Annotated in this window: 38 protein-coding genes and 1 riboswitch (1 of these 39 cut by a window edge); of the genes, 21 read left to right on the forward strand and 17 right to left on the reverse strand. The window is 70.7% G+C overall.

Annotation, left to right across the window (positions count from 1 at the left end):
* The 8 genes in view from ACFVYN_RS19155 to nuoN are tightly spaced (at most 14 nt apart) and all read left to right on the forward strand, a layout consistent with a single transcriptional unit that may run on beyond the window.
* Window positions 1-1,172 carry the 3' portion of an NADH-quinone oxidoreductase subunit G gene (locus ACFVYN_RS19155; RefSeq protein WP_389999787.1) on the forward strand. It extends 1,357 nt beyond the left edge of the window, so only the last 1,172 of its 2,529 coding nucleotides appear in the window; its start codon lies off the left edge, out of view; it ends in the stop codon at window positions 1,170-1,172.
* A complete protein-coding gene (gene nuoH, locus ACFVYN_RS19160) occupies window positions 1,169-2,545 on the forward strand; it encodes an NADH-quinone oxidoreductase subunit NuoH (RefSeq protein ID WP_389999790.1) in 1,377 nt (458 codons plus the stop codon). The genes ACFVYN_RS19155 and nuoH overlap by 4 nt, the downstream gene beginning before the upstream one ends.
* Complete coding sequence (nuoI, locus tag ACFVYN_RS19165) at window positions 2,538-3,188, forward strand: NADH-quinone oxidoreductase subunit NuoI (RefSeq protein ID WP_389999793.1); 651 nt, start codon at window positions 2,538-2,540, stop codon at window positions 3,186-3,188. Before nuoH ends, nuoI begins: the two co-directional genes overlap by 8 nt.
* Entirely contained in the window at window positions 3,185-4,042 is an 858-nt protein-coding gene (locus tag ACFVYN_RS19170) for an NADH-quinone oxidoreductase subunit J (protein WP_389999796.1), read from the forward strand. The genes nuoI and ACFVYN_RS19170 overlap by 4 nt, the downstream gene beginning before the upstream one ends.
* Window positions 4,039-4,338 carry an NADH-quinone oxidoreductase subunit NuoK gene (gene nuoK / locus ACFVYN_RS19175; protein ID WP_003974374.1) on the forward strand — a complete coding sequence of 100 codons (300 nt, stop codon included), beginning with the start codon at window positions 4,039-4,041 and terminating at the stop codon, window positions 4,336-4,338. Before ACFVYN_RS19170 ends, nuoK begins: the two co-directional genes overlap by 4 nt.
* A gap of 14 nt (window positions 4,339-4,352) precedes the next feature.
* Complete coding sequence (gene nuoL, locus ACFVYN_RS19180; protein WP_389999799.1) at window positions 4,353-6,317, forward strand: NADH-quinone oxidoreductase subunit L; 1,965 nt, start codon at window positions 4,353-4,355, stop codon at window positions 6,315-6,317.
* Window positions 6,318-6,322: 5 nt separating this feature from the next.
* The gene (locus tag ACFVYN_RS19185) at window positions 6,323-7,894 is read left to right on the forward strand and encodes an NADH-quinone oxidoreductase subunit M (RefSeq protein ID WP_389999802.1); all 1,572 of its coding nucleotides are present in this window, start codon (window positions 6,323-6,325) and stop codon (window positions 7,892-7,894) included.
* Window positions 7,891-9,540: an NADH-quinone oxidoreductase subunit NuoN gene (nuoN, locus tag ACFVYN_RS19190; RefSeq protein ID WP_389999805.1), complete on the forward strand. Its 1,650-nt coding sequence runs from the start codon at window positions 7,891-7,893 to the stop codon at window positions 9,538-9,540. The genes ACFVYN_RS19185 and nuoN overlap by 4 nt, the downstream gene beginning before the upstream one ends.
* Window positions 9,541-9,613: 73 nt before the next feature.
* On the opposite strand, the gene ACFVYN_RS19195 is transcribed toward nuoN, so the two are convergent.
* Window positions 9,614-10,156 carry a hypothetical protein gene (locus ACFVYN_RS19195; RefSeq protein ID WP_389999808.1) on the reverse strand — a complete coding sequence of 181 codons (543 nt, stop codon included), beginning with the start codon at window positions 10,154-10,156 and terminating at the stop codon, window positions 9,614-9,616.
* Between the two features lie 245 nt (window positions 10,157-10,401).
* Here ACFVYN_RS19195 and recQ point away from each other — a divergent pair, with 245 nt between their 5' ends.
* Window positions 10,402-12,432, forward strand: a complete 2,031-nt coding sequence (gene recQ, locus ACFVYN_RS19200; protein ID WP_389999890.1) for a DNA helicase RecQ — start codon at window positions 10,402-10,404, stop codon at window positions 12,430-12,432.
* An 80-nt stretch (window positions 12,433-12,512) separates the two neighbouring features.
* Here recQ and ACFVYN_RS19205 read toward each other — a convergent pair whose 3' ends face one another.
* The 8 genes from ACFVYN_RS19205 to fahA form a co-directional block, all read right to left on the reverse strand.
* Window positions 12,513-15,299: a fumarate reductase/succinate dehydrogenase flavoprotein subunit gene (locus ACFVYN_RS19205; protein WP_389999811.1), complete on the reverse strand. Its 2,787-nt coding sequence runs from the start codon at window positions 15,297-15,299 to the stop codon at window positions 12,513-12,515.
* An 11-nt stretch (window positions 15,300-15,310) separates the two neighbouring features.
* Entirely contained in the window at window positions 15,311-16,099 is a 789-nt protein-coding gene (locus ACFVYN_RS19210; protein WP_389999814.1) for an ABC transporter ATP-binding protein, read from the reverse strand.
* Window positions 16,083-16,973, reverse strand: a complete 891-nt coding sequence (locus ACFVYN_RS19215; protein WP_389999817.1) for an ABC transporter permease — start codon at window positions 16,971-16,973, stop codon at window positions 16,083-16,085. The genes ACFVYN_RS19210 and ACFVYN_RS19215 overlap by 17 nt, the downstream gene beginning before the upstream one ends.
* On the reverse strand, window positions 16,970-18,316 hold the full coding sequence (locus tag ACFVYN_RS19220) for an ABC transporter substrate-binding protein (protein ID WP_389999820.1): 1,347 nt from the start codon (window positions 18,314-18,316) through the stop codon (window positions 16,970-16,972). Before ACFVYN_RS19220 ends, ACFVYN_RS19215 begins: the two co-directional genes overlap by 4 nt.
* A gap of 16 nt (window positions 18,317-18,332) precedes the next feature.
* Complete coding sequence (locus ACFVYN_RS19225; RefSeq protein ID WP_007383981.1) at window positions 18,333-18,560, reverse strand: ferredoxin family protein; 228 nt, start codon at window positions 18,558-18,560, stop codon at window positions 18,333-18,335.
* Between the two features lie 31 nt (window positions 18,561-18,591).
* Window positions 18,592-19,377, reverse strand: a complete 786-nt coding sequence (locus ACFVYN_RS19230; RefSeq protein WP_389999823.1) for a GntR family transcriptional regulator — start codon at window positions 19,375-19,377, stop codon at window positions 18,592-18,594.
* Between the two features lie 220 nt (window positions 19,378-19,597).
* Window positions 19,598-20,539, reverse strand: coding sequence for a M56 family metallopeptidase (locus ACFVYN_RS19235; RefSeq protein WP_389999826.1), 942 nt, complete (start codon window positions 20,537-20,539; stop codon window positions 19,598-19,600).
* A 178-nt stretch (window positions 20,540-20,717) separates the two neighbouring features.
* Window positions 20,718-21,953 (reverse strand): fumarylacetoacetase, encoded by a 1,236-nt coding sequence (gene fahA, locus ACFVYN_RS19240; RefSeq protein WP_389999829.1) that lies wholly within the window; start codon window positions 21,951-21,953, stop codon window positions 20,718-20,720.
* A gap of 286 nt (window positions 21,954-22,239) precedes the next feature.
* Between fahA and ACFVYN_RS19245 the strand changes: the two genes are divergently transcribed.
* Entirely contained in the window at window positions 22,240-23,478 is a 1,239-nt protein-coding gene (locus ACFVYN_RS19245) for an ATP-grasp domain-containing protein (protein ID WP_389999831.1), read from the forward strand.
* An 82-nt stretch (window positions 23,479-23,560) separates the two neighbouring features.
* On the forward strand, window positions 23,561-24,763 hold the full coding sequence (locus tag ACFVYN_RS19250) for an FAD-dependent oxidoreductase (protein ID WP_389999834.1): 1,203 nt from the start codon (window positions 23,561-23,563) through the stop codon (window positions 24,761-24,763).
* A 667-nt stretch (window positions 24,764-25,430) separates the two neighbouring features.
* Here ACFVYN_RS19250 and ACFVYN_RS19255 read toward each other — a convergent pair.
* Both ACFVYN_RS19255 and ACFVYN_RS19260 read right to left on the reverse strand, forming a co-directional pair.
* Window positions 25,431-25,820 (reverse strand): hypothetical protein, encoded by a 390-nt coding sequence (locus ACFVYN_RS19255; protein ID WP_389999837.1) that lies wholly within the window; start codon window positions 25,818-25,820, stop codon window positions 25,431-25,433.
* A 157-nt stretch (window positions 25,821-25,977) separates the two neighbouring features.
* On the reverse strand, window positions 25,978-27,117 hold the full coding sequence (locus ACFVYN_RS19260; protein ID WP_389999840.1) for an arabinogalactan endo-beta-1,4-galactanase: 1,140 nt from the start codon (window positions 27,115-27,117) through the stop codon (window positions 25,978-25,980).
* Window positions 27,118-27,550: 433 nt separating this feature from the next.
* On the opposite strand from ACFVYN_RS19260, the gene ACFVYN_RS19265 reads away from it, so the two are divergent.
* The 5 genes from ACFVYN_RS19265 to ACFVYN_RS19285 all read left to right on the forward strand — a co-directional run bounded on the left by ACFVYN_RS19265 (window position 27,551) and on the right by ACFVYN_RS19285 (window position 32,778).
* Window positions 27,551-28,882 carry an ABC transporter substrate-binding protein gene (locus ACFVYN_RS19265; protein WP_389999843.1) on the forward strand — a complete coding sequence of 444 codons (1,332 nt, stop codon included), beginning with the start codon at window positions 27,551-27,553 and terminating at the stop codon, window positions 28,880-28,882.
* Window positions 28,879-29,880, forward strand: a complete 1,002-nt coding sequence (locus tag ACFVYN_RS19270) for a carbohydrate ABC transporter permease (RefSeq protein WP_389999846.1) — start codon at window positions 28,879-28,881, stop codon at window positions 29,878-29,880. Before ACFVYN_RS19265 ends, ACFVYN_RS19270 begins: the two co-directional genes overlap by 4 nt.
* A complete protein-coding gene (locus ACFVYN_RS19275; RefSeq protein ID WP_389999849.1) occupies window positions 29,877-30,743 on the forward strand; it encodes a carbohydrate ABC transporter permease in 867 nt (288 codons plus the stop codon). Before ACFVYN_RS19270 ends, ACFVYN_RS19275 begins: the two co-directional genes overlap by 4 nt.
* Before the next feature lie 30 nt (window positions 30,744-30,773).
* On the forward strand, window positions 30,774-31,802 hold the full coding sequence (locus ACFVYN_RS19280; protein WP_389999852.1) for a LacI family DNA-binding transcriptional regulator: 1,029 nt from the start codon (window positions 30,774-30,776) through the stop codon (window positions 31,800-31,802).
* 163 nt (window positions 31,803-31,965) lie between these two features.
* Window positions 31,966-32,778 carry an HAD family hydrolase gene (locus ACFVYN_RS19285; protein ID WP_389999854.1) on the forward strand — a complete coding sequence of 271 codons (813 nt, stop codon included), beginning with the start codon at window positions 31,966-31,968 and terminating at the stop codon, window positions 32,776-32,778.
* A gap of 3 nt (window positions 32,779-32,781) precedes the next feature.
* Here ACFVYN_RS19285 and ACFVYN_RS19290 read toward each other — a convergent pair whose 3' ends face one another.
* Window positions 32,782-33,264: a transglycosylase SLT domain-containing protein gene (locus ACFVYN_RS19290; protein ID WP_389999857.1), complete on the reverse strand. Its 483-nt coding sequence runs from the start codon at window positions 33,262-33,264 to the stop codon at window positions 32,782-32,784.
* 5 nt (window positions 33,265-33,269) lie between these two features.
* A riboswitch (cyclic di-AMP (ydaO/yuaA leader) is annotated at window positions 33,270-33,442 on the reverse strand.
* Window positions 33,443-33,965: 523 nt separating this feature from the next.
* Here ACFVYN_RS19290 and ACFVYN_RS19295 point away from each other — a divergent pair.
* The 4 genes from ACFVYN_RS19295 (at window position 33,966) to ACFVYN_RS19310 (ending at window position 38,375) form a co-directional block, all read left to right on the forward strand.
* Window positions 33,966-34,976, forward strand: coding sequence for a polyprenyl synthetase family protein (locus ACFVYN_RS19295; protein ID WP_389999860.1), 1,011 nt, complete (start codon window positions 33,966-33,968; stop codon window positions 34,974-34,976).
* Window positions 34,977-35,215: 239 nt separating this feature from the next.
* Window positions 35,216-36,457, forward strand: a complete 1,242-nt coding sequence (locus ACFVYN_RS19300) for an outer membrane lipoprotein carrier protein LolA (protein ID WP_389999862.1) — start codon at window positions 35,216-35,218, stop codon at window positions 36,455-36,457.
* Between the two features lie 33 nt (window positions 36,458-36,490).
* Entirely contained in the window at window positions 36,491-37,501 is a 1,011-nt protein-coding gene (locus ACFVYN_RS19305; protein ID WP_389999864.1) for an ABC transporter ATP-binding protein, read from the forward strand.
* On the forward strand, window positions 37,488-38,375 hold the full coding sequence (locus tag ACFVYN_RS19310; protein ID WP_389999867.1) for an ABC transporter permease: 888 nt from the start codon (window positions 37,488-37,490) through the stop codon (window positions 38,373-38,375). The genes ACFVYN_RS19305 and ACFVYN_RS19310 overlap by 14 nt, the downstream gene beginning before the upstream one ends.
* On the opposite strand, the gene ACFVYN_RS19315 is transcribed toward ACFVYN_RS19310, so the two are convergent.
* The 3 genes from ACFVYN_RS19315 to ACFVYN_RS19325 form a co-directional block, all read right to left on the reverse strand.
* Complete coding sequence (locus ACFVYN_RS19315; RefSeq protein WP_389999870.1) at window positions 38,365-38,955, reverse strand: flavodoxin family protein; 591 nt, start codon at window positions 38,953-38,955, stop codon at window positions 38,365-38,367. The two genes, ACFVYN_RS19310 and ACFVYN_RS19315, sit on opposite strands and share 11 nt — an antisense overlap.
* A gap of 81 nt (window positions 38,956-39,036) precedes the next feature.
* Window positions 39,037-40,263 carry an amidase gene (locus ACFVYN_RS19320; RefSeq protein WP_389999872.1) on the reverse strand — a complete coding sequence of 409 codons (1,227 nt, stop codon included), beginning with the start codon at window positions 40,261-40,263 and terminating at the stop codon, window positions 39,037-39,039.
* Window positions 40,260-40,724 carry a DUF6668 family protein gene (locus ACFVYN_RS19325; protein ID WP_389999875.1) on the reverse strand — a complete coding sequence of 155 codons (465 nt, stop codon included), beginning with the start codon at window positions 40,722-40,724 and terminating at the stop codon, window positions 40,260-40,262. Before ACFVYN_RS19325 ends, ACFVYN_RS19320 begins: the two co-directional genes overlap by 4 nt.
* A gap of 163 nt (window positions 40,725-40,887) precedes the next feature.
* Here ACFVYN_RS19325 and ACFVYN_RS19330 point away from each other — a divergent pair, with 163 nt between their 5' ends.
* Window positions 40,888-42,411 (forward strand): hypothetical protein, encoded by a 1,524-nt coding sequence (locus ACFVYN_RS19330; protein ID WP_389999877.1) that lies wholly within the window; start codon window positions 40,888-40,890, stop codon window positions 42,409-42,411.
* Window positions 42,412-42,426: 15 nt separating this feature from the next.
* Here ACFVYN_RS19330 and ACFVYN_RS19335 read toward each other — a convergent pair whose 3' ends face one another.
* Window positions 42,427-43,377 (reverse strand): M28 family metallopeptidase, encoded by a 951-nt coding sequence (locus ACFVYN_RS19335; protein WP_389999879.1) that lies wholly within the window; start codon window positions 43,375-43,377, stop codon window positions 42,427-42,429.
* 151 nt (window positions 43,378-43,528) lie between these two features.
* A complete protein-coding gene (locus tag ACFVYN_RS19340) occupies window positions 43,529-43,981 on the reverse strand; it encodes a VOC family protein (RefSeq protein ID WP_389999882.1) in 453 nt (150 codons plus the stop codon).
* Window positions 43,982-44,056 lie beyond the last annotated feature (75 nt).

Genomic DNA, 44,056 nt, shown 5'->3' on the forward strand with positions numbered 1-44,056 from the left:
CGGGCGGCACGCTGCTGCCCGCCGCCCCCGGCACCGAGACCGAGTGGCTGGACGCGCTGGCCGGCGAAGTGGGACTGGAGGGTGACGGCAGCAGGGCCGCCGAGGCGCTGCGCACCGCGGGCGCGGTGATCGTCGTCGGCGAGCGGCTGGCCGCCGTGGAGGGCGCACTGACCGCCGCCGTGCGGGCCGCCTCCGCGACCGGCGCGCAGCTGGTGTGGATCCCGCGGCGGGCCGGAGAGCGCGGTGCCGTCGAGGCGGGCGCGCTGCCGTCGCTGCTGCCGGGCGGGCGTCCGGCCACCGACCCACGCGCGCGTGAGGAGGTCGCCTCGGTCTGGGGCGTGGCCGAACTCCCGCACCGCTACGGCCGGGACACCGGTCAGATCGTGGATGCCGCGCTGTCCGGCGAACTCCAGGCCCTGGTGGTCGCGGGCGTCGAGATCGCGGACCTGCCCGATCCGGCACGCGCGCGTGAAGCGCTCCACGAGGTCGGCTTCGTGGTGTCGCTGGAACTGCGTCCGGGCGAGGTCACCGAGCACGCGGACGTCGTCCTGCCGGTGGCCGCGGTCGCCGAGAAGGGCGGCACCTTCCTCAACTGGGAGGGCAGGGTGCGGTTCTTCGAGGCCGCTCTCAAGCCCGACCAGATGACCCGCCGCCTCGCGCCCACCGACGCACGGGTGCTGCAGATGCTGGCCGACGCCATGGACGTACACCTGGGCCTGCCGGATCTGCGCACCACGCGCGCGGAGATCGACCGGCTCGGCCCGTGGGACGGACCGCGCGGCACCGAGTCCTTCGGGACCGGGGCCCAGTTGCCGCGGCCCGCCGTCGGCGAGGCCGTGCTGGCCGGACACCGGCTGCTGCTCGACCAGGGTCTCCTCCAGGAGGGCGACGAGGCGCTCGCCGGGACCCGGCACGCGGCACGCGCACGTGTGTCGGCCGCGACGGCCGCCGAGGTGGGCGTCAAGGAGGGCGACCTCCTCGCGGTGACCGGCAAGACCGGAGTCGTCGAGCTGCCGCTGCAGATCACCGAGATGCCCGACCGCGTGGTCTGGCTGCCGCTCAATTCCACGGGCCGGGGTGTCGCCTCCGACGCCGGGGTGCGGCCCGGCTCCCTCGTCCACATCGGCCCGGCGACGCTCGCAGCCGAAGCTCCCAAGGAGGTGGAGGCATGAGCCGGTACCTCGCCGCGGAAGACCTCTCGATGTTCGGCACCGACCCCTGGTGGCTCGTCGTCGTCAAGGCCGTCTTCTGCTTCGCCTTCCTGATGGTGACCGTGCTGTTCTCCATCGTGTGGGAGCGCAAGGTCGTCGCCTGGATGCAGCTGCGCATCGGCCCCAACCGGCACGGCCCCTGGGGCATGCTCCAGTCGCTCGCCGACGGCATCAAGCTGATGCTGAAGGAAGACGTCGTCGTCAAGCGCGCGGACAAGGTCGTCTACATCCTCGCGCCGATCGTCGCGGCCATCCCGGCCTTCATGGCGATCGCGGTGATCCCCTTCGGCCCGTCCGGCAACGAGGTCTCGATCTTCGGCCACCGCACCGCGATGCAGCTCACCGACCTGCCGATCGCGATGCTCTACATCCTCGCGGTCGCCTCGGTCGGCATCTACGGCATCGTCCTGGCGGGCTGGAGCTCCGGATCGACGTATCCGCTGCTCGGCGGCCTGCGCTCCTGCGCGCAGATGATCTCCTACGAGATCGCCATGGGCGCCGCCTTCGCCTCGGTGTTCCTCTACTCCGGGTCGATGTCGACCTCGGCGATCGTCGAGGCTCAGCAGGACCGCTGGTACATCATCCTGCTGCCGGTCTCCTTCATCATCTACGTCATCACCATGGTCGGCGAGACCAACCGCGCCCCCTTCGACATGCCCGAGTCCGAGGGCGACCTCGTCGGCGGCTTCAACACCGAGTACTCGTCGATCAAGTTCGCGCTGTTCATGCTCGCCGAGTACGTGAACATGGTGACGGTCTCGGCGGTGACGACCACGCTCTTCCTCGGCGGCTGGCGGGCCCCCTGGCCCATCAGCACCTTCTGGGAGGGCGCCAACCACGGCTGGTGGCCGCTCCTCTGGTTCGTGATCAAGGTGCAGCTGCTGCTGTTCTTCTTCATCTGGCTGCGCGGGACGCTCCCACGGGTCCGCTACGACCAGCTGATGAAGCTCGGCTGGAAGGTCCTCATCCCGGTCTCCGTGGTGTGGCTGATGCTCGTCGCGACCGTGCGGACCCTGCGCAACGAGAACTACGGCTTCGCCGACATCGCCCTCTACGTCGGCGGGGCGGTCCTGGTCCTGCTGCTGCTCTCCTTCGTCGCCGACATGTTCCGCGAGAAGTCGAAGGCGGCAGCGCAGCCCGCAGAGGAGCCGGCCGGATTCGACCCGATGGCGGGCGGATTCCCCGTCCCGCCGCTGCCCGGACAGGAGTTGCCGCCGGTGCCCAGGCGCCGCTCGCGCCAGGAGCGGGAGCTGATTGTCAGTGGCGGGCCCGATACTCAGAGTGACGGACCGCTGAGTGGTTCTACGGATGGAAAGGAGGCGTCCGATGGCTGAGGAGCCCAAGGAGACCGAGCAGTTGAAGCCCGGCTTCATGAACCCCGTCGCCGGCTTCGGCGTGACCTTCAAGGCCATGTTCAAGAAGCGGCTGACCGAGCAGTACCCGGAGCAGAAGAAGACCACCGCTCCGCGGTTCCACGGACGGCACCAGCTCAACCGCCATCCGGACGGCCTGGAGAAGTGCGTCGGCTGCGAGCTGTGCGCCTGGGCCTGCCCTGCCGACGCCATCTATGTGGAGGGCGCCGACAACACCGACGAGGAACGCTACTCGCCGGGCGAGCGGTACGGCCGCGTCTACCAGATCAACTACGCCCGCTGCATCCTGTGCGGACTGTGCATCGAGGCGTGCCCCACGCGCGCGCTGACGATGACCAACGAGTTCGAGCTGGCCGACAGCAGTCGCGCCAACCTCATCTTCACCAAGGAACAGCTGCTCGCCGGCCTCGAGGAGGGCATGGTCGACTCGCCCCACGCCATCTATCCCGGCATGGACGAGCAGGACTACTACCGCGGCCTGGTCACGGAGGCCGCTCCCGGCACCGTGCCCCAGGTCGCCGTCTCCAAGGGCGAGGTGGTCCAGGAGGCCGACTCCACCTTCGGCGCGGACGAGCCGGCGTCGGAGAAGGTGATCGGGCGATGACCGCACCACTCCAGCTCGCCGCCACCGCCACTCTGGCCGCCGGCACCTCCACCGGTGAGGCCTTCCAGTTCTGGGTCCTCGGCACCGTCGCCGTGATCGGCGCCCTGTGCACCGTCTTCATGAAGAAGGCCGTGCACAGCGCGCTCTGTCTCGCCGGCACCATGATCATCCTGGCGGTGTTCTACCTCGCCAACGGCGCCTACTTCCTCGGCGTCGTCCAGATCGTCGTCTACACCGGCGCGATCATGATGCTGTTCCTGTTCGTGGTGATGCTCGTCGGCGTGACCGCGGCGGACTCCCTCACCGAGACCATCAAGGGCCAGCGCTGGCTGGCCCTGATCTGCGGGCTCGGCTTCGGCATCCTGCTGTTCGCCGGCATCGGCAACGCCTCCCTCAAGCAGTTCAACGGCCTCACCCAGGCCAACGCGGGAGGCAACGTGGAGGGCCTGGCCACCCTCATCTTCACCAAGTACGTCTTCGCCTTCGAAATCACCGGCGCCCTGCTGATCACGGCCGCCGTCGGCGCCATGGTGCTCACCCACCGCGAGCGCACCGAACGCGCCCTGACCCAGCGCGAGATGGCCGAGAAGCGCGTCCGCGAGGGCACGCACGTGCCGCCGCTGCCCGCCCCCGGCGTCTACGCCCGGCACAACGCGGTGGACATCGCGGGCCTGCTGCCCGACGGCACCCCGTCCGAGCTCACGGTCAGCAAGACACTGCGCGACCGCGGCCAGATCAGGGACGTGTCCGCCGAAGCGCTCAACGACCTCAAGGCGCTCGAGCAGCGCGCGGAGGAACGCCTGGAGCGGACCGAGATCGAATCGGCCACCTTCAAGAGGGAGGCGTCGAAGTGAACCCCGTCAACTACCTCTACCTCGCCGCCCTGTTGTTCACGATCGGCGCCACCGGCGTGCTGATCAGGCGCAACGCCATCGTGGTGTTCATGTGCATCGAGCTCATGCTCAACGCCTGCAACCTCGCGTTCGTCGCCTTCTCCCGGATGCACGGCAACCTCGACGGCCAGATCATCGCCTTCTTCACGATGGTCGTCGCCGCCGCGGAGGTCGTGGTCGGGCTCGCGATCATCGTGTCGCTGTTCCGTTCCCGCCACTCGGCCTCGGTCGACGACGCCAGCCTGATGAAGCTGTAAGGGGTCGCTGAATCGTGGAGAATCTGATCGCGCTGCTGATTGCGGCGCCTCTGCTCGGAGCGGCGGTCCTGCTCACCGGCGGCCGGCGGCTGGACGCCGTCGGCCACTGGATCGGCACGATCCTCGCCGGCGCGTCCTTCGTGTTCGGCGCCATCCTCTTCGCCGACCTGCTCGGCAAGGACGCCGAGCACCGCACGCTCACCCAGCACCTGTTCAGCTGGGTGCCGGTCGAGGGCTTCCAGGCGGACGTCGCCTTCCGCCTCGACCAGCTGTCGATGACGTTCGTGCTGCTGATCACGGGCGTCGGCTCGCTGATCCACCTGTACTCGATCGGGTACATGGAGCACGACGAGCGGCGCCGCCGCTTCTTCGGCTATCTGAACCTGTTCCTCGCGGCGATGCTGCTGCTCGTCCTCGCCGACAACTACCTTCTGCTGTACGTCGGCTGGGAGGGCGTCGGTCTCGCCTCCTACCTGCTGATCGGCTTCTGGCAGCACAAGCCCAGCGCGGCCACCGCGGCGAAGAAGGCCTTCCTGGTCAACCGCGTCGGCGACATGGGCCTGTCCATCGCGATCATGCTGATGTTCACGACGTTCGGCACCTTCGCCTTCGGCCCGGTCCTCGGCAGCCACGAGAAGCCCGGACTCGTCACCGGCGCCTCCGAGGCCACGCTCACCGGCATCGCCCTGATGCTGCTGCTCGCCGCCTGCGGCAAGTCCGCCCAGGTGCCGCTGCAGTCCTGGCTCGGGGACGCGATGGAGGGCCCGACCCCGGTCTCGGCCCTCATCCACGCGGCGACGATGGTGACCGCGGGCGTCTATCTCATCGTCCGCTCCGCCAACATCTTCAACCTCGCGCCGGACGCCCAGCTCGTCGTCACCGTCGTCGGTGCCGTCACGCTCCTGTTCGGTGCGATCGTCGGTTGCGCGAAGGACGACATCAAGAAGGCGCTGGCCGGCTCGACCATGTCGCAGATCGGCTACATGGTCCTCGCCGCGGGCCTCGGCCCCATCGGCTACGTCTTCGCGATCATGCACCTGGTGACGCACGGCTTCTTCAAGGCCGGGCTCTTCCTCGGGGCCGGTTCGGTCATGCACGGCATGAACGACGAGGTCGACATGCGGAAGTACGGCGGCCTGCGCAAGTACATGCCGGTCACCTTCGTCACCTTCGGCCTCGGCTACCTGGCCATCATCGGCTTCCCGGGCCTGTCCGGCTTCTTCTCCAAGGACAAGATCATCGAGGCGGCCTTCGCCAAGGGCGGCACCGAGGGCTGGATCCTCGGCGGCGCGGCCCTGCTGGGCGCGGCCATCACCGCCTTCTACATGACGCGCGTGATGCTGATGACGTTCTTCGGAGAGGAGCGCTGGAAGAACCAGCCCACCCGCTCCCCGGAGGCCCCGAGCGCGGAGCCCGCCGCCGAGCACCACGGTGAGCACGCGGAGCCCCACCCGCACGAGTCCCCCAAGTCCATGACGATCCCGATGATCGTGCTGGCCTTCGGATCGGTCTTCGCGGGCGGCTTCTTCAGCATCGGCGACCGCTTCCTGCACTGGCTGGAGCCCATCACCGGGCACGACCACGGAGACGCGCCGATCAGCGCGGTCACGGTCACGGCGGCCACGGTGACGGTCATGGTCATCGGCGTCGCGATCGCCTGGCTCCAGTACGGCAGGCGTCCGGTCCCGGTCGTCGCCCCGCGCGGGTCGCTGCTCACCCGTGCCGCCCGGCGTGACCTTTTGCAGGACGACTTCAACCACGTCGTCCTGGTCCGCGGCGGAGAGCACCTCACGCGGTCCCTGGTCTACGTCGACCACACCCTGGTCGACGGCGTGGTCAACGGCACGGCGGCCTCGGTCGGCGGTCTCTCCGGGCGGATGCGCAAGCTGCAGAACGGCTACGCGCGGTCGTACGCGGTCTCGATGTTCGGCGGCGCGGCGATCCTCGTCGCCGCGACCCTGCTGATGAGGGCGGTCTGATACCGATGTCCTTTCCTCTCCTGACAGCGACGGCGGTGCTCCCGGCGATCGGGGCCATCGCCACGGCCGCCGTGCCGGCCGCACGGCGCACCGCGGCCAAGTGGCTGGCGCTGCTCGTCTCGCTCGCCACACTCGCCCTCGCGATCGCCGTCCTGGTCCGCTTCGACCCGGACGGCGCCCGCTACCAGCTCACCGAATCACACGCCTGGATCGCGGACTTCGGGGTCCGCTACGAAGTGGGCGTGGACGGCATCGGAGTGGCGCTGCTCGCGCTGACCGCGCTGCTGATCCCGTTCATCATCCTGGCGGGCTGGCACGACGCCGACCCGCTGGAGACCGGAAGCAGGCGGTGGCGGCCGACGCAGGGCTTCTTCGCCCTGATCCTGGCCGTCGAGGCGATGGTGATCATCTCCTTCGAGGCCACCGACGTCTTCCTCTTCTACATCTTCTTCGAAGCCATGCTGATCCCGATGTACTTCCTCATCGGCGGCTTCGGGGACCGTGCCCACGCGGGCTCCGACGAGAAGGCGGCGGCCCAACGCTCGTACGCCGCCGTGAAGTTCCTCCTCTACAACCTGGTCGGCGGTCTGATCATGCTGGCCGCGGTGATCGGCCTCTACGTGGTCGCCGGGAACTTCAGCCTCCAGCAGATCGCCGAAGCACGGGCCAACGGCACGCTCGACATGGCGACCAACACCGAACGCTGGCTGTTCCTCGGGTTCTTCTTCGCCTTCGCGGTGAAGGCGCCCCTGTGGCCGCTGCACACCTGGCTGCCCAACGCGATGGGGGAGGCCACCGCCCCGGTCGCCGTGCTCATCACGGCGGTCGTCGACAAGGTGGGCACCTTCGCGATGCTCCGCTTCTGCCTCCAGCTCTTCCCGGAGGCCAGCAAGTGGGCGACGCCCGCGATCCTCGTCCTGGCGGTGATCAGCATCATCTACGGGGCGCTGCTCGCGGTCGGCCAGCGGGACATCAAGCGGCTGGTGGCGTACGCGTCGATCTCGCACTTCGGCTTCATCATCATGGGCATCTTCGCGATGACCAGCCAGGGCCAGTCCGGCGCGACGCTCTACATGGTCAACCACGGGATCTCGACGGCCGCGCTGATGCTGGTGGCCGGCTTCCTGATCTCCCGGCGCGGCTCGCGGCTCATCGCCGACTACGGAGGTGTCCAGAAGGTCGCCCCGGTGCTCGCCGGCACCTTCCTGATCGGCGGCCTCGCGACCCTGTCCCTGCCCGGACTCGCGCCCTTCGTCAGCGAGTTCCTGGTGCTGGTCGGCACCTTCGCGCGCTACCCGGTGATCGGCATCATCGCGACCTTCGGCATCGTGCTCGCCGCGCTCTACACCCTCGTCCTCTACCAGCGGACGATGACGGGACCGGTGAAGCCCGAGGTCTCCGCGATGCCCGACCTGCGCGCGCGTGAGCTGGTGGTCGTCGCTCCGCTGGTCGTCCTGTTGATCTTCCTGGGCGTCTATCCGAAGCCCGTCACGGACATCGTGAACCCGGCGGTGAAGTCGACCATGTCCGACGTACACAAGAAGGACCCCAAGCCCGAGGTGGAGGCGGCCAAGTGACTGCGACAGCCGTCCACAGCCTGTGGACAACCGCGGCCGACCCGATCTCGAAGATCGACGCGCCGAAGATCGAATACGGGCAATTGTCGCCCACCCTGATCATCCTGGGCGCGGCGATCATCGGAGTGCTGGTCGAGGCCTTCGTCCCGCGCAAGTCCCGTTACTACGCCCAGCTGTTCGTGTCCGTCGTAGCGCTGTGCGCGGCCTTCGCGGCGGTCGTCGCACTGGCCGCCGACGGATACGCCAACACCAAGGCGGGCATCGCGGCCATGGGCGCGATCGCCGTCGACGGCCCGGCCCTGTTCCTCCAGGGCACCATCCTGCTGGCGAGCCTGGTCGGCCTGTTCACCTTCGCCGAGCGGCGGCTCGACCCCGAGACACACGGCAACCACGTCGACTCGTTCGCCGCGCAGGCCGCCTCCGTGCCGGGCAGCGACAGCGAGAAGGCGGCCGTGAAGGCCGGGTTCACCACCACCGAGGTGTTCCCGCTGCTGCTCTTCGCCGTCGCGGGCATGCTGGTCTTCCCGGCCGCCAACGACCTGCTGACGTTGTTCGTGGCCCTGGAGGTGTTCTCGCTCCCGCTGTACCTGCTGTGCGCGCTGGCCCGCCGCAAGCGGCTCATGTCGCAGGAGGCCGCGGTCAAGTACTTCCTGCTGGGCTCGTTCGCCTCCGCGTTCACCCTGTTCGGCATCGCGCTGCTGTACGGCTACGCGGGCTCGGTGTCGTACGGCACCATCGCGAAGGTCGTCGACGGCACGATCAGCACCGTGGACCCGGCGCTCGCCGACACCATGGGCAACGACGCGCTGCTGCTGATCGGCGCCGCCATGATCGTCATGGGGCTGCTGTTCAAGGTGGGCGCGGTCCCGTTCCACATGTGGACCCCGGACGTCTACCAGGGTGCGCCGACGCCGGTCACCGGTTTCATGGCGGCGGCGACCAAGGTGGCCGCCTTCGGCGCGCTGCTCAGGATCCTCTACGTCGTCCTGCCGGGGCTGCGCTGGGACTGGCGGCCGGTCATGTGGGCCGTCGCGATCGTCACCATGCTCGGCGGTGCGATCGTCGCGATCACCCAGACCGACATCAAGCGGCTCCTTGCGTACTCGTCGATCGCGCACGCCGGGTTCATCCTCGCGGGTGTCATCGCGACCACGCCGGACGGGGTGTCGTCGGTCCTCTTCTACCTGGCCGCGTACTCGTTCGTGACGATCGGCGCGTTCGCGGTGGTCACGCTGGTCCGCGACGCCGGTGGTGAGGCGACGCACCTGTCCAAGTGGGCGGGCCTGGGCCGTCGTTCGCCGCTGGTGGCCGCCGTGTTCGCGGTGTTCCTGCTGGCCTTCGCCGGTATCCCGCTGACCTCCGGCTTCGCCGGGAAGTTCGCCGTGTTCAAGGCGGCGGCGGAGGGCGGCGCGGCGCCGCTCGTCGTGGTCGGTGTGATCTCGTCGGCCATCGCCGCGTTCTTCTACATTCGCGTGATCGTGCTGATGTTCTTCAGCGAGCCGCGCCCGGAGGGACCGACGGTCGCCGTGCCCTCGCCGCTGACGATGACGGCGATCGGGGTCGGCGTGGCGGTCACCCTGGTCCTCGGTGTCGCGCCGCAGTACTTCCTGGACCTGGCGAACCAGGCGGGAGTGTTCGTGCGCTGACCTCCGGTACGCATGGGCGGGCCCCGGTTCCCTTCGAGCTTCGAGGGACCCGGGGCCCGTCGCGTACGGTCGGTCAGATGTCCAAGTTCAGGTCCAGGTCCGGGCTCAGATCCTGGTCCTGGTCCTGGTCCGTCGAGCACGTCACATCGGGGTGCGTGGCGTTGAAGAGACCGCTCGGGTTCCTCTTGTAGATCCAGGCGTGGAGGGTGTAGCTGGAGCCCAGGTCCGGCAGGGCGGCCGGATCCTGGAACGTCTGGCCGAACATCGTCGGCGTGGCGGCACCCGACTCCGCCTTCACGGCCCACTCCACCGCGATGAGCCTGCGCCCGTACGGGCTGTCCTCGTAGAGGAGCGCCGCGGGCGTCTCGGGGTCGGTCGCCCCGACGTTCTTCTCGTTGACGTAGCGGTAGCCCACGCCGGGCACACAGGACGTGGGGGTGAAGCCGTCGGCGACCGCGTAGGGCTCGTAGGCGTACAGGCCGGTGGCCCCGTACGTCTTGGACAGCTCGGTCCAGACGAGCTCCGGGTCGTCGGCCGCCTGCGCGGGGACCGCGGTCAGCGAGAACGCCGCTGCCGCCGCGACGGTGAGCACTGCCTTCAGGGGCCGAGGGGCCATGGTGGTTCTCCTTGAGGCGCTTGAGGCGGGACAGGCGTGCACGCGAGGCGCCGTCCGTGGGAGGACGGGTCTCACCGGCCCGCCCCAGCAGCATGTCCCGCCTCGAACGAGTGCGCCATGTGACATCGACCGATCGAATGACCACGGAACGTCACCGGTCCGGCCTGTGGATAACTCCGACGCTGTCGGTGCCGACCCCTATCGTGGAGGCAGTGGTCGAGGGACGACGTACGGGGGACGGGACTATGGGCGGGATGGGCGGTATCAGCGAGATGCCAGGGATCACCGGGACACCGGACGCGAGCGACAGCGAGGCACTGGCCACGCTGCACCGGGTCTTCGGATACGACGCCTTCCGCGGCGAGCAGGGAGAGGTCATCGAGCATGTGGTGGCCGGCGGGGACGCCGTCGTCCTCATGCCGACCGGCGCCGGCAAGTCGCTGTGCTACCAGATTCCGTCCCTGGTCAGACCCGGCACGGGCATCGTCGTCTCACCGCTCATCGCGCTGATGCAGGACCAGGTGGACGCGCTCAGGGCGCTCGGCGTCCGCGCCGGGTTCATGAACTCCACGCAGGACTTCGACGAGCGCCGCGTGGTGGAGGCCGAGTTCCTGGCTGGCGAGCTGGACCTGCTGTACCTGGCGCCGGAGCGGCTGCGCCTCGACGCCACGCAGGATCTCCTCTCCCGCGGCAAGATCGCCGTCTTCGCCATCGACGAGGCGCACTGCGTCTCCCAGTGGGGCCACGACTTCCGCCCCGACTACCTGACGCTGTCGGTGCTCGGCCAGCGCTGGCCCGACGTCCCGCGGATCGCGCTCACCGCGACGGCCACCCGTGCCACGCACGAGGAGATCACCCAGCGGCTGAACATGCCGACGGCCCGGCACTTCGTGGCGAGCTTCGACCGGCCCAACATCCAGTACCGCATCATCCCCAAGGCCGACCCCAAGAAACAGCTGCTCGCGTTCCTGCGCGAGGAGCACGCGGGCGACGCGGGCATCGTGTACTGCCTCTCCCGCAAGTCGGTGGAGGCCACGGCCGAGTTCCTCTCCCGCAACGGCATCGAGGCGGTCCCGTACCACGCGGGCCTGGACGCGGGCACCCGCGCCGCCCACCAGTCCCGCTTCCTGCGCGAGGACGGCCTGGTGGTGGTGGCGACCATCGCCTTCGGCATGGGTATCGACAAGCCGGACGTCCGCTTCGTGGCCCACCTGGACCTGCCCAAGTCGGTCGAGGGCTACTACCAGGAGACGGGCCGCGCGGGTCGGGACGGACTGCCGTCCACGGCCTGGATGGCCTACGGCCTCAATGACGTCATACAGCAGCGCAAGATGATCCAGTCGAGCGAGGGCGACGAGGCGTTCCGACGCCGGGCCGCCGCCCACCTGGACTCGATGCTCGCGCTGTGCGAGACCGCGCAGTGCAGGCGCGAGCAGCTCCTGAACTACTTCGGCCAGGAACCGGAGCCCACGGGCTGCGGCAACTGCGACACCTGCCTCACCCCGCCCGAGACCTGGGACGGGACGGTCGCGGCCCAGAAGGTGCTGTCGACGATCGTGCGGCTCCAGCGGGAGCGGGGACAGAAGTTCGGGGCGGTCCAGATCGTCGACATCCTGCTCGGCAAGCGCACCGCCAAGGTCATCCAGTTCGACCACGACCAGCTGTCCGTGTTCGGCATCGGCGAGGAGCTCTCCGAGGGCGAATGGCGCGGTGTCGTACGGCAGTTGCTGGCCCAGGGGCTGCTCGCGGTCGAGGGGGACTACGGCACGCTGGTGCTGACCGAGGCGAGCGGCGCGGTGCTGCGGCGGGAGCGCGAGGTGCCGCTGCGCAAGGAGCCCAAGAAGCCCGCCACCGCCAAGTCGGCCTCCTCCTCCTCGTCCGGGCGGGGCAAGGCCAAGGCCGTGGTGGCCGAGCTGCCCGAGGCGCTGGTGCCGGCCTTCGAGGCGCTGCGGGTCTGGCGCGCCGAGCAGGCCCGTGAGCAGGGCGTCCCGGCGTACGTCATCTTCCACGACGCCACGCTCAGGGAGATCGTCACGGTGTGGCCCACGTCGGTGACGGAGCTCGGGAGCGTCGGCGGGGTCGGCGAGAAGAAGCTCGTGACATACGGGGAGGGCGTGATCGAGGTACTCGCAGGGCTGTCCGACGGCGGTGCTGCCCCGAAGATCCCGAGCCAGGCAGGCGACGCGCATCCGGGGACGCACCCCGCCGCGGAGCCCGGTGAGGATCACTGGCCCGAGATGGACGCGGACGCGGAGCCCGAGGACGACTGGATATAGCCGCCGCCGGGCTCCGGTGAAGGGTACGGGGGTTGTGCCGCACGCACCCCCTGTCCTGCGTCACCTCACGTCAGGCCCGGTCACAAGGCGCGTGTCGCGTACGCCCTGACGTCCGCGTCCGAGTCCGTCGTCGCCGTGGCCAGGGCCGCGCGGGCGTCCTCGGTGCCCGTGTGCCGGGTCAGGGCGAGGACGGCCGCCTTGCGGACGTCGGCGTTCGGGTCGGCCAGGGCCTTGGCGAGGGCGGGGACGGCCACGTCCGGGTCGGCGGCGGACAGCGCCGTCGCGGCACCCGACCGGACCTGCCAGGCGGCGGCCGACAGGGCGGTGACGGCGCGGGTGGCGAGGGGCGCGGGGCAGCCGGTGGTGCCCAGTGCTCCGTAGGCGGCCCCCTGCACCAGGGCGTCGGGGTCCTCGGTGAGACGGGTCAGGGCGTCGAGGGTGACGTCCAGCGGGCGGTCAGCCGACACCGTCGCCAGCGCCTTGGCGATCGTCACGCGGACCTCGCGGGACGGGTCGGTGGTGGCCGCGCGGGCGAGTTCCGCGGCGGCGTCCACGGAGACGAGAGCGCGGACGGCCTCGATGCGGACGGCGATGTCCGAGTCGGTGAGGGCGCCGGCGAAGAGTTCGGTGTCACCGAGGCGCAGGGCACGCAGGACGTCCAGGGCGGCGGCGCGGACGACCGGGTCGGACTCGGCCAGAGCGGCGGCGAGCCCCTCGCGGAGGGCGGGTTCGGGCGGCAGTGTCTCGACGAGTTCACGCAGGGACGCGGCCGCTGCGGCGCGGACCCCGGGGTCGTGATCGGTGAGGGACTCCGCGAGCACCGGACCGGTCCCCGGTGGCGCGGTCTCCGTCAGGACGCTGACGGCGGTACGGCGGACGGCCGGGTCGGGATCGGACAAGTAGGTCCGCAGGGCGGCGAGTTCGGGCTCCTGCTCGGCGAGGGCGAGGAGGCCGAGCAGACGGGGTGAGACAGGAGAGGGGGAGACCGGGGCGTCCGTCTCGGTGCCGGTACCGGGACGGTCGGCGGTGCCGTCCGTGGCACCGGGCCGCCCGGCGGCGACCGGGGCCAGCTCACGCGCCCCCGCCGTCGCCACCTGCTCGGCGTGCACCTCGCCGATGTGCCGGGACGGGCCGCCGACCGGGGTGAACTCGTCGATCGGAACCAGATAGGGAGCCACGGGACGGGCCGTGAACTCCATCGCACCGGAGGGGGACTTGTGCAGGTCGAGGTGGTGGAACCAGGAGGCGTCGTCGCGATGGGGGTGGTCGATACGGTCGTGGTAGAGGCCCCAGCGGGACTCCGTGCGGGCCAGGGACGCGCGCGCGGCCATCTCGGCGCAGTCGCGGATGAAGGAGACCTCGGCGCAGCGCATCAGCTCGTGCGGGGTCTGGGCGCCCATCGCGGCGATGTCCTCGCGCATCCGCTCGAAGGACTCCAGAGCCAGCGAGAGACGGGCGCCGGACTTCGGCGGGGCCACGTAGTCGTTCACGAAGCGGCGCAGTTTGTACTCGACCTGGGGCTGCGGCGGGCCGTCCGGGTTGCGCAGCGGGCGGTAGATCAGTTCGTGCGCCTCGCGGAGCTGGTGGAGCGGCAACTGCCCTTCGTACGGCCCGTACTGGGAGGCGTCCGCGCCCGCGAGGTCGCCGAAGACGAACGCGCCGATCATGTAGTTGTGCGGGACGCAGGCCAGGTCGCCGGCGGCGTACAGGCGGGGGACGGTCGTGCGGGCGTGGTCGTCGACGCGGACGCCGGAGGCCGAGTGGCCGCCGCACAGACCGATCTCGGAGATGTGCATCTCGATGTCATGGGTGCGGTAGTCGTGACCGCGGCCCTCGTGGAAGGTCCCTCGGGTGGGCCGTTCCGTGGAGTGCAGGATCGACTCCAGGGACGAGATCGACTCCTCGGGCAGGTGGCTCAGCTTCAGGTACACCGGGCCCCGGTCGGACGCGACCTCCGCCGCGAACTCGGCCATCATCTGGCCCGACCAGTAGTCGGAGTCGACGAAGCGCTCGCCGTGCCGGTTGACCTGGTAGCCGCCGAAGGGGTTGGCGACGTACGCGCAGGCGGGGCCGTTGTAGTCCTTGATCAGCGGGTTGATCTGGAAGCACTCGATGCCGGTGAGCTCGGCGCCCGCGTGGTAGGCCATGGCGTAGCCGTCGCCCGCGTTGGTCGGGTTCTCGTAGGTGCCGTACAGGTAGCCGGAGGCGGGCAGGCCCAGGCGGCCGCAGGCTCCGGTCGCCAGGATCACCGCGCCCGCGCGGACCGTGACGAACGCGCCGGTACGCGTGTTGAAGCCGACCGCCCCCACAGCGCGTCCGTCCTCGGGAGCCGTCAGCACCCGCACCGGCATCACCCGGTTCTCGATGCGGATCCGCTCCCGCATCTCACGCCGCCGCAGCTGCCGGTACAGGACCTTCTTGACGTCCTTGCCCTCCGGCATCGGCAGCACGTAGGAGCCGGAGCGGTGGACCTGGCGGACCGCGTAGTCGCCGTGCTCGTCCTTCTCGAACTTCACGCCGTACGACTCCAGGCGCTGCACCATGCCGAAGCCGCGGGTGGCGGTCTGGCGGACCGTGGACTGGTCGACGATGCCGTCGTTGGCGCGGGTGATCTCGGCGACGTAGTCGTCGGGCTCGGCACGGCCGGGGATGACCGCGTTGTTGACGCCGTCCATGCCCATGGCGAGCGCGCCGGAGTGCCGGACGTGGGCCTTCTCCAGCAGCAGTACGTCCGCGCCGTGCTCGGCGGCGGTCAGGGCGGCCATGGTGCCGGCGGTGCCGCCGCCGATGACGAGGACGTCGCAGGTGAGCTCCTCGGCGTCGGTGAGCGCGGGGATCTCCAGGGGCGGGTTCACGGAGGTGGTCACCGGGGGGCCTTTCAGGTTCCGAGCGAGGAGAGGACGTCGCGCCGCAGCGCCACGCGCGCGGGATCGTCGTGCGCCGTGCGGTCGCGCGGGCGCGGCACCTCGCGTACGGCGGTCAGGCGGCCGTCCCCGAGGAGCGCCACGCGGTCGCCGAGGAAGAGTGCCTCGTCCACGTCGTGGGTGACGAAGACGACGGTCGCGCCCGTGCCCCGGAGCACCTCCACCAGCAGGTCCTGCATGCCGGCGCGGGTCTGGGCGTCGAGGGCGCCGAAGGGTTCGTCCATGAGGACGGCGCGGGGTGCTCCCGCGAGGGCGCGGGCCAGCTGGGCGCGCTGGCGCTGCCCGCCGGAGACGCGGTGCGGCAACTGCCGGGCGTGGTCGGCGAGTCCGACCCGGTCCAGCCAGGACTCGGCCTGTGCGCGGCGCTCGGCGCGCGGCAGGCCCTTGATGGCCAGCGGGAGTTCGACGTTGGCCCGCAGGGTGCGCCAGGGCAGGAGGGCGTCCTCCTGGAAGACCAGGGCACGTTCGGCGCCGGGGCCGGTGAGGGGCCGGCCGTCCTGGGCGACCTCGCCCGAGAGCAGGGGGAGGAGGCCGGACAGGGTGCGCAGCAGCGTGGACTTGCCACAGCCGGAGGAGCCGACGACGGTGAGGATCTCGCCGGGGACGATGTCCAGGTCGACGCCGGTGACCACGGGGGCGTCCGGCCGGCCGAGAGTGGCCTTCCGGAGGGTGAGGCGGGTGCCGCGCGGGGCGGACGGGGTCTGGGCCGCCGTGTCGAAGAGCGTGTCAGACGAGGTGCTCATCGCGTGCCTCCTCGGCCTCGGGTGCGGGTGCCTCGCGCAGGGGCGCGGGCGGGGTCGCGGCGCGCGGTGTCCTTGGCCGGGCCCCGGCGACGTACGACGTCCGCGGCAGCCAGCGCGTCAGCCGGCGCCCCAGCAGTTCCACGGCGGTGGACGTCAGCCAGCCGAGGACGCCGATGGTGACCATGCCGACGAAGACGCCCGCGTAGTTGACGACGGTGTAGTCCTGCCAGGTGCGGTAGCCGACGCCGTACTGGCCGGAGATCATCTCGGCGGAGATCACACAGATCCACGAGACGCCGATGCCGACGGACAGGCCGCCGAAGATGCCGGGCAGGGCGCCCGGCAGGACGACCGAGGCGAGGATCCGCCACCGGCCGCCGCCCATGGTCAGCACCGCCTCCTCCCATACGGGGGTCAGCGCGCGGACCGCGTGCCGGGTGGAGACCAGGACGGGGAAGAAGGCGGCGGTGAAGGTGATGAAGACGATGCCCTGCTCGTTGGAGGGGAACAGGAGGATCGCGACCGGGACGAGGGCGATCGCGGGGATCGGCCGGACGACCTCCAGCACCGGCCCGAGCAGGTCCTCGGCGAGGCGGGAGCGTGCCACGAGCACGCCCGTCGCCACGCCGAGCACCGCGGCGAGCAGGAAGCCGGTGAGGATGCGGGTGAGGCTGTCGGTGAGGTCCGTCCAGTAGTCGGGGCCGGACAGCCGGTCGGCGAAGGTGCGGGCCACGTCGGCGACCGTGGGGAACTGCGAGAAGCGCAGCCACAGATCGATGTCCAGGCTGGTCAGCAGCTGCCACACGCCGAGGGCGATCCCCAGCGAGGCCGCCCGCAGCGCGTACCGGCCGGCTTTCGGCAGGGGCCGGCTCATGACGCCTGCGCCAGCGCGTCGGCGTATGTGACGACCCGGGCGCCGCCGTGCGCCGAGACGTAGGCCCGCGCGGTCTCCGGGGCGACGAAGGGCAGCAGTTGGGTGCCGTCGGCCACCCAGACCGCCTTGTCGGCGAACCAAAGGGTGCCGGTGGTGGCGTCGGGGACGTAGGCGGCGCGGATGCCGTCCTTGTGCGCGGAGACGTAGGCGAGGAGCTCGGCCGGCGTCTTGAAGCTCCGGGTCGAGGAGGCGCCCTTGGGCCAGACCTCGCTCGCGGAGGCGGCGGGAGCAGCGGCGAGGCGCTCGGCGTAACCGGCTCCGAGGGCCTTCTTGACGTACTGGTCGTCGACGAAGGAGTCCACGTCGATGTCGCCGGTCAGCTTGGCCGCCTTCAGCACCGACACGTCCTGCTTCAGCGCGGAGACCAGCTGCGGTTTGACCGCCGGGTCGAAGGTGGCGATGCCGTGGGCGCCGTTGTAGAGGTAGACGACCTCGGCGGGCAGACCGGTGGCCTTCGCGACGGACTCGGCGGCGGCGACCGGGTGGTCGTTGAGGTAGTCGGTGGCCTCGGCCTGGGCCTTCAGGAACGCTTCCAGGACCGCCGGGCGCTTCGTGGCGAAGTCCTCGCGGGCGGTGACGCCGTGGAAGGTCGGCAGGTTCAGCTCGGCGCCGTCGTACAGGGCCTTCGCCTTGCCCTGGTAGGCGAGCAGTCCGGGCCAGGCGACGAACTGGGAGAGCGCGTCCGTACTACCCGCCGTCAGAGCCGAAGCGCCCACCGCGGGCTGCTGGTTGAGCTTCTCGATGCCCTTGTCCGGGTCGATGCCGGCCCGCTGGAGGGCGCGCACGAGGGTGCCGTCGGCGGCGGAACCGACGCTGGTGGAGACCTTCTTGCCCTTGAGGCCGGCGAGGGAGGCCAGTTTCGAGCCCGGGGAGGTGACGACGGTGTTGAGGCCGCCGCGGAGGTTGTAGCCCGTGACCGAGACCAGGCGGGTGGGCTTGCCGAGCTGCTTGCCGCGGGCCGCGTTGATGAGGAGCGGGAAGTCGCCCATCGAGCCGATGTCGATCTTCCCGGCGGTCATCTGGGCGGTGATCGGGGCGCCGGTGGCGTAGTCCTGCCAGTCGACCTTGTAGGTCTTGCCGTCGTGCAGGGAGTTGAGCTCCTTCTCGAAGTAGCCGAGGGAGCGCAGCAGGGTGCCGGCGGTGACCGTGTTGATGGTCTTGGACTGGTAGCCGACGGTGACGGTGACCGTGGAGCCGCCGTCCCCGGCCGCCGCGTTGCCGCCGCAGCCGGTGAGGGGGAGCAGGAGGAGTGCTGCGAGAGCTGCGAGTGGTGTGCGTTTCATGGGAGTTCTGGGCCTCTCACCGGAGCAGATAGGGCATGTTGACCGTGACGGCTCCGGTGGGACAGCGGGCCGCGCACGGGCCGCAGTACCAGCACTCGTCGACGTGCATGTAGGCCTTGCCGCTGCTGTTGTCGATGGCCAGCGAGTCCAGCGGGCACATGTCCACGCACAGGGTGCAGCCGTCGATGCACTTGGACTCGTCGATGGTCACGGGCACGTCGGCCCGCTGGGGCACCAAGGGCATGGCTGTCTCCAGGAAACGGCTCGGAAAGAGGTCAGAGGGAGCGGTGCAGCAGACCGCTCATGGTGATGCGGTCGCCACGGAAGCGGATGAACTCCAGGTCGACCGGGCGCCCGTCGGCGAGGTGCGTGAGGCGTTCCAGCATGAGAACGGCCGCGCCGCGCGGGGCCTCCAGTACGGCGGCGGAGTGCGCGTCCGCGTTCACCGCCTCCAGGGTGATCTCGGCGTGGCCGAGACCCTGGCCGGTGATCGTCTCCAGGAGGCGGAAGACGTCGGTGTTCTCCAGGTCGGCGCCGAGCAGTGCGGTGCCGAGGTCGAGCGGGATGTAGGTGAGGTCGAGGGAGAGGGGGAGGCCGTTCAGGCGGCGCAGACGTTCTATGTAGAGGACGTCGGTGCCGGGGTCGACCTGGAGGCGCTGGGCCACCGGGTGCGGAGCGGGGGCGGGGCCCATGGTGCGGACCTCGTTGGTGACCGTGCCGTGTTCGCGCAGGGTTTCCGCGAGGCCCATCAGACGGTCCAGGCCATGGGGGTACTTCTGGCCGACGATCACGGTGCCGACGCCGGGGAGGCGCTCGACCAGTCCTTCCGCGCGGAGCAGGTCCAGGGCTTCGCGGACCGTGTTGCGGGAGGCGCCGTAGTCGGCGGCGAGAGTCGTCTCGTGGGGAAGGGTGCCGCTCTCGAAGCCGCCGGTCAGGAGCTGGTGGCGTAGGAGATCGGCGAGCTGCCGCGCCTGGTCCGCACGCAGCCGGCGCCGGGCCCGGGCGGCGACGGTGGTCGCGCCCTGACCCGCGTGGTCCCGGATACGGTCGGTGGATGGCATGGCTGGAACCATAGCGAGCTGGTAGGAAAAGGAGTGTTGCGGGATTGTTGCGCCACCTGACGATGTGACGGTTTCAGGGCTGACCTGCGGTTTCTATGGCTGTGGGGTGAGATGTGCCACCTGCGGAAGACAACAGGCGAGGGTGGACCTACTCAGGGGCGCGGGGAACTGCGCGCCCAGCCCCCACCGGGCCCGCAGCCGAAACCCAACCCCACTGCCCCTACGCCAGCGCCGACAACCCCGGCCCAAAAACGATCAGCAACGGCAGCAACGGCACCAGCGCAGCCGTCGCAGACGTCAGCGCCCGCTGCCTGCGCAGCAACCGCGGCGGCGGCTCCAGCAGCCGATCCACCCGCTCACCCAGCAACCGATGACTGGACGCGCACGACAGCACCCCCCGATGCTGGTTCAACTCGATCAGCGCCAACGCCGTCGTCAGGTGACCGCACCGCCGCGACGCCGTGTCGTCCGCCGCCAGCTCCACCAGCCGGTGCGTCTGGTCGCAGAAGTGGGCGAACAGCGGTACCCGCGGAAACCCGGTGGCCAGCGCGGTCGAGAGGTGGAGCAGCCAGTCGTGGTGGGCCCGCGCATGGCCGCGCTCGTGGGTGAGGACGGCGTCCAGCTGGTGATCGGTCAGCCGGTGCAGCGCACCGGTCGTGACGATCAGCTGCGGCGGACTCCCCGGCATCCACCACGCGTCCGGGTACTCGTCCTCCAGCACCAGCAGCGGTCCGCGCGTCGCCGCCCCGAGCCCGGCCGGCAGATCCGGCGCGCGCTCCCGCAGATGCTCACGGGCCAGACCCCGGCGCCGCCGGGCCTCGACCAGTTCACGGGCCAGCATCGCCGTGGTCCACGCGGCCCCGGCCGCCAGCGCGAGGGTCGCGGCGACCGACCAGACCGGCGCGGCCGACAGGTCGTAGGCCGCGGTCACGGCCGGCGGCGCCGGGGCGAACACATGGTCGCGGACCGTGTGGAAGACGGCCGCCGCGCCCAGTACCAGCGCGGTCAGGCAGGACAGCAGGACCGTGGCGACCAGGCACTGCCACACCCACAGCCCGACCACCGGTTCCCGTTCGGGCCACGCGGCCCGGGTGAGCGCGCGCGGCACCGGCACGGCGGCCGCCACGGCGACGGTGCTCAGCAGGAGCAGGCAGAGTGTCATGCCACGGGCTCCGCATCCTGATCGGAGACAGGGGAGATGGGGCTGTGCGGTGGGACTGTGCGGTGAGGCGCTGCAGGGCGGTCGACACGTCGTCCACGTATGCCGCCCGTCGCCAGTATGCCGTGAGCGGACGCCCCGCGGCAGGACTCGAACAGCTCCGGACACCTCACACGACACCTCACACGTCCCCGGACACCACCCGTCCCACCACATCCCCCAGGCCCACCCGGACCCCGCCGGGGCCGGGAGCCCACGCCGACAGCGTCACCACGTCCCCGTCCTCGAGGAACGTCCGCTTGCCGTCGGGGAGTTCCAGCGCGTCCTGTCCGTTCCAGGTCAGCTCAAGGAGCGACCCCCGCTGGTCGGCGGAGGGACCGCTCACCGTGCCCGAGCCGTACAGGTCGCCCGTCCTGAGCGAGGCCCCGTTCACGGTCATGTGCGCCAACTGCTGGGCCGCCGTCCAGTACATGGTGGAAAAGGGCGGCTCCGACACCACATGGCCGTTGATCGCGACGGAGATCCGCAGGTCGTAGCCGCCCGGCTCCACGTCGGAGGCGGTGTCGTCCAGGTACGGCAGCAGCTCGTGCGTCCGCTCCGGCGGCGCCACCCGGGCCTCCTCCAGGGCGTCCAGCGGGGTGATCCACGCCGACACCGACGTGGCGAACGACTTGCCGAGGAACGGGCCGAGGGGAACGTACTCCCAGGCCTGGACGTCCCGCGCGGACCAGTCGTTGAGCAGGCACAGCCCGAAGACGTGCTCCCGGAAGTCACCGAGCCCGACCGGCCGGCCCAGCTCCGAGGGCGTCCCGACCACGAAGCCGACCTCGGCCTCGATGTCCAGCCGCACGGACGGCCCGAAGACGGGAGCCTCGTCGGCAGGGGCCTTCCGCTGCCCTGACGGCCGTACGACATCCGTCCCCGACACCACCACCGTGCCCGCGCGGCCGTGGTAACCGATCGGCAGGTGCTTCCAGTTGGGGGTCAGCGAGTCGGCGGCGTCGGGGCGGAAGATCCGGCCGACGTTTCGCGCGTGGTTCTCGGAGGCGTAGAAGTCGACGTAGTCCGCGACCTCGAAGGGGAGATGCAGGTCGACCGAGGACAGCGGGTGGAAGAAGGCCGCGATCGCCTCCTGGTGCGCCGGCACCGTCACCCACGCGGTCAGCGCGCGCCGCACGTCCGACCAGGCCGTGCGGCCGGCGGCGAGGAGCGCGCCCAGGGAGGGCCGGGCGAGCAGGGAGACGTACGGGGAGCCGAGGGCGGCGGCGGCCGCGCCCGCGTCGAGGACGTGGTCGCCGAGCCGGACGCCGACGGTCCGGTCGGCCGAGCCCGCCGGCGAGAAGACGCCGTAGGGAAGGTTGTGCGGGCCGAAGGGGTCGCCCTCGGGCACGTCGAACGGGACAACGAAGGGGGGCATGGGGTGCTGCCTCACTCTCGCGCGTGCCGTGCCGACCAGGTGGTCGCGGCACACGGTGCGGTCCGGGTGGTCGCGCCACACGTTACGGCCGAGTCGCCGGTCACGGGAGTGTCCAAAGGGCTGGCACTGTGGCTAAAGAGTTAGCAATGTCCCGTTAAGGGACGGTCGGAGGCTTCCATTCCGGCTTAGCGTCCTTTGCGAGCACGGACGGGATGGGTGGGATCGCGTCCGTGGGGGGACGCGTGGGGGGACCGTGGCCAGGAGTGCGAGCAGGAGCGCGAGCAGGGTGCCGTTCGAGGCCGACCGTGAGGTTCCGGCCCTGATCGTCAAGTTCGGCGACTATCCGCTGCACCACGGCGGAGTCGGCGCGATCCGCAGTCTGGGCCGCCTCGGCGTGCCCATGTACGCCATCACGGAGGACCGCTACACACCCGCGGCCGCTTCCCGGTACCTCACGCGCGCGTTCGTCTGGCCGACGACCGGCACCGAGGACCCCGGCCGGCTGGTCGAGGGACTGGTCCGGATCGGGCGCCGCATCGGCCGCCCCGCCGTCCTCGTGCCGACCGACGAGGAGGCGGCGGTCCTGATCGCCGAGCACCAGCGCGACCTCCTCGGCCGGTTCCTCTTCCCGCGCGTGGAGCCCGGCCTCATCCGTCGGCTGGCCAGCAAACAGGGCCTGCACGAACTGTGCGTGGAGCACGGCATCGCGAGCCCGCAGGCCGCCTTCCCGCAGTCGTACGACGACATCGTGGCCTTCGCCGAGAAGGCCCGCTTCCCGGTGGTGGCCAAGAACCGCGAGGCGTTCGTACGGCGCCGACGGCCCGCGGTGAGCGGCACCACGCGCATCACCACCCGTGAGCGGCTGCTCGCCCTCGCCCGTGACTGGGGCGAGCGGCCCGGGGTGATCCTCCAGGAATACCTGCCACGAGAGGAGGCCGAGGACTGGATCGTGCACGCCTACGTCGACGCCAACTCGACCCCGCTGGCCCTGTTCACCGGCGTCAAGGTGCGCTCCTGGCCGCCGCACGCGGGCATGACGGCCAACGCGTACGTCGTCGACAACCCGGAACTCGCGGACCTCGCCGCACGTTTCGTCAAACAGATCGGCTACACCGGCGTCATCGACCTCGACCTGCGCTTCGACCGGCGCGACGGTCAGTACAAACTGCTCGACTTCAACCCCCGCATGGGCGCCCAGTTCCGGCTCTTCGAGAGCGAGTCGGGGGTGGACGTCGTCCGCGCCATGCACCTGGACCTCACCGGGCGGCCCGTTCCGGAGGGGGAACAGCGGGCCGGGCACCGCTATGTCGTGGAGAACATCGACCTGCCCGCCCTGCTCGCCTACCGCCGCAGCGGCTATACGACCCCGCACGCGCCGGCGCGGCCCAGCGGGACCGAGCTGGCCTGGTTCGCGGGTGACGACCCGCTGCCGTTCCTCACCATGCTCGGGCGCTTCGTGCGGCCCGGTGCGAAGCATCTCTACCAGCTGTGGCGGACCAACCGCCGCGGCAGCGCGACCAGTTGAACAGCGGACCAGTTGAACAGCGGACCAGTTGAACAGCGGCACCACCACGAAGTGACGAAGTGACGTCCTGGGGAGGGACTTCGTGATCCAACCGGTAGCAGTCATCGGCGCCGGGCCCTTCGGCCTGTCGACCGCGGCCCATCTGCGGGCCCGTGGCATCCCCGTGCGCGTCTTCGGCGACCCCATGGTCAGCTGGCGCGACCACATGCCCGCGGGCATGCTCCTCAAATCGACCCCGGCCGCCTCCAGTCTCGACGCGCCCCAGCACGGGCACACCCTCGTCGACTACTGCGACGCGGCGGGGATCCCCCGGCTGGTGACGGACGAGGACATCGTCCCCGTCGAGACCTTCATCGCCTACGGCCAGTGGTTCCAGCAGAAACTGGTGCCCGAGCTGGAACAGGTGCGGGTGGTGTCCGTGGACCGCGGCGAGCGGGGGGACTTCCAGCTCAAACTCGACTCGGGGGAGTCGTTCACCGCGCGGGCGGTCGTCGTCGCCACCGGTCTCTCCGGGCTCTCCCACCTGCCCCGGGAGCTGGCCACCGCCATCCCCGACGGACCGGCGCCCACCGGCCCGGTCTCCCACAGCTCCCAGCACCACGACCTGACCCGCTACTCCGGCAAGGAGCTGATCGTCGTCGGCGCCGGGCAGTCCGCACTGGAGACGGCCGTCCTCGCGGCGGAGGCGGGCGCGCAGGTCAGGGTGGTCGCCCGCGGCCGCGGGCGCGTGGCCTTCGGCGCACCGCCGTGGAAGCAGCCGAGGCTGCGCCCCGAGTCGCCCTTCGGCCGGGCCTGGTCGCTGTGGGCCCTGACCTACTACCCGCACCCGTACCGTCGCCTGCCGGCCGGCGCCCGTCACTACCTGGTCCGACGGGTCCTCGGCCCGCTCGGCGCATGGTGGCTGCGCGACCGCTTCGAGGGCAAGGTCCAGGTCACCGAGGTGGACCGGATCCTCAAGGCGGACGCTTCGGAGGGACACCCGAGCCTGGAGGTCCTCACCGGCACCGGGACCCTGGACCGCCTCACCGCCGACCACGTCATCGCGGCCACCGGCTACCGCGTCGACCTCGCCGCGATGGACTTCCTCGGGCACGAACTGCGCACCGCCCTCGCGGTCAGCCGGGGCACGCCCAGGCTCGGCGCCGGATACGTCTCCTCCGTCCCCGGCCTGTACTTCACCGGCCTGCCGGCGGCGGCGTCCTACGGCCCGGTGATGCGCTTCGTGTGCGGCACGGAGTTCGCCTCCCCGAGGCTGGCCCACCACTTGGCGGGGGCCCACGGGTAGGTCAGTCGGGCGGTCGGTGTCGACGCCTTGCCTGGCTGCCTCTCCGGGCGGTCTGTGTTCAGGCCGTGCCGGGGCGGTTCGTGTTGACGTTGTGGTCCGGCGGTCCATGGCGACGACCTTGCCGGGCGGTCTGTGCTGACGTCGTGTCGGGGCGATCTGTGCTCGCGTCGTGCCCGGCGTCCCACGCCTACGGCCTTTCCGGCGGTCCATGGCTCGGTCTGCCCGGGCGGTTCTTGCTGACACGCTGCCCGAGAGACCATGCCGAGGCCCGGCCCGTCGGACGGCGTGAACCCTGTGGCGGTCGGACCATGCCGAGGCGCCGCCCGTCGGACCGCGTGAACCCTGTTGCGGTCGGACCGCGCCAACCTCCGGCCGGTCGGACCGCGTGAACCCTGTGGTGGTCGGGCCATGTCGAGGCCCGGCCCGGCGGATCACGCCAACCCGTGGCTGTCGGGCCATGGCGAGGCCCCGCCTGTCGGGCCGCGCCAACCCCGTGGCCGTCGGACCACGCCAACCTCCGGCCCGGCGGCCACGTCCCCCCGGCGGACCCGGCCGACGTCACGGGTTCCGGGCGGACCACCCCGACACCGCGGGGCCCCGGCACGCCCGGCTGCCGGGTTGCCGTCACCCGCGCCCGCCCGGGAGGGCACGGCACCCTCACCCGCCCTCACGAGGCGCACACCTCCTTCAGACGGTCGGCCGCCGCGTCGATCCTGGTGGAGTCGGGGGCGGTGTCGCCGTTGAGGATGGACCTGTTGTAGTCCTCGATCGCCTTGTCGAGGTCCTTGACGGCCTTGCCGACCTCGCTGTCCCCCGAGTCGTCCCGGACCTTGTTGATCTCGTCGACGTTCTTGGCGATCGTGGCGATGGATTCGGCGGTCTTCGAGGGATCCTTCACCGCGTCCCACCCGGCTTCGTGGATGGCCTTGACGCTGTCCGCGATCGTGTCGGCGTGGGACACGCAGTCCAGCGAGTTGTCCACGCTGTCCGGGTCGCAGCCGGTGGCGAGGACGACCGTGAGGGCGGTGGCGATGGTGAGGCTACGGCGACGGCGCATGGCTGTGGCCAACCTTTCTCGGGGCGGGATGCGACGGGCGGGATTCGATGCCGTTCACGATTCCGCCACCCGGCCGCGGCCACGAGGGAGCTGACCACCGTATGCGGGGTGTACCGCCCTACACCCCGCGCACCCGCTGCACCCCGCACCCGGTGCACTAGGACCGATAACGCCCCAGCGTCCGCAGCCCCGGCAGCGCCCTGTCCTGGAAGTCGAACAGCGCCAGGTTCTCCCACGCGTTGCCCGAGGACGGGTCCGCCGGGTCCCAGCCGTTCCCCGCGCGGTAGGTCCACAGGCCCTCCCAGTAGCAGTAGCCGAGGCCCTGCCCGCCCGGCACACCCGCGGCGAGGTCGGCCACCGCGCGTACCCAGGCGGCCTGGCCCTCGGGCGTCGCCGGGTAGCCGTCGGTCAGCTGCGAGGGGCTGTTCATGATGTCGTTGACGTCGTCCTCGCTCTCCAGCGTGAACGGGTACGCCGTCTCGGCGATCACGCACGGCTTGCCGTAACGCGCGGTGACGTCGGCCATGTTGGCGGCCGCGTCCGCGATCGGGCCGTGCCAGAAGGGGTAGTAGGAGAGCCCGATGATGTCGAAGTCGACGCCGTACGACAGGACGTTGTCGAACCACCAGCGGTACAGCCCGTTGTCGCCGCCGTTCGCCAGGTGCAGGATCGTGCGGACGCGCGGGGTGGTGTCGCGGGCCGCGCTCAGACCGGCCTTGAGGAAGGCGGTCATGGTGTCGAAGTGCTCCCAGTTGCCCTCGGGCCAGATCAGGCCGCCGTTCAGCTCGTTGCCGATCTGCACCAGCTGAGCCGGGGTGCCCTGCCGCTTCAGTGCGCCGAGGACGTCGGCCGTGTGGTCGTAGACCGCCCTGGTCAGGCCCGCCACGTCCAGGCCCGCCCAGGCGGCCGGCTTGGTCTGGTGCGCCGGGTCGGCCCAGCTGTCGGAGTAGTGGAAGTCGATCCAGATGCCGACCCCGGCCCGCTTGAGGCGGCGGGCCAGCGGCAGGATGTGCGCCTTGTTGTTGTAGCCGTCGGCCGGGTTCACCCACACCTTGAGGCGCGCGTGGGTGACGCCGGCCTGTGCGAGAAGACGGACCGGGTCCTCGCGGCGGCCGTCGGCCGTGCGGTACACGGCGCCGTGGTCCTCGTTCTTCGGCAACGAGGAGATGTCCACGCCCCGGATGTCCAGACACCCCCGCCGGACGGCGGCCGGCGCGGCCACGGCCGGCGCCGCCCCCAGTACGGGAACGGCCAGCGCGGCGGCTCCGGCAGCGGTGAGAACACTGCGTCTGCGCATCTCAAAGGGTCCTTTCGCGGACGGTCACGGGGTTACCGGCTCTGCGGTGCCTTCGGCGGCCGGGGAAGGGCCGGTGGAGCAACCGGGGAAGGGCCAGGAGGAGGTTGGGGGGAAGGGTCGGGGGACGGGGTGGGGGAGCGGGGTGAGGGGAGTCGGCGAAACGCCGGACGACCAAGGAAAACCCTCATTTTCTGTGATCGTGCACAGCTCCCCTCACGCTCCCCTCACCCCTGTCATCGGCGGGCAACAAGTAGGTAACCCCACGCTCCCGCCATTGACAAGGGGCCGAAACAATTCTCTACTGTGCACGATCACAGAGCCGCGCGGCCCTCGCGCACAGCCTCTCGGTCACGTCCGCAGAACCTCCCCCCACGGCGGTTGCCGCGTACGCGGATGTCCGAGACCGGCTGGTTCCAAGTCAGGGGAGATGTAGATGTCGATCAACCGCCGCCAGATCAGCAGGCGCAGCATCCTTGCCGGGGCCACAGCCCTCGGCCTCACGAGCACCCTCGCCGCCTGCGGCGGTTCCGACGACAAGGACTCCGGCGCGAGCAGCGGGCCCGTCAAGCTGACCTACTGGTCGTGGGCGCCGAACATGGAGAAGGTCGCCGCGATCTGGAACAAGAAGAACCCGGACATCACCGTCACCGTGTCCAAGCAGGCCAGCGGTCAGGAGATCCTGTCCAAGCTGATCACCGCGAAGAAGGCCGGCAACGCCCCCGACCTCATCCAGGTCGAGTACCAGTCGCTGCCCACCCTGGTCTCCAACGACGTCCTCGCCGACATCTCCAAGTACGCCGGTGACACCAAGTCCGCGTTCGCCGAGGGTCTGTGGGGCATGGTCACCCTCGGCTCGGACGCGCTCTACGCGATCCCGCAGGACTCCGGCCCGCTGATGTTCTACTACCGCGAGGACCTCTTCAAGAAGCACGGACTGAGCGTCCCGAAGACCTGGACGGAGTTCGCCGAGACCGCCCGCGCCGCCAAGAAGGCCGTCCCGGACGCCTACTTGACCACCTTCTCGGCCAACGACCCCGGTCTGTTCGCGGGTCTCGCCCAGCAGGCCGGCGGCAAGTGGTGGACCGTCGACTCGGCCGGCAAGTGGACCGTCGGCATCGACGACGCGGCCACCAAGCAGGTCGCCGAGTTCTGGGGCGGGCTCGTGCAGGAGGGCGTCATCGACAACCAGCCGATGTACACCCCGGCCTGGAACAACGCCCTCAACAAGGGCACCCACCTCGCCTGGGTCTCCGCCGTCTGGGCGCCCGGGGTGCTGGTCTCCTCCGCGCCCGACACCAAGGGCAAGTGGCGCATGGCCCCGCTGCCGCAGTGGAAGTCCGGCGAGAACGTCACCGGCAGCTGGGGCGGTTCCTCCACCGGTGTCTCCACCGACTCCAAGCATGCCGAGGCCGCCGCCAAGTTCGCCACCTGGCTGAACACCGACCCGGAGGCCCTTGCCGCCCTGGTCAAGGAGGTCGCGATCTACCCGGCCGCCACGAAGGGCCAGTCCGGGAACGTCCTGACCACGCCGGAGTTCTTCTCCAATCAGGCGGACTTCTACACGACGGCCGGCCAGATCGCCGCGACCACCGCCGCCGCGGCCTGGGGCCCCAACGTCAACACGGCCTACACCACCTTCCAGGACGCCTTCGGCAAGGCCACCAAGTCGAAGAAGGAGTCCCAGTTCGACTCGGCCCTCGCCACCGTGCAGTCGAAGACCTTCTCCGACATGAAGAAGCAGGGCTTCGAGGTGACCGAGGCATGACCAGCGCTCCGCTCAAGGGCTCCGACCTCATCGAGGCCGGGCCCTTGGCGGACGGCACCGGCACCGCCCCGTCCGTCCGCCCCAGCCGCCCCCGCCGCCGTGGTCGCGGTCGCAGCGCACCGTACTGGTTCCTGGTGCCCACCCTGACCCTCTTCGCCGCCTTCACCGTGGTGCCCATCGGGTACGCGATCTGGCTGAGCCTGCACAAGGTCCAGGTCAAGGGCATCGGCCTCGGCAAGGGTGCCCGCTCACAGGTGTGGAACGGCATCGGCAACTACACCGACGTCCTCAACGACTCCGAGTTCGGCCACAGCGTGCTGCGCGCCTTCGGATACGGCCTCATCGTCATCCCGACCATGCTGGGCCTCGCGCTGCTGTTCGCGCTGATGCTGGACACCCCGAAGGCACGCAGCGCGCCCTTCGCCCGGCTGATGATCTTCCTGCCGTACGCGGTGCCGGGCATCATCGCCGCCCTCATGTGGGGCTTCCTGTACCTGCCGGACGTCAGCCCCTTCTACTACCTGCTGGACAAGTTCGGCCTCCCGCAGCCCGACCTGTTCGACGGCGGCAACCTGTACCTCTCCTTCGCCAACATCGCGGTCTGGGGCGGCACCGGCTTCAACATGATCGTCATCTACACCGCCCTCAGGGCGATCCCGGCTGACATCTACGAGGCGGCCAGGATCGACGGCGCGACCAATCTGAGCATCGCCCTGAAGATCAAGATCCCGATCGTGATGCCCTCCCTGGTGCTCACCTTCTTCTTCTCGGTGATCGCCACCCTCCAGGTCTTCACCGAGCCCATGGCCCTCAAGCCGCTCACCAACGGCCTGCCCAGCTCGTGGAGCCCCCTGATGGCCATCTACGACAAGGCCTTCCTCCAGTCCGACATCTACGGCGCCTCCGCCACCGCGGTCGTCCTGGCCCTGGCCACGTTCGTCCTCTCCTTCACCCTGCTGCGCATCTCCGACCGCTACACCCGGGAGGACCGGGCATGACCCCCCTCACCCTCACCGCCGGCCCCAAGGCCGCCCGCCGCACCGCCTGGGTGCCCACGATCGTCCTGATCCTCGGCGCGCTGTACTGCCTGATCCCCATCGCCTGGGTGGTCGTCGCGGCGACCAAGGACCGGTCCGAGCTCTTCTCCACCTTCACCCTCGCCCCCGGCACCGGCCTCTTCCAGAACCTGAGCGACCTGACCGCCTACCGCGACGGCATCTTCTGGCGCTGGATGGCCAACTCGGCCTTCTACGCCGGTCTCGGCGCCCTGCTCTCCGCCGCGGTCTCCGCCGCCGGCGGCTACGCGCTCGGCCGCTACAGCTTCCGCGGCCGTGAGGCCATCTTCAAGATGATCCTGGCCGGCGTCCTGGTGCCGTCGATCGTGCTGGCCGTACCGCAGTACCTGCTGCTGTCGAAGCTCGGCATGGCCGACTCGTACTGGTCGATGCTGCTGCCGTCGATCCTGTCGCCGTACGGCGTCTACCTGGTCCGCATCTACGCGGCCGCGTCCGTGCCCGCCGAACTCATGGAGGCCGCCCGCATGGACGGCGCCAGCGAGTGGCGGATCTTCTCGCGGATCGCCGTACCGATGATGATGCCCGGGCTGATCACGGTGTTCCTCTTCCAGTTCGTCGGCATCTGGAACAACTTCCTGCTGCCCTTCGTCATGTTGGCCGACGACGAGAAGTTCCCGATCACCCTCGGCCTGTACACGCTGCTCGCCCAGGGCGCCTCGCAGCCCGCGCTCTACACCCTGGTCATCACCGGATGCCTGCTCGCGATCCTGCCGCTGATCGGGCTCTTCCTGGTGATCCAGCGGTTCTGGTCGCTGGACCTGATGAGCGGCGCGGTCAAGGCCTGAGGCCCAGGCCCACTTTCACGAACGAGGAACATGACCACCAGCGCGAACGGACGCCGAAGGCCCCCGACCATCCACGACGTGGCCCGGGAGGCGGGCGTCTCGCGGGGCACCGTCTCCCGCTTCCTGAACGGCGGCCACTACGTCTCGGCCGCCGCCCGGCGGTCGGTCGAGGCCGCCATCAGGAAGACCGGCTACGTGGTCAACCGGCACGCCCGCAGCCTCAGTACGGGCCGGTCGGACTCGGTGGCGTTCCTGCTGACCGAGCCGCAGGAGAAGTTCTTCGAGGACCCCAACTTCAACATCCTGCTGCGCGGTTGCACCGAACGGCTCGCCCAGCACGACATCCCGCTGCTGCTGATGCTGGCCGAGAGCGACGACGACCGGCGCCGGCTGACCCGGTACATCACCTCGGGCCACGTCGACGGGGTGCTGCTGCTCTCCAACCACAGCGGTGACCCGGTCGCGGCCGAACTGCACCACGCCGGGATCCCGTTGGTGGTCTGCGGCAAGCCGATAGGGCGGGGGACCAAGGTGAGTTACGTGGCCGCCGCCGACCGGGAGGGCGCGCAGGACATGGTCCGCCATCTCCTCGCGGGCGGCCGCCGACGCATCGGCATGGTCACCGGGCCGCTGGACATGCCGGGCGGCCCCGACCGCCTCGCCGGCTACCGGGACATGCTCGCCGAGGCCGGGCTGCCCTACGACCCGGCGCTCGTCGTCGAGGGCGACTTCCGGCGCAGCGGCGGCGAACGGGCCGCCCGCAGCCTGCTGGCCCAGGCCCCGGACCTGGACGCGGTGTTCGTCGCCTCGGACCTCATGGCCCTCGGCGTCGTGGGCGTCCTTCAGCAGGCCGGGCGTGCGGTGCCGGAGGACATCGCTGTCGGCGGCTTCGACGACTCCCCGGCGGCCACCGCCATCGCCCCCGCCCTGACCACCATGCGCCAGCCCTTCGACCGCATCAGCGCCGAGATGGTCCGCATGCTGCTGGCCCAGATCGCCGGCGAGGACACGGCCGGAGTGATCCTCCCGACGGAACTGGTGGTCCGGGACTCGGCATAGGCGAATGGGACGGAGCGCCAGCGGCCCGCTCTGCGGCACCCCGGAGCGGCAGCGGCCCCGCTCTGCGGCACCCCGGAAGCGGAACGCACGTCAACGGATGTGAAAGCAGCAGCCGTCCGGTTCGCGTCGAGTCGCGGGGGCCAACCATCCGTATTCTCTGATCATGGCCGCCTCCCCCGCATATGCCCTGATCGCCACCGACCTGGACGGCACGCTGCTGCGCGCCGACGACACCTTCTCCGACCGGTCGTTGGCCGCGCTCGCCCGGGTGGCCGCGGGTGGGGCCCGGCATCTCGTCGTGACGGGACGGCCGGCGCCCAGAGTGCGGCCCCTGCTCGACGACCTCGGCAGCACGGGGCTCGCGGTGTGCGGACAGGGCGCGCAGGTGTACGACGCCGGCGCGGACCGTCTGCTCTGGTCGGTGACCCTGGACCGGGAGCTGGCCGAGACCGCGCTGGGCAAGATCGAGGCCGAGGTCGGTCAGGTGTACGCGGCTGTGGACCAGGACGGTGTCGACGGGCTCACGCTCATCGAACCGGGCTATCTGATGCCCCACCCGACCCTGCCCGCCGTACGGGTCGGCCGGCGCGACGACCTGTGGTGCGAGCCGATCAGCAAGGTGCTGCTGCGCCACCCCTACCTGTCCGACGACGAGTTGGCGGTCACGGCGCGTTCGGTGGTGAGTTCGCTGGCGACGGTCACCATGTCGGGGCCCGGGACCGTCGAACTCCAGCCATGCGGCATCACCAAGGCGACGGGCCTCGCGCTGGCCGCCGGACACCTGGGCCTGGGGCCGGAGACGACGATCGCCTTCGGGGACATGCCCAACGACATCCCCATGTTCGACTGGGCGGCCCGTGGCGTGGCGATGGCCAACGCCCACCCCGAACTCAGGGCCGTGGCCGACCAGGTGACCCTGTCGAACGAGGACGACGGCGTCGCCGTCGTCCTCGAAGGACTGTTCCGTGAGGCCTAGTTCCTAGTACGCGCCGAACACGTTGTCGATGGACCCGTACCGCTGGGCCGCGTAGTTGCAGGCCGCGGTGATGTTCGCGACCGGGTCGTACGGGTCCCACGAGGTGTTGGCCACGTGGTACGCGTTGAAGGTCGGGTCGATCACCTGGAGCAGGCCCTTGGAGGGCGTGCCGGCGGCCGCGTTGGAGTCCCAGAGGTTGATGGCGTAGGGGTTGCCGGAGGACTCGCGGATGACGTTGCGGTAGATGCCGTCGTAGGAGCCGGGAATCCCGTGCTCCGCCATGACGGCGAGGGAGGCCCGGATCCAGCCGTCGAGGGTGTCGGAGTAGCCGAGCGTGGTCGCGGTCTGCACGGCCGGGGTGGCCGCGGACGCGGTGGTGGCGCCGATGAGGGGGAGCGCGAGTACGGCGGCTCCGGTGCCCACGACGGCGAGCTTGCGGACGAGACGGCTGGTGCGGGTACGTCGGTGCTGAGCGGCAGCGGACATGGTGAAGTTCCTCTCCGTCGCCTGCGAGGTGAGCTGTCGGGTTCGGGCGGGAGATGCCCGGCCTCGCCTATGAATGGCGTGACTTCACCCCAAGCCGTGCCGGTATGTCCGAAGACATCCGGTTCGGCGGTCTACCTGGTTCCCCCGCTCCTGCCGTGGTTCTCGGTGGGTGTACGGGCGGTGGCAGGATTCGGCGTCCGCCCGACAGGCCGGGAACGTATGCGAGAGCACATGTCCGAAACAAGTGGCGAATTCACATGCGATGCCTATTGACCTTGGTACGAGGCATTTGAGGCGCTTGATCCTTTGCGTTCGCCAAGCCTCAACTCACGCACGGGCAAAGGCGGATCGCCAGATTCCGGATTCATGCCGGTCCGTCCGCACGAGTGGGTCAAGTCACAGTGGATCGCAAGAGGTGCAAAAGGGGCAAGAGTCTCAACTCATGCTCAACCGGCGGCCCGTGGGGTCCGCTGCTCCGGTGCCCATCCCGCAATAGCGGTCCATTCCGTACAAGTCGATAGATATTTGTTCTTATCAGATGATCAAAAACATACCGGTCGTGATCCGATACCGCCTGGCATGGACGGGGCGGGCGCTATCGGTGATCCAAAGGTGACCGGATACGCTGACTTGAGTGAGGGCAGCGACCTATCGACATTCCGTGTGACCGCCAGTAGACACCAGCAGACAGGAGACCCCTCGTGACCGTCGTCGGGCCGTTCGGGCTGAGCGTGCGGGACCAGGCTCTGGAAGCCGATGTCCAGGCCGGATTGGCGGCTGTCGAGGAGGGACTGCTCGAGGCCACCAAGAGCGAGGTCCCCTTCATCACGGAGGCCGCGCAGCACCTGGTGCGGGCGGGTGGAAAGCGGTTTCGGCCGTTGCTCGTGATGCTCGCCGCCCAGTTCGGTGACCCCTATGCGCCGGGCCTGGTGCCGTCGGCCGTGGTGGTGGAGCTGACCCACCTCGCGACGCTGTACCACGACGACGTCATGGACGAGGCCGAGGTCAGGCGGGGTGTCGACAGCGCCAACACCCGCTGGGGCAACTCGGTGGCCGTGCTGACGGGCGACTTCCTGTTCGCCCGCGCCTCGCACATCCTGGCCGACCTCGGGCCCGCGGCCGTCCGGGTGCAGTCGGAGGCGTTCGAGCGCCTGGTCACCGGGCAGATCCTGGAGACGGCCGGGCCGCAGGACGGCCGCGATCCGGTCGAGCACTACCTCGACGTGCTCGGCGGCAAGACGGGCTCCCTCGTCGCGGTCTCGTGCCGCTTCGGGGCCATGATGTCGGGCGCCGACGAGACCGTCGTGGACGTCCTGACCCAGTACGGCGAGCGCCTCGGTGTCGCCTTCCAGCTCGCCGACGACGTGCTGGACATCGCCTCCGACTCCCGGGAGTCCGGCAAGACGCCGGGCACCGACCTGCGCGAGGGCATCCCCACGATGCCCGTGCTGCGGCTGCGGGAGCGGGCCGCCCGGCTCGGCCTTGCCGAGGACATCGCCCTGTGCGAGCTGCTCGACTCCGACCTCACGGACGACGCCCGGCACGCGGAGGCGCTGGCGGCCCTGCGCGCGCACCCCGCGCTGGAGCAGGCACGCCGGGACACCACGCGCTACGCGCAGGACGCGCGCGCGGCCCTGGCCCCGCTGCGGGAGTGCGACGCGAAGGCGGCGCTGATGGAGCTGTGCGACGCGGTGGTGCATCGCGCGGGCTAGCGCAGGCCGGTCTTTCGCCAGAGCGACGCCCCCTACGGGTCGTAGGGGGCGTCGGCGTGTCGTGTCATACCCCAGGTGTACACGGAGTTGGCTCCGTGGTCTGACGCATTCTCATGGCCGATTTGGTCAGATGGACATCACGGAAAACACCACTCCTCACCGATTCGGGTGAGAATGGCGGCTACGGGTGGACGCAGGGGGAGTTGACAGCCGCCGCCGACGACGGAGGTAAGGCACACATGGCACCGTACGAATCCGACGACAGCGCGACCGCGGCGGACGCCGAAGAACTGCGTTCCGCGCGCCGGCGCAAGGCCGCGCGGTACGTCGTGCCGGCCACGGTGATGGGAGTCGCGGCGGCGACCATCGGGCTGGTCCCGGCGCTCGCCGACTCGGGCGACCCCAACCTGCCGAAGATCAGCGCACAGGAACTCATCGAGAAGATCGCCGCGTCGGACGTGCAGCAGTTGTCCGGCACCGTGAAGATCACCACCGATCTCGGTCTGCCGAACCTCGGCGGCCTGGAGAGCTCGCTCGGCTCGTCCGCAGGGCCCTCCGGCTCGGGCGACGGCTCGTCCGCCGACCCCACCACCAAGCTGACCGAGCTGGCCTCCGGCACGCACACACTGCGCGTAGCGGCCGACGGCCAGGACAGGCAGAAGGTCTCGCTGCTGGAGAACGCGGCGGAGTACAGCCTCATCCACAACGGCAAGGACGTGTGGGGCTACGACAGCAAGTCCAACTCGGTCTTCCACACCACGGCCTCCAAGAGCGACGGGAAGCAGAAGGAAGAGCTCCCCGCCACCCCCAAGGACCTCGCCCAGGGCGCCCTCAAGGCCGCCGACAAGACCACGTCGGTGACGGTGGAGGGCACCGCGCAGGTCGCGGGCCGGGACGCCTACCGCCTGGTCATCAAGCCCAAGGACGAGGGCTCCACGGTCGGTCAGATCACCGTGGCCGTGGACTCGAAGACCGGGCTGCCGCTGAAGTTCACGCTGACGCCGGCGAGCGGTGGCGCGGCCGTCGTGGACGCGGGCTTCACCCAGGTCAGCTTCGCCAAGCCGGCCGCCTCGACCTTCGACTTCACCCCGCCGAAGGGGGCGAAGGTCGAGGAGGGCGACGCCAAGAAGGCGCCCGAGCACTCCGAGGGCCTCCCCAAGGGCCGGCCCGGCGAGCTCGGCAAGGGTTCCGCCGACGGCCTCGGCAAGGGTGGCCCCGAGGGGCTGAACGTCATCGGGGACGGCTGGGACTCCATAGCCACCTTCGACACCGGCGGCCAGGGCGTCCCGTCCGGCTCCAAGGTCGGCGGTGACGTCGGCGGCTTCCTGGACTCGCTCGGCGCCAAGGTCTCCGGCAAGTTCGGTAAGGGCACCGTCTTCAAGACCCGCCTGATCAACGCCCTGATCACCGACGACGGCAAGGTCTACGTCGGCGCGGTCACCAAGGATGCGCTGGTGAAGGCGGCCGACGCGGGGAAGTAGCTCCCCGCGGAGCACGACGAATCGAGGGAGCCGATGGACCAGCCGTCCGCCACGGAGCCGGACCGGGAGGGGCCGGACGAGGGCGCTTCGGAGGGTGCTTCAGAGGGTCTGGCTGACAGCGTCATCCACACCCGCGCCCTCACCAAGCGCTACCGCGGCGGACAGCTCGCCGTGGACGGTCTCGACCTGACCGTCCCGGCGGGCAGCGTCTTCGGCTTCCTCGGCCCGAACGGCTCGGGGAAGACCACCACCATCCGCATGCTGATGGGCCTCATCGAACCGACCTCCGGCTCGGCGCGCGTCCTCGGCCGGCCCATGCCGCGCGCCTCCCGGACCGTGCTCCCGCACGTCGGCGCGCTCATCGAGGGCCCCGCCCTCTACGGCTTCCTCTCCGGCCGGGACAACCTCGTCCGCTACGACGCCGCCGACCCGACCGCCGACCCGCGCACCCGGAACACGCGAGTGGCGGCCGCCCTGGACCGAGTGGGTCTGGCGGCCGCCGCCGGCAAGAAGGCGAAGGCGTACTCGCTGGGCATGAAACAGCGCCTCGGCCTGGCCGCGGCCCTCCTCCAGCCCCGCAGACTCCTGGTCCTGGACGAACCGACCAACGGCCTGGACCCGCAGGGCATGCGCGAGATCCGCTCCCTGGTGCGGGAGCTGGCCTCGGACGGCACCACCGTCTTCCTCTCCTCCCACCTCCTCGACGAGATCGAGCAGGTCTGCACCCACGTGGCGGTGATGGCCCAGGGACGCCTGATCACACAGGGTCCGGTGGAGGAGCTGGCGGCGGAGGCGAGGAGCAGGCTGGTGGTGACGACTCCGGACACAGCGGACGCGGCGAGGATCCTCAAGGAGCAGGGGGTCGGTGATGTGGTGGTGGCCGAGGACCGGGTGACTGCTGACCCTCCGGAAGGTGACCTGGCCGCCGTCAACGCCGCGTTGGTGACAGCGGGGGTGCGCGTGCGGGGCTTCGGTGTGGAGCGAGCCTCCCTGGAGGACGCTTTCGTCGCACTGACGGGGGAGGGCTTCGATGTCGCAGGTTGAGGTACGGGCTTCTGCTTCACGACCGCCCGGCAGCCGCCGTACGACCTTCCGGGCCACCCTCTTCCGCAACGAACTCCACGTCACGTTCCGCCGCTGGCGCACCCTCGCCCTGCTGGCCGTACTCGCGGCGGTCCCGGTCCTCGTGGGCATCGCGGTGAAGATCGAGACCGGCGGCGGCGACTCGGCCGGCGGTGGTGGCGGAGGCCCCGCCTTCATCTCCCAGATCACCAACAACGGCCTCTTCCTGGTCTTCACCGCCCTCGCCGCGACCCTCCCCTTCTTCCTCCCCATGTCCATCGGCGTCATCGCGGGCGACGCGATCGCGGGCGAGGCCAACGCCGGCACCCTCCGCTACCTGCTGGTCGCCCCGGCGGGCCGCACCCGGCTGCTCCTGACCAAGTACGCGACGGTGATGGCGTTCTGCCTGGTCGCCACCCTTGTGGTCGCTCTCTCGGCGCTGACGGTGGGGGCCGTCCTCTTCCCGCTCGGCGACCTGACGACGATCTCCGGCACGCAGATCACCTTCGCGGAGGGCCTGGGAAGAGCCTTGCTCATCGCCCTGGTGGTGGCCGCGTCACTGACCGGCGTGGCGGCTCTCGGCCTGTTCGTCTCGACGCTCACGAACAGCGGCATCGCGGCGATGGCCACGACGGTCGGCCTGCTGATCACGGTCCAGATCCTCGACCAGATACCCCAACTGCACGCTCTCCAGCCCTACTTCTTCTCCCACTACTGGCTGTCCTTCGCCGACCTCATGCGGGAGCCGGTCTACTGGGACGACCTGGTGAAGAACCTCGGCCTCCAGGCGCTGTACGCGGCGGTGTTCGGCTCGGCGGCGTGGGCGAGGTTCATGGCGAAGGACATCACGGCGTGAGCTGCTCGTAGGGGAACCGCGCGAGCGGAGCCTCCTGGTCGAAGAAGGTCTTCGCCCGGGAGAGGGCATCGGTGTCCCGCAGGACGTCACCGGGCTTGCTGCCGTTGCCGAGGAGCACCCCGCCGAAGCGCATCCCCAGGTACGCGGCCGAGTTGTTGAGGGTGCCGACCAGCGGGTCGGCGACCTCGAACTCCTCGTGCGCCAGCGCGGTGACACCCCACAGCGTGCGCCCCGCCATGGTCGCCTTGAAGTCGACCCCCGGCGTGCGCAGCCAGCCCGACCAGTGGTCGAGGTAGCGCTTGACGTGCGCGGAGACCGAGTACCAGTAGAGGGGGGAGGCGATCACGATGTCCGTCGCCGCGAGCGTCGCGTCGAAGAGCAGTGCCGTGTGGCCGATCGTCGGACGCACGTGGTCCGTGTCGTGCCGGAGATCCTCGAAGTCGGGCAGCGGATGCTCCGTGAGATCGATCCACTGCTGCTCGACATCGGGGGGCAGTTGCTCGGCGGCCCGGCGGGCCAGCAGTTCGGTGTTGCCGTCGCTGCGGCTGCTGCCGAGCACGAACAGGAAACGGCGCGTCATGGAGATCTCCCGGCTGATCGGCGTACGGTGAATACTCGCACATGCATTATATGCGCGCGCAAGTACCTGTCCAGGGGGGCCTCAGGTGTACGCCTGTGCCGCCCGCGCCACCTCCAGCAGCAGCGCCTCGCCGCCGTGCCGGGCCACGAGCTGGAGTCCGACCGGGCAGCCGTCGGGACCGAGGCCGGCCGGGAGGTTGAGCGCCGGGTGCCCGGAGAGGTTGAACGCCCAGGTGAGAGCGGTGGAGTAGCGGTCGCCGGGGCCTTCGTGACCGTGCGGCGGGTGCGGGGTCGTGGGTGTCATCAGCAGGTGGGTGTCGGTGAAGATCCCGTCGAGGAGACGGTCGTTGGCGGCCCGGATGCGGTCGGCGTCCTGCAGATCGGAGCCCGGGGTGCGTAGGGCGAGCCAGGCGGGGGCGGGGTCGTGCAGGCGCGGCGAGGTGCGGGGCCGGACGAGCCGTACGACACCGGCGTCGGCCAGCCGCCCGACCGCCGCGCGGGCGATCCGGACGATCCCGGGGTCCGGGTCGGCGAAGCCGAGGTCGGGGGACCAGACGGCGGTGACGGGGCGGTCGGGGGACCAGACGGCGGTGACGGGGCGGTCGGGGGGCGGCTCGGTGCCGTCTCCGTCACCCTCGCCGTCGTCACCCTCGCCGTCGTCACCCTCGTCGCTGTCGCTGTCGCTGTCGCTGTCGCCGGAGACCGCGCGCCAGTAGGCGGCCGCGTCACGGGCGTGGCGGACGAGGATGCCGGGGGCCGTGAGGCCGTTGCTCCTGTGGCCGGTGTTCGTGATCTTGAGGCCGATCACCCCGCACCACGCCGCCGGGATCCGTATCGACCCCGCCCCGTCGCTCCCCGTCGCCATCGGGACGAGGCCCGCGGCCACCGCCGCCGCGGAGCCCGCTGAAGACCCGCCCGGGGTGCGGTCGGCGCGCCAGGGATTGACGGTACGGCCGTGGGCGCCGAGTCCCCAGGTCTGCCAGGGGGTTCCGGGACCGGGCACGGAGGTCGCGCCGACGGGTACGCACCCGGCCGCCAGAAGCGGTGCCGCACCGCGCAGCCCGTGCCGCCCCTTCACCCCGATCGGCACCCCGGCGAGCGGCGGCCGCTCACCGGCGTCGACACGCAGGTCGATCTCGTGTGCCCGCCGCAGCGCCCCCTCCTCCCACACCTCGGCGAACGCGCACAGCTCCGGATCCACCCGCCGGATCCGCTCCAGGGCGCAGGCGACGATGTCGACGGCCCGCAGCGAGCGCGAACGTACCGCCGAAGCCAGGTCCGTGGCGGACAGGGAGGCGGTGGCCGTCATGGAGCGGCGGCGGTGGCCCGGGTGAGCCGGACCAGTGCCCCGGTGGCGCGCGGGGGCGTACCGCTCAGGTCGCCGAGGCGCCACGCGGGGACCCAGGGCACGCGGTACACGTCGACCGTGGACTCGATCTCCTTGACCTGCTGGGCGAGCGGGCGCGGGAGCCGTCCGGGAGCGTCCGCCACGAGGACGACGGCGTCGAGGTCGAGCCCCGGCGGGTGCTCCCCGCGCCGGAACAGCTCCAGGGTGCGGCGGGCGGCGAGCAGGCCCGCGGCGTGCGTACGGGCGACGAGCAGCACGGAGGCCGGGGCACCGGGGCCCGGCCACTCGCGTGCGCTGTCGTGACCGCCGTAGACGGCGGCCAGGGTGGAGACACCGGCGCCGCCGTGCGTGCCGACCCACGTGAACCGCCTTCCGGTCGGGGCAACCGGCCCGCGGATCCAGATCTCCGGCCCCTGCTGCACTCTCTCCGCCTCTCGCCGCACGTCAGTTCGCCTGCCCGTGCTCCCGATCCTGTCATCCCGCCCGCCCTGCCCCCTCTGGAACAGGCCTGTGACATCACGGTGACGTGAGAACCGGGGGCGAGCGGAGAGACTCGACAGTACGTGCACGACCGTGAGGGATGAGATGTCTCGACTCAGCCGCGACAAGAAGCGGGACCAGCAGCGGGGAGCGACCCCGATCGACGTCCGCGTCCCCCTGACGGGTGAGTCCGCGACGGTGGCCGGAACGCCGGTCACCGCGTCACCCGGCGAGGAACTCCACCAGACCGTTCTGACCCACCTCCACCACCTCGCCCTCGCCGGTGGCCACACCGTCCACGCCACGATCCACGACGCCCGCATCGGTTATGTGGTCCCGTTGGAAGTCGCGACGAACGGCGCCAGCCGCTTCACGGCGGAGCCGGTACGGATGGCTCCGCCGGAGGGGGCGGCCCGTCATCAGGCCGCCGAGCAGGGAGACCCGCCGTTGCCGTCCGCCGCGACCGAGGACCCGGCGGAGACGCCTTGGCCGTCCCCGGCCCCCGCGACCGAGGACCCGGCGGAGACACACTGGCCGTCCCCGGCCCCCGACGCGCACGAAGGGGGCATGCAGGACCCGGCCCCCACCTTCCGGATGCGAAACCTGCCCCAGCCCCAGCCCCAGCCGCGGCCGGCGGACGCCGAAGTGTTCCGGACCCAGGTCCTACGACAGCTGCCGCACCCTCAGGCCAGCGGCTCGGCTCCGGCCGCCGGGACGGCCCTGCCCCCGACGGGCGAGTTCGGCCCGCCCCCCGTGATGGACACCAGCCCGGCCCCCACCTCGGCCCCACTGTCCCCGACCGACCCCGCCTCCACACCCGGCCCCCTGCCGCCGACCCCGCCGAAGCCCGGTCCCGCTCGTACCCCCGCCTGGGCGCAGCCCGATCCGGCTGACACCCCCACCCCACCGCCGTCCGACGCCGTACCGACCCTCCGACCTCAGCCCGATCCCCGTCCCCGCCCCGTTCCCGAACCCAGGCCCCTGCCGACGGCCGGTTTCGCCGCCGTCGTGCCCCAGCCGCTGCCGTCGGTCTCGCCCGCTCCCCGCAGCCCCGCCCCTCTCATGGACGCGGTCCCCCTCCTGGACGATCCCGGTCCCAGGCCGACGCCCGTGCGAGGGTTCGACGCCGTGGCCGAAGCCGTCATGGGGGAGGGGCTGGTGGTCGACGAGGACGCGGTGCTCGCGGAGCCGGTCGGGCGGATCAGCGAGGCCGTGCGGGAGGGGCGGACGGACGTGGCCGCCGAGTTGGCGGAGCGAGTCGTCGGCGAGGCGTCCGAGACCTTGGGCGCCGAGCATCCCGACGTGCTGCGGGTGCGTGAACTTGCCGCGTACATCGCCTACTTGGGCGGCGAGCCCGTCCAGGCCGCGGAGATCTCCCTCGACCTGGCGGGCATCCACCACCGCGCCGGAGACGCCGAGGCGGCCTACGGCAACGTACAGAGCGCGGCCACCGCGTGGAAGGCCGTACGGGATCCGCTGCGGGGCCTGGAACTCGGCCGCGACCTGCTCACCCTGTGGACGGACCTGGCCGCCGGGGAGGGCCCGGCGGCCGAGGACCCCGACAAGCTGGAGTCGGCCCGCACCCGGATGCTCCGCCTCGCGGAACGCGCCCGGGACGCCGACCGGTAGCCCGGGGAAGGGCCGTTACCGCGACAGCTCCCACACCGCGTACGCCACCGCGTCGCTGTTGCGGTCCAGGGCGGTGTCGTCGATGTTGGCCGTGGTGTCGCACGACGAGTGGTAGCAGCGGTCGAAGGCCAGCCCCGAGGTACCGCCCCACTTGGCCGCCTGCGCCGCCGTCTTGACGTAGTCGGCGCCGCTGAACAGCCCGCCCACCGGCACGCCCGCGTTCTTGAACGGCGCGTGGTCGGAGCGGCCGTCGCCCTCCGTCTCGATCTCGGTCGGGACGCCGAGGCCGGCGTAGTACGCCTTGAAGGTCTTCTCGATCGCCGGGTCGTCGTCGTAGACGAAGTAGCCGGGGTTCGGCGAGCCGATCATGTCGAAGTTGAGGTAGCCGCTGATCCGCGAACGGTCCGTGGTGGACAGGCGGTTGACGTAGTACCGGGAGCCGACCATGCCCAGCTCCTCCGCGCCCCACCAGGCGAATCTCAGATGCTTGGTGGGCTGGTAGCCGGCCCGGGACACGGCGAGCGCGGTCTCCAGGACGGCCGCCGAACCGGAGCCGTTGTCGTTGATGCCGGGGCCCGCCGTCACGCTGTCGAGGTGCGAGCCGGACATGACCACCTGGCTGGTGTCACCGCCCGGCCAGTCGGCGACGAGGTTGTAGCCGGTGCGCCCGGAGGACGTGAACTGCTGGATCGTCGTGGTGAATCCGGCGGCGTCCAGCTTGGCCTTCACATAGTCGAGCGAGGCCTTGTAGCCGGTACGGCCGTGCGCGCGGTTGCCGCCGTTGGCGGTGGCGATGGACTGGAGCTGGGTCAGGTGCGCCTTCACGTTGGCGACCGGGATGTCCGGGGCCGCGGCCACCGCGGGCTGTCCCGCGGGGGCCGCGCCGGCTATGGATCCGCCGGCCAGGAGGGAGACGGTGGCGACGACGGCGGTGGCCGTGACGCGTCCGGGAACCGAGAGCTTCATGTGGGGGGCTCCGAATTCCGTGGGAATCCCTGAACTCACAGGGATTCCACAGTGAATGGGTGCCTGGATGGTGAAGCTGAGGTTGACTCTCCGTCAAGGGCGGAATCCGGTCACGCCCGTTCGCATAACGGACTCCGTGGCTGCCCCGGGCTCACTGCACGCAGAACTCGTTCCCCTCCGGATCCGCCATCACCACCCACTCACCTCCCCGCTCCCGCACCTCGCGCAGCACACTCGCCCCGAGACCCGTCAGCCGCTCCACCTCGGCCGGGCGTCTGCCCTCTCCGGGGTGCAGATCGAGATGGAGCCGGTTCTTGACGGTCTTCGGCTCCGGTACGCGCTGGAAGAGCAGCCGCCGCCCCAGACCGGTGCCGCTGTCCTTGTCGTACGGGTCGTCCGGATGCCGTACGGCGACCAGATCCCGGAAGGCGAGACGGCCGTGGTACTCGACGGTGGCCTCGCGCGGCAGCGCACCGAGCTCCAGCAGCCGCTGGATCAGGGCGTCGTTGTCCTCGGTCGCGTAGTGCAGTGCGGCGGCCCAGAAGTCGGCCTGGGCGTGCGGGTCCTCGGCGTCGATCACGACTTTCCAGTGCACGGGTGTCATACCGTCACTTATAGCGGTGACCACTGACATTGATCCTGATACTCAGGTTCCGGTGGTCGTGGCTCTGCCACTGAC

Origin of the sequence: Streptomyces sp. NPDC058307 (genome assembly GCF_042880295.1) — a bacterium.
Classification (GTDB): Bacteria; Actinomycetota; Actinomycetes; order Streptomycetales; family Streptomycetaceae; genus Streptomyces.

Bases quoted from the DNA above. Each gene is read 5' to 3' on its own strand.
- nuoH (WP_389999790.1), top strand. From the start codon at position 1,169: ATGAGCCGGTACCTCGCCGCGGAAGACCTCTCGATGTTCGGCACCGAC.
- nuoI (WP_389999793.1), top strand. From the start codon at position 2,538: ATGGCTGAGGAGCCCAAGGAGACCGAGCAGTTGAAGCCCGGCTTCATG.
- ACFVYN_RS19170 (WP_389999796.1), top strand. From the start codon at position 3,185: ATGACCGCACCACTCCAGCTCGCCGCCACCGCCACTCTGGCCGCCGGC.
- ACFVYN_RS19185 (WP_389999802.1), top strand. From the start codon at position 6,323: ATGTCCTTTCCTCTCCTGACAGCGACGGCGGTGCTCCCGGCGATCGGG.
- ACFVYN_RS19195 (WP_389999808.1), bottom strand. From the start codon at position 10,156: ATGGCCCCTCGGCCCCTGAAGGCAGTGCTCACCGTCGCGGCGGCAGCG.
- recQ (WP_389999890.1), top strand. From the start codon at position 10,402: ATGGGCGGGATGGGCGGTATCAGCGAGATGCCAGGGATCACCGGGACA.
- ACFVYN_RS19210 (WP_389999814.1), bottom strand. From the start codon at position 16,099: ATGAGCACCTCGTCTGACACGCTCTTCGACACGGCGGCCCAGACCCCG.
- ACFVYN_RS19215 (WP_389999817.1), bottom strand. From the start codon at position 16,973: ATGAGCCGGCCCCTGCCGAAAGCCGGCCGGTACGCGCTGCGGGCGGCC.
- ACFVYN_RS19220 (WP_389999820.1), bottom strand. From the start codon at position 18,316: ATGAAACGCACACCACTCGCAGCTCTCGCAGCACTCCTCCTGCTCCCC.
- ACFVYN_RS19225 (WP_007383981.1), bottom strand. From the start codon at position 18,560: ATGCCCTTGGTGCCCCAGCGGGCCGACGTGCCCGTGACCATCGACGAG.
- ACFVYN_RS19230 (WP_389999823.1), bottom strand. From the start codon at position 19,377: ATGCCATCCACCGACCGTATCCGGGACCACGCGGGTCAGGGCGCGACC.
- ACFVYN_RS19235 (WP_389999826.1), bottom strand. From the start codon at position 20,539: ATGACACTCTGCCTGCTCCTGCTGAGCACCGTCGCCGTGGCGGCCGCC.
- fahA (WP_389999829.1), bottom strand. From the start codon at position 21,953: ATGCCCCCCTTCGTTGTCCCGTTCGACGTGCCCGAGGGCGACCCCTTC.
- ACFVYN_RS19255 (WP_389999837.1), bottom strand. From the start codon at position 25,820: ATGCGCCGTCGCCGTAGCCTCACCATCGCCACCGCCCTCACGGTCGTC.
- ACFVYN_RS19260 (WP_389999840.1), bottom strand. From the start codon at position 27,117: ATGCGCAGACGCAGTGTTCTCACCGCTGCCGGAGCCGCCGCGCTGGCC.
- ACFVYN_RS19265 (WP_389999843.1), top strand. From the start codon at position 27,551: ATGTCGATCAACCGCCGCCAGATCAGCAGGCGCAGCATCCTTGCCGGG.
- ACFVYN_RS19270 (WP_389999846.1), top strand. From the start codon at position 28,879: ATGACCAGCGCTCCGCTCAAGGGCTCCGACCTCATCGAGGCCGGGCCC.
- ACFVYN_RS19275 (WP_389999849.1), top strand. From the start codon at position 29,877: ATGACCCCCCTCACCCTCACCGCCGGCCCCAAGGCCGCCCGCCGCACC.
- ACFVYN_RS19280 (WP_389999852.1), top strand. From the start codon at position 30,774: ATGACCACCAGCGCGAACGGACGCCGAAGGCCCCCGACCATCCACGAC.
- ACFVYN_RS19285 (WP_389999854.1), top strand. From the start codon at position 31,966: ATGGCCGCCTCCCCCGCATATGCCCTGATCGCCACCGACCTGGACGGC.
- ACFVYN_RS19290 (WP_389999857.1), bottom strand. From the start codon at position 33,264: ATGTCCGCTGCCGCTCAGCACCGACGTACCCGCACCAGCCGTCTCGTC.
- ACFVYN_RS19300 (WP_389999862.1), top strand. From the start codon at position 35,216: ATGGCACCGTACGAATCCGACGACAGCGCGACCGCGGCGGACGCCGAA.
- ACFVYN_RS19305 (WP_389999864.1), top strand. From the start codon at position 36,491: ATGGACCAGCCGTCCGCCACGGAGCCGGACCGGGAGGGGCCGGACGAG.
- ACFVYN_RS19310 (WP_389999867.1), top strand. From the start codon at position 37,488: ATGTCGCAGGTTGAGGTACGGGCTTCTGCTTCACGACCGCCCGGCAGC.
- ACFVYN_RS19315 (WP_389999870.1), bottom strand. From the start codon at position 38,955: ATGACGCGCCGTTTCCTGTTCGTGCTCGGCAGCAGCCGCAGCGACGGC.
- ACFVYN_RS19320 (WP_389999872.1), bottom strand. From the start codon at position 40,263: ATGACGGCCACCGCCTCCCTGTCCGCCACGGACCTGGCTTCGGCGGTA.
- ACFVYN_RS19330 (WP_389999877.1), top strand. From the start codon at position 40,888: ATGTCTCGACTCAGCCGCGACAAGAAGCGGGACCAGCAGCGGGGAGCG.
- ACFVYN_RS19335 (WP_389999879.1), bottom strand. From the start codon at position 43,377: ATGAAGCTCTCGGTTCCCGGACGCGTCACGGCCACCGCCGTCGTCGCC.
- ACFVYN_RS19340 (WP_389999882.1), bottom strand. From the start codon at position 43,981: ATGACACCCGTGCACTGGAAAGTCGTGATCGACGCCGAGGACCCGCAC.